The following is a 57,271-nucleotide window of genomic DNA, read 5'->3' as shown; positions in this document are numbered from 1 at the left end:
CCTCGGTCGCATCGAAGGCCGGCACCGGCTTGCCGTGCGCGAAGATCTCCCACAGCGCGACCACGTCCTCGCGCGAGGCGGTCTCGTCCAGCGAGATGCCCACGCGGGTGGCGCCGATATGGCGCAGGTTGATGCCGCGCGCGGTGGCGGCGGCGTGGATCGCCTCGGTGTTGAAGCCGGTGTCCAGCGTCAGGGTGTCGAAGAACGTGGCGTTGACCGGGGTCACGCCCATCGCCTTCAGGCCGGCAGCCAGCGTGGCGGTCAGGCGGTGCACGCGCTGGGCAATGCGCTGGAGGCCCTGCGGCCCGTGGTACACGGCGTACATCGACGCCATCACGGCCAGCAGCACCTGCGCGGTACAGATGTTCGACGTGGCCTTCTCGCGGCGGATGTGCTGCTCGCGCGTCTGCAGCGCCAACCGGTACGCCTTGTTGCCCTGCGCGTCGATGGTCACGCCCACCAGACGGCCCGGCATCGAGCGCTTGAATTCGTCCTTCACGGCCATGTAGCCGGCGTGCGGGCCGCCGAAGCCGAGCGGCACGCCAAAGCGCTGCGAGTTGCCCACGGCCACGTCGGCGCCCCATTCGCCCGGCGCGACGATCAGCGTCAGCGCCAGCAGGTCCGCCGCCGCCACCACCAGCCCGCCAGCGGCGTGCACGGCATCGGCGATGGCACGGTAGTCGGCCACATCGCCGTTCACGCCCGGGTATTGCAGCAGCACGCCGAAGGCATGGGCGCCGGCGGCCTCGGCGGCGGGGCCGACCTTGACCTCGATGCCCAGCGGCAGCGCGCGCGTGCGTACCACTTCCAGCGTCTGCGGCAGCACGTCGTCCGCCACGTAGAACGTGTTCGAGGCGTGCTTGTTCACGCGCTGGAGCAGCGTCATCGCCTCGGCGGCAGCGGTGCCTTCGTCCAGCATCGACGCATTGGCGATGTCCAGCCCGGTCAGGTCCGTGACCATCTGCTGGAAGTTCAGCATCGCCTCCAGGCGGCCCTGCGAGATCTCGGGCTGGTACGGCGTGTAGGCCGTGTACCAGGCCGGATTCTCGAAGATATTGCGAAGGATGACGCCCGGCGTGAGCGTGTTGTAGTAACCCTGCCCGATGAAGCTCTTGAGCACGCGGTTCTGGTTCGCCAGCCCGCGCAGCTTGGCCAGCGCGGCTTCCTCGGTCAGCGGCTCGGTGAATTCGCCGAGCGGCATGCCGTCGCGGCGGCGGATGGCGGCGGGCACCACGGCGTCGATCAGCGCGGCGCGCGTCTCGTAGCCGAGCACCTTGAGCATGTGTTGCTGTTCGGCGGCATCCGGGCCGATATGACGGGCGGCGAAGGCGTCGCGCGCCTCCAGTTCGGCCAGCGTGGGCCGGCTACCTTGGGCGGCGTTCATGGGAAGAGGGGCGTTCATGGCAAGTGTCTCGTGGGGCGGGGCGGCAGGTGGTCAGCCTGGCCGCCGCGCGGGCATCTCGGGCGCCGTCTCCTGGCTCGGGAGACGGCTGGTGCAGCGCGTCAGGCGCCGACGCTGGCCTTGTAGGCGTCGACGTTCATCAGGCCGTTCACATCGTCGCCATTGGCCGGCTTCAGCTTGAACAGCCACGCGTCGAAGGCGTTGGCGTTGACGGATTCCGGCGCGGCGCTGGCGGCCTCGTTCACGGCGATGACTTCGCCGGCCACCGGGGCGTAGATGTCGGAAGCGGCCTTCACGGACTCCACCACGGCCAGCGCGTCGCCGGCGCCGACCGACTTGCCCACTTCGGGCAGTTCCAGGAAGACGATGTCGCCCAGCGCGTCCTGCGCGTGGTCGGTAATGCCGATCGTCAGCGTGCCGTCGGCTTCAACGCGCACCCATTCGTGCGATTCGGTGTACTTCAGGTCAGCAGGGAAATTCATGACGGATTCTCCGGGAATGCAGTGTTTGTCTTGTTTCGGTTCGCCTGCCGGGGCCAGCCGGGCAGGCGTGATGGCGACCGTTGGTGTCAGCCGGGCGGATGCCTCAGCTCACGAGTGCCTTGCCATTGCGCACAAACGGCAGTTTAACCACAGTCGCGGTCAGTTTGCGGTCACGAATCTCGACCTGGACCTCGGTGCCGGGCACAACGCCCTGCGGCAGCCGGGCAAAGGCAATGGATTGGGAGAGGGACGGGCTGAAGGTGCCGCTCGTGATCTCGCCGTCGCCGGCGGGGGTGATCACCTTCTGGTGCGCACGCAGCACACCGCCCTTGTCGCGCAGGATCAGGCCGGCAAATGTCTTATGTTGTCCGGCTGCCAGCAGCGCCGACTTGCCGATGAAATCGCGCTCGCTCTGCAGGTCGACGGTCCAGGCCAGGCCGGCGTCGAGCGGCGAGGTGTGGATGTCCATGTCCTGGCCGTACAGGTTCATGCCGGCTTCCAGGCGCAGCGTGTCACGCGCGCCCAGTCCGGCCGGGCGCACGCCTACGGACTGCAGCTTTTCCCAGATGCCGGCCACGTTCTCGGCCTCCACCACCAGCTCGAAGCCGTCCTCGCCGGTGTAGCCGGTGCGGGCCACCATCAGCTCGCCGACCATCGGGTCCCGCACCACCACYGCGTTGAACGGCTTGAGTGCGTCGGCCGGCTGGGTCGACGGGAAGGCCTCATGCACCTTGGCGCGCGCGTTCGGGCCCTGCACGGCGATGATCGCCAGCTTGCCCACGCCGGCCGGCGCCACGTCGCCCCGGCGCGGGGTGATCGTCACGCCGCTGCCGGTGGCCGCGTTGCGGGCCGTGATCCATTCGATGTCGCCCAGCGCCGTGCTGGCGTTCACCACCAGGCGGAAGCGGTCTTCGGCGAAGAAATAGACGATCAGGTCGTCGATGACGCCGCCCTTTTCGTCGAGCATGCACGCGTAGAGGGCCTTGCCCGGGGTCTGGAGCTTGTCGACATTGTTGGCCAGCAGGCCGCGCAGGAAGGCGCGCGTGTTGGGGCCGGACAGGTCCACCACGCACATGTGCGAGACATCGAACATGCCGGCATCGCCGCGCACCGCGTTGTGTTCCTCGATCTGGGAGCCGTAGTTGACCGGCATGTCCCAGCCGCCGAAATCGACCATGCGGGCACCGAGCGAGCGGTGGATGGCGTTAAGGGGCGTGGCCTGGAGCGTCATGGGAAATCCTCTGGAGCGAATACGGCAGCGAAAACGAAAAAAGGGTCATCCGCCGTGGGGATCGATGGCAATGCCACCAATCCGCCGCGGCGGATGACCCCTCTGTCCTCGATACCTGAGAGATTACGATGCAGCTTGCCGCATCGCGCGCCCCTTCGGTGGACACGCTCGCCATGCGTTGGCACGGGCGGGTGTCGCTCTCCAGAGTGCGGCATGCATCGTGTGCATGTTGCATGCCGATCCGACCGGTCCGTGGTGCCTGAGAGTTTTCGGGTGATACCCCTTCGGCGGCGCAATGGCTGCGCGCTCTCCCGGTTGGATGCGCGTGAATGTACGGGACGGGTTGACCTTTGTCAACGCGGCGCCGACGCCACCTTGCTAGGCGCCGGGGAGGGGGCTGGCTGTAATTCCTGCCGCCTGAGGTAAGGACTACCCGCGCCGGATCAACGATCCTTCGTGACGACGTTACCCACCACGCCACCCACCGCCGCGCCACCCACCGTGCCGAGCGCGCTGCCGTTGGTCAGCGCAGCGCCGCCGAGCGCGCCAACGCCCGCGCCAATGGCGGTGTTGCGGGTCTTGGGGCTCATGTCCGCGCAGCCGCCAAAGGCCGCCAGCGTGACACCGATCAGCGTGATTTTCGCCAGGGTTCGCATTGTTTTCATGATCGCCTCCGAATRTGCCGAATTTGTCATCAGGACGGCGTCGCCGCCGGTCCCGCATRACCGTATGAGGCAATCTCCATGCCCCSGRTGTCCCCTCGGACGTCACTTTTACGAAGTGTTACCGCGATGAAACACTGGTAGCACTCGCGTCCTTGATGTCCGTCATCAGGCACCGGCGCAGGCCACCCTGCGTGTTAACATCGACGCCTTTCGCGCGCCCGCCAAGCGTGCGCCATCCGGCACCCGCCCACCTATGACCCACGGACTCAACGCCGCCCAATCCGAAGCCGTTCGCTATCTGGACGGGCCCTGCCTCGTCCTCGCGGGCGCCGGGTCCGGCAAGACGCGCGTCATCACGCAAAAGATCGCCCACCTGATCGAGGACAAGGGCTTCGAGCCGCGTCACATCGCCGCCGTCACCTTCACGAACAAGGCGGCGAAAGAGATGCAGGAGCGCATCGGCAAGCTGATGGAGGGCAAGACCACGCGCGAGGGCAAGCGGATTCCGCTCAAGCAGCTCACCGTCTGTACCTTCCACTCGCTCGGCGTGCAGATTTTGCGGATGGAGGCGGAGCACGTCGGCCTGAAGCCGCAGTTCTCGATCATGGATTCGGACGACTGCTTCGGACTGGTGCAGGAGCAGCTCGCCACCACGGACAAGAAGCTGATCCGTAGCGTGCAGGGCACGATCTCGCTGTGGAAGAACGGCATGATCGATCCGGAGACCGCGCTGGCCCAGGCCGCCAATGCCGACGAGCACCAGGCCGCCATGGTCTACCGCAATTACGTGGCCACGCTGCACGCCTACCAGGCGGTGGATTTCGACGACCTGATCCGCCTGCCCGCCGAGCTGTTCGCGCGCGACGAGGCCGTGCGCCTGAAATGGCAGAACCGCCTGCGCTACTTCCTCGTCGACGAATACCAGGACACCAACGCCTGCCAGTACGCGCTGCTCAAGCTGCTGGCCGGCGGCTCGCACCTGCGCGCGCCGGCGTTCACGGCCGTGGGCGACGACGACCAGGCCATCTACGGCTGGCGCGGCGCCACGCTGGACAACCTGCGCGGCCTGCAGACCGATTTCCCGGACCTCAAGGTCGTCAAGCTCGAACAGAACTACCGCTCGACGGTGCGCATCCTGGAGGCGGCCAACGCGGTCATCGCCAACAATCCCAAGCTGTTCGACAAGAAGCTGTGGTCGGAGCACGGCATGGGCGACCCCATCGCCATCCATCCGATGAACGACGAGGAGCACGAGGCCGAGTCCGTGGTGTTCCGCCTGTCCGCCCACAAGTTCGAGCGCCGCGCGCAGTTCCGCGACTACGCCATCCTGTATCGCGGTAACCATCAGGCGCGGCTGTTCGAGCAGATCCTGCGGCGCGAGCGGATTCCGTACGTGCTGTCCGGCGGCCAGAGCTTCTTCGACAAGGCGGAGATCAAGGACATCTGCGCCTACCTGCGGCTGATCGCCAATCCGGACGACGATCCCGCGTTCATCCGCGCCATCACCACGCCCAAGCGCGGCGTGGGCAACACCACGCTGGAGGCGCTCGGCACGTTCGCGGGGCAGGCCAAGGTGTCGCTGTTCGAGGCCGCCATGATGGGCGGCATCGAAGGCAAGCTCCAGCCGCGCCAGCTGGAGCCGYTGCGCGTGTTCTGCGAGTCGATGGTGCGCCTGGCGGACCGCGCCAAGACCGATCCGGCCACCGTGCTGCTCGACGACATGATGGCCGGCATCCACTATGAATCGTACTTGTACGATACCTTCGACGAGCGCCAGGCCCAGTCGCGCTGGACCAATACGCTTGAATTCCTCGACTGGCTCAAGCGCAAGGGCACGCGCCCGGAACCCGAGGCCGGGGAGGGCGAGGCCACCGGCTTCGACAACGCCGACGGCTTTGGCGACGAAGGCAAGAACCTGCTCGAACTGACACAGACCGTGGCGCTGATGAGCATGCTCGAAGGCCGCGAGGAAGACCCGGACGCGGTGCGGCTCTCCACGCTCCACGCGTCCAAGGGCCTCGAATATCCGCACGTGTTCCTGGTGGGCGTGGAGGAGGGCATCCTGCCCCACGCGCGCGAGGACGAAGACATGAGCGACGAGAAGATCGAGGAAGAGCGCCGGCTGATGTACGTTGGCATCACCCGCGCCCAGCGCAGCCTCCAGATCAGCTGGTGCAAGAAGCGCAAACGCGCCCGGGACACCTACTCCTGCGAACCCTCGCGCTTCATCGCCGAAATGAAACTCGAAGAAGCGCCGGCTCCCGTCGACGAGACCCCGGCCATGAGCCCCAAGGACCGGCTGGCCAATCTCAAGGCGCTGCTGGGTACGCCGGGCGCACCCGGCAAGCCGGTGACGGGTTGAGYCGCATCCCCTACCAAGCATCACSGCCGATACAAGGCAGACAAGACCGCGCGCCTCGCGCTTTCTAATATGGCGACGCGTCAGACGCCTCGGCGACTGGCGCCGTGCCGCGCCTGCCCTTCGGTTAGCGGTGCGGCTGGGTACGCTTGCGTGCCTGGCTCTTCCCTGTTGAACGCTCCCGGCGCGGCAGTGCCGGGGGCGTCGTTTTGTCAGGCGAAGTTATCCACAGCGCACGTATCGAACCTGATACAAAGCCGCCACAGCGCGAATATTGCAAACTGGTACAGTTGACCGCCGGTCGTTGCGCAGGCCCTCGCCCGCCGGCGTTTCCCATCCCTCCCGCTTTGCCATGGACCTCACTCCCGCCTTGCCTACCCGCCTGCTGATCGTCGACGACGATCCCCAGATCCGCGCCATGCTGGCCGAATACCTGGCCACGTTCGGCATGGCGGCCGATGGGGCCGAAGGCGGGGCGTCGATGCGCACGGCCATGGCGCAGCATCACTATGACCTGGTCATCCTGGACCTCTCGCTGCCCGGCGAGAACGGCCTGACGCTGTGTCGCGAGATCCGCGAGCGCACGGACATCCCCGTAATCATGCTGACCGCCCGCGCCGAACTGGCCGACCGTGTGGTCGGACTCGAGGTGGGGGCGGACGACTACGTGACCAAGCCGTTCGAGATGCGTGAACTGGTGGCGCGCATCCACACGGTGCTGCGGCGCAGCCGGGCCGATGTGCGTCGTTCAGCACCTACCCCGGCGGGGCACGAGGTCAAGTTTGGCGCGTGGCGGCTCAACACCACGCTGCGCCAGTTGCTCGACGAGGAAGACACGGTCGTGCCGCTGTCGAACGCCGAGTTCCGCCTGTTGCTGACCTTCATCGAGCACCCGAACCGCGTGCTGGATCGCGAACTGCTCATCAACCAGGCACGCGGTCGCGACCTCGACGTGTTCGATCGCAGCATCGACCTGCTGGTCTCGCGCCTGCGCCAGAAACTGCGCGACGATCCGCGCGACTCGGCGCTGATCCGCACGGTGCGGGGCGAGGGCTACGTCTTCACGGTCAACGTGGATTCCTGACGCATGGCCGCGTCCCCCCCGCCGCCGAACGCCACCGCCGGCGTCCGGACAGACCCCACCATGCGGCGCCACCTTTTCGATTCGATGTTCCTGCGGCTGTTCCTGGTCATGGCCGCGATCATGGTGGCCGTGCACGTGCTTGGCGTGACCGTCATCGAGGGCCTGTTCCCGCGCCCCGGCTCGCCGCGCTGGGAGGAACGCATGCGCGAGGCGGCCTCGGAGGCCGCCGCCGCCGGCAAGCCATTCCACCGCCCCGAGCCGTCGCAGCGCGGCCCGCGTTTCGAGGAAGACGAGGAGGCGGGCGAGGGCGGCCCGGCCGGGGAGCGCGGCATGTTCCGTCCCGGCCATCCCGACCGGCGCGGGGAGCCGCCCGGACCGCAGCGCCACTTCCCCCCCTGGCACGGACTCTGGCCCCTGCATCCTGGCCTGATCTTCCAGTTCATCGCCATCGTGATTTCGTCGTGGGTGGGCGCGCGATTGCTCGCGCGGCCGGTGCAGCGGCTGGCCACCGGTGCGAACCGGCTGGCCCAGGATGTGCACGCCCCGCCACTCGACGATGATGCGGGTCCGGCCGAAGCGCGCGCCGCCACCAAGGCGCTGAACCTGATGCAGCAACGCATCCGCACGCAGCTGGCGCAGCAGTCGCGCTTCCTGGCGGCGGTCTCGCACGACCTGCGCACGCCGCTCACGCGCATGAGCCTGCGCATCGAGCGCATCGAGGACAACGACGTGCGCTACCGCCTGCGGCAGGATCTGGCCGAGATGAACGGGCTGATCGACGCCACGCTCTATTACCTGCGTGACCGCGACGACGGCACCGGCCCGCGCCAGCGCGTGGACGTGCAGGCGCTGCTCCAGGCCATCGTCGACGATGCCGAGGAACTGGGGCAGGACGTGCGGCTCTCCGGCACCGCCGCGCCGCTGCTGGCCTACCCGGCGGAGTTGCGCCGCGCCGTGGTCAACCTCGTCGAGAACGCGCACCGCTACGGCGGCGCCGCGCATATCGTGCTGACGGACAGCCCCGAGCGCGTGCAGATCGACGTCTGCGACAACGGCCCCGGCATTCCGCCGGCCGAGCTGCAGCGCGTGCTGGAGCCGTTCTATCGCGTGGAGTCGTCGCGCAGCCGGGCTACCGGCGGCGTGGGGATGGGGCTGTCGATTGCCGCCGATATCGTCAATCGCCATGGCGGCGAGCTGACGCTGGACAACCGTGTCGAAGGCGGCCTGCGCGTGCGCATCACGCTGCCGCGCGACTAACTAATAGATATAGCGGCGCGCGGGTCAGGCGCGCTGCGGCACGCCCGACTTGCCGATCGGCGCCAGTTGCACGTACTGAGAGCCGCGCAGCCCGCGCGTGAAGTCGAGCGTGAAATCGCCCACATCGATGCGCGACTGCAGCGCGCGGCGCAATTCCAGCGCACCCGGCGCCTTGGCCGCGCCGGCAGCGCGCACCAGCCAGGCGGCGCCAATGTAGCCGGCCAGCGTGGCCGGGGAGGGCGGTTCGTCGAGGTACTGCTTCATCCGCGCCACGTGTTCCTTGACCACGCGCAGCGTGGATTCCTGCGGGCCGGGCGCCACCTGCGTGACCACCACGCCCCCCGCGTAGTTGCCGCCGAGAATCTCGCGCGCCGAGGCCGGGCTCACGGCCGACAATCCCACCAGAAAACCGTACCAACCCTGCGAGGCCAGCGCGCGGCCAAGGCCGCCGTAGGCAAGCGTGTCGCCGGCCACGATGACCGCGCCGGGCCGCGTCGCGGCGATGCGGCGCGCGCCGTCATCGACACTGCCGGTCAGCGTCACGGCGCGCGTACCGAGGTCGCGCTCCATCCGATCGAGCCACGGCGAGCCCGCCGCGAGCGTGCCGGCGGCGAAGTCGGGCGACACGGCCAGGACGATGTTCTTGAGGCCGTAGCTGCGCAGCTGCCGCACGGCGGCGTCCAGCTCGGCCTGATAGTCGGCGCGCGTGAACCAGATGTTGTCGGCGGCAAGCGAAAGCCCGGAGAGCGGGGCGACGATCTGCACGCCGCGCCGGCTCAGTTCGGACGACGTGGCCAGCGCGGGCAGCAGGGTGTCGCCGGGGCCGAACAGCACGTCGATATGGTCCGACTCGGCCATGCCGATGGCCTGCGAGGTGSCGATGCGCGGGCTGGCATCGGCATCCCGCACCACGTGTACGATGCGCGGCCCCTGAMCCGAGGCGTTCGCCGCWTCGAACAGCACCTTGGCGCCGGCCAGGTAGTCGCGCGCCAGATCCGCTTGCGGCCCCACGCGGTCCAGCAGATGGCCGACCACCAGCGTGCGGCGCTGTGTGGCGGGCTGTGGTTGCGGCTGGGCGAAGGCGGCCGGCGCCGCGAGCATCGCGGCCAGCGTGCCGAACGACCGGAGCATGCGGCGGCGCGCCGGCGCGGCGGGCGACATCGTTCTGGGCGAGGCTGGGCGCATGGTCGGCGGGCGTTGGAATCGGGTGGAGGAGGGGACGGCGGGCAGAGCCTATCGGCCGTTCGTGACGCTCGGATGACGCCAACGCCCCACGGTGGCGGGGCTGCGGGCGCAAGCGCGGCGTGCGCTTGATGCGCGTCAAGGTGAGCGACGGCGCAGGGGCATAGCATCGTGACCATCTTCGCCCGCAAAAAGAGCGCACCATGTCCGCCCCCACCCTCCCCAGCATGCCTGCCGCCACGGCGTTCGACCGCCGCGCACTGGCCGACTTCCGCAGCCTGGCCGGCCGCATCGACGGCAACGGCCCCCGCTACACCTCCTACCCCACCGCCGACCGCTTCGACGCCGAAGTGGACGACGCCCGCTACCTCGCCGCGCTCGACGCCTGCCGCGCCGACTCCCCCGCGCCGCTCTCGCTCTACCTGCACATCCCGTTCTGCGAGAACATCTGCTACTACTGCGGCTGCAACAAGATCATCACCAAGGACCACGCCCGCAGCGCGCGCTACGTTGACTATCTCGCCCGGGAAATGGCAATGGTTGCCGGCCGGCTCGGCGAGCGCCGCGCGGTCATGCAATCGCACTGGGGCGGCGGCACGCCGACCTTCCTCGACCCCGACGAAATGCGTCGCGTAATGGCGGCGCTGACGCAACACTTCCACCTGCTGCCCGAGGGCGAGCACGCCATCGAGATCGATCCGCGCCGCGTGACCGATGCGCGCATGGCGCTGCTGGCGGAACTCGGCTTCAACCGGATCAGCCTCGGCGTGCAGGACTTCGACCCGGAGGTGCAGGCGGCGATCCATCGCGTGCAGTCCTATGAGGAAACGCGCGATGTGGTGCTGGCGGCGCGCCGGCTCGGCTTCCGCTCGGTCAGCATGGACCTCATCTACGGGCTGCCGCACCAGACCACCGAACGCTTCGCAGCRACCATCGACCGCGTGCTGACGCTGCGGCCGGAYCGGCTCTCGGTCTACAGCTACGCGCACCTGCCGCATGTGTTCAAGCCGCAGCGGCGCATCGACGAGGCGGCGCTGCCGCCCGCCGGCGAGAAGCTCGACATCCTGGTGTCCACGATCGAGCGCCTGACCGSCGCCGGCTATGTCTATATCGGCATGGATCATTTCGCGCTGCCGGACGACGACCTCGCCATCGCCCAGCAGGCCGGGCGGCTGCAACGCAACTTCCAGGGCTACGCCACCCACGCGGGGCACGATCAACTGGGCTTCGGCGTCTCGGCGATTGGCGCGGTGGCCGGCCACTACGCGCAGAACGCGCGCACCACGGACGAGTACTACGACGCGCTGGACGCCGGCCGGCTGCCGGTGGCGCGCGGCTTCGGCATGTCCGCCGATGACCATCTGCGCAAGGCGATCATCGGCGCGCTGATGTGTCACGGCACTTTGGACATTGCGGCGGTGGAGGCGGCGCACGGCATCGACTTCGCCCGAACCTTCGCGCCGGAATTCGCCGGGCTGGACGCGCTGGCGGCAGAGGGGTTGCTGCGGCGCGACGCGTCGCGGATCGACATCACCCCGCTGGGCCGGCTGCTGGTGCGCCGCGTGGCGATGGTGTTCGACCGCTACCTGCGCCAGGACGGCGCGCGCGAGGTGCCGCTGGTGCGCTATTCACGCGTGGTCTGACCCGCTGCCTATATATATATCTAGTGGGGCGCCGGCCCCATCGACCCSATCGACCCCATCGAAACAAAAAAGCCCGCGAGGATCGTCGCGGGCTTTTTTGCGYGGACTRAAAGGTGCGCTTGGCGTTACTTCGCAGCGTTGACCATGTAGTCGGCGGCGGCGATCACGTCGGCGTCGGCGCCGGCATAGCCACCCTTGGGCGGCATCACGCCCTTGCCCTTGAGCGCGAAGTTGTGGACGGCGTCCATGCCTTCCTTGATGCGCGGTGCCCAGGCGGCCTTGTCGCCGAACTTCGGCGCACCAGCCACACCGGCGGCGTGGCAGGCGGCGCAAACCTGGTCATAGACCTTCTTGCCGGTYTCGGCCGATGCAGCGGCCGGGGCGGCAGCCGCCGCAGCAACGGGTGCGGCGGCAGCGGGTGCCGGTGCAGCCGCCGCCGGGGCAGCTGGCGCGGCAGGAACCGCCGGGGCCGCGGCCTGTGCGTCAGGCGCCGAAGCCGCAGCCTGGGCCGGTGCCGCCTGGGCAGGCGCGGGCGGTTCCGGGAACTTGGCGCCGCCGGCGTCGGCCAGGTGCACCACGGCACGGGCCAGTTCGTAGTCGGTGTAGTCGTCCGGCGAGGTGCCGGCGCGGGGGGGCATCGCGCCCTTGCCGTTCATCACGGACTTCAGCAGGCCGTCAAAGCCCTGGCCGATCCGCGCGGTCCAGTCGCCGGGTGTGCCGTGCTTGGGCGCTCCGGCCGCACCGGTGGCGTGGCAGGCGGCGCAGACTTCCTTGTAGACCTGCTCGCCGGTCTTGAAGACGCGCGGCGCGTTCGGGTCCTTGATTTCCAGGGAAGCGACGGGTTGGATGCGATGGTTGACGGCTTCGGCCGTCTGGGTGGAGCCGGCGCCCTCGTGGGTGCCGTGACCAACAAAACTAACCAACAGGACGATCACGAGAATCGGCACCACGAAGGCGGCGATCACGACAGCGATCAGTTGTTTCGGGGTCTTGATGGGAGACTCGTGGTGGTCGTTTTCTTGGTGGACGTCACTCATACAGAACTCTCGATTTTGCAGGGAAACCTAGTGCAGCGCGTTGGGGGCGGCTTGCTTTGTTGGCCCTTGTCGGGGATGGGTCTGTTTTCGCCTTTCGGCTATCTGCGTCCGGGCCATGTCTCGTGTCCCGGGTACGTCTCGTTTCGACGCAAATAGCTGGCGATTATAGACCCAAGCCGTGGCGTCCGGGGCCAAAAGCGGCGGCTGCGAGACCTGCCGGAACCCTTCCCGGCGCAACCCGCATGGACGCCGCCCGACAAACGAGGTATCCTATGCGACTTTCCGACGCCGGCCCTCGTCCGACGTCAATCGCAGCTCACATCGCGCCCGTAGCTCAATGGATAGAGTACTGCCCTCCGAAGGCAGGGGTTGCTGGTTCGATCCCAGCCGGGCGCACCAATAGACTGGCTTGCAGTCAGTCCACGCTAGTCAATCCCGCACACGCGAATTTCCAACAGTTTGTGGTCCGAAGCCAGGTCGACTTCCGAGCAGCGGACGCTTGCGCCCGTCTCACCGATACCCCGTGATATCCGCCGGCTTGCCCGCATCGACCACTTCGGTCATGTAGCGCCAGGCGTCGGGCTGGCTGCCGTCGAGGTCGGTGAAGCCGTAGACCTGCGCCAGTTGGCCGCTGGATAGCGTCTGGCCGTTCCAGCGGGCCAGCTCGGGGTCGGCGGCGAGGGCTGCCACGGCGCGGCCTACGTAGGCGGGGGTTTCGGAGATTGCGAAATGGGGTTGCCGTGCGGTGGCGTCGCGCCAGTTGGCCTCGGTGACGCCGTAGGCGTCCAGCATGGCCTCGGCGCGCAGCCAGCCCGGCGTCAGTGCCACGGCGGTGGCGCCGTACGGCCCCAGTTCATGCGCGAGGGCGAAGGCCATGCGCAGCACGCTGGCCTTCGCCAGATCGTAGAAGAACGACACGCGGTAGTTGGTGGCGTTGTAGGCCGCGGTGCCGTCGGTCACTTCCACCACCAGCCCACCCGGCGATTCGATCAGTAGCGGGATCGCAAAATGGCTGGTAATCGCATGGGTATGCACGCCCAGTTCGAGCGTGCGCAGGCCAATGTCGAGCGACGATTCCCACACGGTCTTATTCCACTCCATGACCGTGGCGCCCCAAATGTCGTTGACGAGGATGTGCAGCGCGCCGTGGTCGGCGCGGATGCGGTYCACCAGCGCGCTGACCTGGGATGGCACCGTGTGATCCACCCGCACGGCGATGCCCCGGCCGCCTGCCGCCGACACCAATTCGGCAGTTTCCTCGATGGTCTCCGGGCGATCCATCTCGGAGCGCTGTGCGCGCGTGGAACGCCCGGTCACGTAGACCGTGGCCCCGGCCGCCCCCAGTTGCACGGCGATGCCGCGTCCRGCGCCACGGGTGGCACCGGCCACCAGCGCGACGCGGTCTCTGAGCGGAGCAGTCATGGGAACGATGCTAGGCAACGGGCGCGCGTGCCGCAAGGTACGCCGCCGCGCGCGAGGCGTCTCCGGCGCCGCCTCACCGCTGTAACCGATCGGTCGATTTCCGGCCCCCGGCGCACGCGGCGCGGCCCGGCGGTAGCCGGCAGGCCAGCGTGGATGCCCCCTCCGCGATTGTGGCGCGCGCCTTGCAAGGAGAAGAGGTTCCGTCGCCCGCATCGCGCACACCGTGGAGGAAACCGCCATGCCAACCCTGACCCCTGCCCATCTCGACATGCTGCGCCAGTCCGTGCGCGGCAAGGTCCTGCTGCCCGCCGACCCCGGCTACGACACGGCCCGCACCGTCTGGAACGCCACCGTGGACAAGCGGCCGGCCGTGATCGTGCAGTGCACGGGCACCGCCGACGTGATCCAGGCCGTCAACTTCGCGCGGGACCGGGGCCTGGTGCTGGCCGTGCGCGGCGGCGGACACAATATCGCAGGCAGTGCGATCTGCGCCGACGGGCTGGTCATCGACCTCTCCGCGCACCGCAGCGTCCAGATCGATCCCAAGGAAAAAGTGGCCTGGGTCAGCGGCGGCGCCTTGCTGGCCGATTTCGACCACGAGGCGCAGGCGCTCGGGCTGGCCACGCCGCTCGGCATCAACTCCACCACCGGCGTGGCCGGGCTGACGCTCGGCGGCGGGTTCGGCTGGCTGACGCGCCAGTACGGCATGACTGTGGATAACCTGCTCGGCTGCGAGGTCGTCACCGCCGATGGCCAGCGCCGCTGGGCCAGCGCCACCGAGGAGCCCGACCTGTTCTGGGCCTTGCGCGGTGGCGGCGGCAACTTCGGCGTGGTCACGCTGTTCCAGTTCAAGCTGCACGATGTCGGGCCGATGGTCACCACCGGGCTGCTCGTCTTCCCGGCCGCCGAGGGCAAGTCGGTGCTGCGCCAGTACCGCACCTTCGCGGAAAACACGATGCCGGACGACCTGAACGTGTGGGTCGTGCTGCGCAAGGCGCCGCCGCTGCCGTTCCTGCCTTCCTCCGCGCATGGCAGCGACGTGGTGATCCTGGCCGTGTTCTACAACGGCGATCCCGACAAGGCCGACGCGGCCATCGCCCCGCTGCGCCAGTTCGGCCAGACCGTGGGCGAGCACGTGGGGCCGGCGCCGTACGCAGCGTGGCAGCAGGCGTTCGATCCGCTGCTCGGCCCGGGCGCGCGCAACTATTGGAAATCGCACAATTTCTCGCGCCTGGACGACGCCGCCATCGACGCGATGACGGACTTCGCGCTGCGCCTGCCGTCGCCGCTGGCCGACATCTTCATCGGCCAGGTGGGCGGGGTGGCCAACCGCGTGGCGCCCGATGCCACCGCCTACGCGCACCGCGACGCCCGCTACGTGATGAACGTGCACGCGCGCTGGGAGCGCAATGACGAGGACAACGCCTGCATCGCCTGGGCGCGCGACTTCTTCCGCGCGACCGAGCCGTACGCCACGGGCAGCGTCTACGTGAACTTCCTGACCGAGGAGGAAACCGCGCGCGTGGGCGCCGCCTATGGGCCGAACTACGACCGGCTGGCGCGCATCAAGCGTCAATACGATCCGCACAACCTGTTCTGCACGAACCAGAACATCGCCCCGGCGCCGTAGCGGCATTGCCCGACTGTGGCGGACACGTTCCGCCACACATCGCCGGCGCATGCGTTGCTATGATGGCGGCCATGGCCGGCGACTTCCTCATCCCTCATCACGAATACGAGATCACCGCGATCCGCGCCCAGGGCGCGGGCGGGCAGAACATCAACAAGGTGTCCAACGCGGTGCACCTGCGCTACGACGTACGCACGGCGTCGCTGGCGGCCGACCACAAGGAGCGGCTGCTGGCCCTGCACGACCACCGCATCACCCGCGACGGCGTGATCGTCATCAAGGCGCAGCAGCACCGCAGCCTGGAGATGAACCGCGAGGAAGCGGTTCGGCGCCTGCACGAGCTGGTGGAGAGCGTGGCCACGCCGCCGCGCACCCGGCGCGCCACGCGGCCCACGCTGGCATCGCGCAAGCGGCGCATCGAGGCCAAGACCCAGCGCGGCCAGATCAAGGCGCTGCGCGGGCGGGTGGTCGATTAGTCGTTAGTCACCCAGTCAACGCCAGTCACCGATCGGTCACTTTATTCGAACGTTTATTTCAAACGCACGGCGGATGCCTCGCGGCGGCGGGAATTGGAGGGCATGCTCGGTGTCCGCGCGTTGACTTCGCCCCCGAAACTCGGCGATTGTCTACGGCAGCCACGATCAGCCCCCACAGCCGCCCCCATGTCCATCGTCCAGCCCGCCGTTGCCCTCCAGCCCATTCCGCGCGACCCGGGCTGGCCCATCGTCGGCAATCTGTTCCAGATCACGCCGGGCGAGGTCGGGCAGCATCTGCTGGCGCGCAGCCGGCACCATGACGGCATCTTCGAGCTGGACTTCGCCGGGCGGCGCGTGCCGTTCGTGTCGTCCGTGGCGCTGGCCAGCGAGCTGTGCGACGCCACGCGCTTCCGCAAGATCATCGGCCCGCCGCTTTCCTACCTGCGCGACATGGCCGGCGACGGCCTGTTCACCGCGCACAGCGACGAGCCGAACTGGGGCTGCGCCCACCGCATCCTGATGCCGGCGTTCAGCCAGCGCGCGATGAAGGGCTATTTCAATGTGATGCTGCGCGTGGCCAATCGCCTCGTGGACAAATGGGACCGTCAGGGCCCGGACGCCGATATCGCCGTGGCCGACGACATGACCCGGCTCACGCTGGACACCATCGCGCTGTCCGGTTTCGGCTACGACTTCGACTCGTTTTCCAGCGAACGGCTAGACCCGTTCATCGTGGCGATGGTCGGCGCGCTGCAGGAGGCGATGAACAAGCTCACGCGGCTGCCGATCCAGGACCGCTTCATGGGCCGCGCCCACCGCCAGTGCGCCGCGGACATCGCCTATATGCGCAACCTGGTGGACGATGTGATCCGCCAGCGCCGTGCCGCGCCCACCGCCGGCATGGACCTGCTGAACCTGATGCTGGAGGCGCGCGACCCCGAGACCGACCAACGCCTGGACGACGCGAACATCCGCAATCAGGTCATCACCTTCCTGATTGCCGGGCACGAGACCACCAGCGGCCTGCTGACCTTCGCGCTCTACGAACTGCTGCGCAACCCCGGCGTGCTGGCGCAGGCCTATGCGGAGGTGGACGCCGTGCTGCCCGGCGACGCCGCGCCGGTGTACGCCGATCTCGCCCGGATGCCCGTGCTGGACCGCGTGCTCAAGGAGACGCTGCGGCTCTGGCCGACCGCGCCGGCGTTCGCCGTGGCGCCGTTCGACGATGTGGTGATCGGCGGGCGCTACCACCTGCGCAAGGATCGGCGCATTTCGGTGGTGCTGACCGCGCTGCACCGGGACCCACAGGTGTGGGCCCACCCGGAGCGGTTCGATATCGACCGTTTCCTGCCCGAGCACGAGGCGCGGCTGCCGGCGCACGCCTACATGCCGTTCGGGCAGGGCGAGCGCGCGTGCATCGGCCGGCAGTTCGCGCTGACCGAGGCCAAGCTGGCGCTGGCGCTGATGCTGCGCCACTTCGCCTTCCACGATCCGTACGACTACCAGTTCAAGCTCAAGGAAACGCTGACGATCAAGCCCGACAACCTCGTGCTGCGCGCGCGGCGGCGCCGCCCGCACGAGCGCATCGCGGCCCAGCCCGTGGCGGCGGAGGCCACGCCCGCCGCGCAGGCCGAGGTACGCGGCCACGGGCAGGCGCTGACCGTGCTGTGCGCGTCGAGCCTGGGCACCGCGCGCGAGCTGGCCGAGCAGATCCACGCCGGGGCGGTGAGCGCCGGTTTCGCGGCGAAGCTGCAGGATCTCGACGACGTCGTCGGCGCGCTGCCGGCGTCGGGCATCGTGGTGATCGTCGCCGCTACCTACAACGGCCGCGCGCCGGACTCGGGCCGCCGCTTCGAGGCGATGCTGGACGCGCACGCGGCGGCCGGCTATCGCGCCGATGGCCTCCGGCTGGCGCTGCTCGGCTGTGGCAATTCCCAATGGGCGACGTATCAGGCGTTCCCGCGCCGCGTGTTCGACTTCTTCACGTCGGCGGGCGCCGTGCCGCTGCTGGAACGCGGCGAAGCCGATGGCAACGGCGACTTCGACCAGTCCGCCGAACGCTGGCTGGGCCAGCTCTGGCAGGCCTTGCAGGCCGATGGCGTGGACCCGGGCGGGGCGGGCACGGGCGGCATCGTCGCGGAGGTCCGCAGTCTGGCGGCGATCCGCGCCGAGACGCTGCCGGCCGGGACGCTGGGCTGCACGGTCTTGTCGAATACCGAACTTGTGAACGATCCGAGCGGCCTGTGGGATTTCTCTCTTGAGGCGCCGCGCACCTCCACGCGCGACATCCGCCTGCAACTACCGCCCGGCGTGACCTACCAGACCGGCGATCACCTCGCCGTCTGGCCGCAAAACGACGCCGCGCTGGTGGAGGCGCTGTGCGAACGGCTCGACCTCGACGCGAACGCCATGGTCACGCTCTCCGCGCCGCAAGGCACCGGGCGGGGCCTGCCGATTGGCCAGCCGCTCCCGCTGCGGCAGTTGCTGACACACTTTGTTGAATTGCAGGACGTGGTTTCCCGGCAGACGCTGCGCGGGCTGATGCGCGCCACGCGCTGCCCGTTCACGCAGCAGGCGCTGGCAATGCTGGCCTCGGACGATGCCGAGCGCGGCTACGCGGCGCAGGTGGCGGCGCGGCGGCTGGGTCTGCTCGACGTGCTGGTGGCGCACCCGGCGATCACGCTGTCGCTGGAGGGCCTGCTCGGTTGCGTGGTGCCGATGCGGCCGCGTTTCTATTCGATTGCCTCGTCGCCGCTGGTGTCGCCGGACGTGGCGACGCTGCTGGTCGGCACGGTCTGGGCGCCGGCGCTGTCCGGGCGCGGGCAGTTCCGGGGCGTGGCCTCGACGTGGTTGCAGGGGCTGGCGCCGGGTGCGCGCGTCGCGGCGTCCATCCGCACCCCGAACCCGCCGTTCGCGCCCGAGGCCGACCCGCGCGTGCCGATGCTGCTGATCGGCCCGGGCACCGGCATCGCGCCGTTCCGGGGCTTTATCGAGGAACGGGCGGCGCAGCGCGCGGCGGGGCAGGCCGTGGCGCCGGTGCAACTCTACTTCGGCTGCCGCCATCCTTCGCACGACTGGCTCTACGGCGACGAGATCGCCGCCTGGGCCGGGCAGGGCGTGGCCGAGGTTCATGTCGCCTATTCGGTGGTACCGGAGGCGCCGCGCTATGTGCAGGATCTGCTCTGGCAACGGCGCGMCGCCGTCTGGGCGCAGATCGAAGCCGGCRCCACGGTCTACGTCTGCGGCGACGGCCGACGCATGGCGCCGGCGGTACGCCARACGCTGATCGACATCGGCACGCAGGTAGGCGGGATGGACGCCACGCAGGCGTCCGACTGGTTCGCCGGGCTGGTGGCGCAGGGGCGGTACCGGCAGGACGTGTTCAACTGACGGCGCGTATTGAGGCGCTGTCCCTCTCCCCCGGCCCCTCTCCCGCAAGCGGGCGAGGGGAGACCCCACTCGGTTTGCCAACCGGCCGTTGGCGATGGAGACCCCGCTCGGTTTGCCAATCGGCGAGGGAGACGACCCTTCGGTTTGCTCCCCTCTCCCTCTGGGAGAGGGGCCGGGGGAGAGGGCAGGCGCCTGCCGGAGCCCCACCGCTTCCTGGCAGAATTCGACGGATCATTGTCCGTCAGCCGCCCCGCGTCGCCCGTACGCTGGTAGCCATCCCCCTCTTATCCGGAGAATCCGATGGCTACCTCCGCCATGCGGCAGGCGCGCGTGCTGGCGCTGTGCCAGGCGCTTTACACCGCCGCGCTGTCCGTTGACCTGACGCTGACCGGGCTGGTCGGCTACACGCTCGCGCCGGACAAGGCGCTGGCCACCTTGCCGTTCGCGCTGATTACCGTGGCCTCGGCGCTGACCGCCATCGCCGCCGCATTCCTGATCGAGCGCTTTGGCCGCCGGCTGGCGTTCTCGCTCGGGGGGCTGGCCTGCGCGCTGGGCGGCGTGGTCTCGGTCTGGGCGATCTATACCCATCACTTCGTGTTGTTCTGCGTCGGCACGGCGCTGGTCGGCGTGTTCCAGGCGTTTGCGCGCTTCTACCGGCTCGCCGCCGCCGATGCCGCGCCCGCGCCGGACAAGCCGCGCGCCATCTCGGCCGTGCTCACCGGTGGCGTGGTCGCCGCCGTCTGCGGGCCGGCCATCGCCGCGTGGAGCGCGGACATGATGCAGCCGCTGCCGTTCGCGGGCTCGTACGCGGTGGTCGCCGTGTTCGGCGTGCTGACCATGCTGGTGCTGGCCTTCGCCTACCGCGAGCCGGCCTCGCTGGCCGCCGGCAGCGCCGCCAGCGATGGCCTGCCCGCGCGCCCGCTCGGCGAGATCGTGCGCCAGCCGATCTTCCTCGCCGCGTTCGCCAACAACGGCATCGGCAACGCGGTGATGATGTTCGTGATGACGGCCACGCCGATTGCCGCCGTGGCGTGCCAGCACACGATCACGCAGGGCGCGCAGATCATCGAATGGCACCTGGTCGGCATGTACGCGCCGTCGTTCTTCTCGGGCTGGCTGCTGCAACGCTTCGGCAATCCGGCGATGCTGGCCAGCGGCATTGCGCTGTCGGCGCTCGCGGCGGTGGTGGCACTGTGCTCGACCGCGCTGCCGGCCTTCTACCTCGCGCTGCTGTGCCTCGGCATCGGCTGGAATTTCATGTTCGTGGGCGGCACCACACTGCTGGCGGGCAGCTACCGCACCGCCGAGCGCGCGCGCACCCAGGCGACGGCCGAGTTTTCCGCCGCCGTGCTGACCGCGCTGGCCACGCTGGCGGCGGGGCAGGTGCTCTATCACTGGGGCTGGCAGGCCGTGAACCTGGCCGTACTGCCGGCGCTGGCGCTTGCGCTGGTCATCACGCTGCGCTGGCAGCGGCATGCGCGGCGGGTGGGGGCGATGGCGGCACCCGCATGATCGGCCGGCGTATGATCGGGGCCACTCCCTTCGCTCAAACCGCTCGATTCCCATGCCCACCGACCTCCATCTCATCGCCGCATCGCCCCGCGTGGTGGTGATCGTGGCGCCGGACCCGGCGCAGGAGCTTGACGTCACCGGGCCGACCGCCGTGTTCGGCGCGGCCAACAAGCTGTGCGGGCGGGCCGAGCCGTTCTACGACGTGCGCGTGGTCAGCGTCAGCGACGACGCCATCGTGCGCACCGAAAGCGGCGTGCGGATGCTGGCCGACGCGCCGTACCACCAGATCGCCGACGCCATCGGCCAGCCCATCGACACCCTGCTGATCTCGGGCGGCTCCGGCCACGCGGCGGCGTCTGACGACGCGCGGTTGATCGGCTGGATCCGCGAGCAGGCGCCCCGGGTGCGGCGGCTCGGCGCGGTCTGCACCGGCGCCTTCGTGCTCGCCCGCACCGGGCTGCTGGACGAAGCGCGCGTGACCACGCACTGGCGCCACGCGGACCGCCTGGCCACGCGCTACCCCCGGCTGACCGTCGATGCGGACCCGATCTGGATTCGCGCGGGCCGCTACTACACCTCGGCCGGCGTGACGGCGGGCATGGACCTGTCGCTGGCGCTGGTGGAGGAAGACCTCGGGTACGCGGTGTCGCTCGAAGTGGCGCGCGAACTCGTCCTGTTCCTGCGTCGACCGGGCAACCAGGCGCAGTTCTCCACCTCGCTGCGCGCGCAGGCGGCCGAGAGCGTGGAGTTGCGGGCCTTGCAGGGATGGATGGCGGATCACCTCGACCGCGACCTCTCGGTAGCCGTACTGGCCGAGCGGGTGGCGATGAGCCCGCGCAACTTCGCGCGCGTGTTCGCCAAGCAGGTGGGGGAGACTCCGGCGCGCTACGTGGAGCGGCTGCGGGTGGAGGCGGTGCGGCGGATGCTGGAGGCCAGCGACCGCCGGCTGGAGAGCATCGCCCACGCCACCGGCTTCGCCAACGCGGACGTCATGCGGCAGGCCTTCCTGCGGCATGTGCAGACCACGCCCGAACGCTACCGGGCGGCCTTCCGGGCGGAACGGGGCGCGGCGGCCTAGCGACCGCCGACCCGCGCCCTTATCCCATTAACGGCTGGATTGCAGCGCCGCGATGCGCTGTTCGATCGGCGGATGGCTCGAGAACATCGCCAGCCACTTGCGGCCGCCCGAGATCCCCATCGCCTGCATGTTCTGCGGCAGGCCATCGGCATCGAGGCCGCCCAGGCGGCGCAGCGCCGAGACCATCGGGGTGGGCGTGCCCATCAGGCCGGCCGCGCCTGCGTCCGCACGGAACTCGCGCTGGCGCGAGAACCACGCCACGATCACGCTGGCCAGGATGCCGAAGAGCAGCTCGCAGACCACCACRGTGATCATGTAGCCGATGCCGGGGCCGCTCGACTCCTCGTCGTTGCGGCGCAGCCACGAATCCACGAAGTAGCCGACCACGCGTGCCATGAAGATCACGAAGGTGTTCACCACGCCCTGGATCAGCGTCAGGGTGACCATGTCGCCATTGGCGATGTGGGCCACCTCGTGCGCCAGCACGGCTTCCACTTCGTCGTGGGACATCGACTGGAGCAGGCCGGTGGACACCGCCACCAGCGAGCTTTTTTTCGACGCGCCCGTGGCGAAGGCATTCGGCTCGCCGTCATAGATCGCCACTTCGGGCATCGGCAGGCCGGCCCGGGTGGCGAGTTTCTCGACGGTCTGCATCAGCCACAGCTCGGTGCTGGTGCTCGGATGGGTGATGAYCTGGGCACCGACCGACCACTTGGCGATGGTCTTGGACATCAGCAGCGAGATGAACGAGCCGCCGAAGCCCATCAGCGCGGCGAACGCCAGCAGCATGCCGAGGTTGAGGCCGTTGGATGTCAGGTAGCGGTTCACGCCCAGCAGGCTGGCCGCGACGCTGAGGACGAGCATGACGGCGATGTTGGTCGCCAGGAACAGGAAAATACGTTTCATGGTGTGTGGGGCAAGGATAAAGACGCGGACGAGCCGCAGGCGCGCACGGCGCTGACTGGGCGCCGCACGACAAACGGAACGCGCACGGCCGGCCAGTGGCGGCCACGCGCGCAATGGGGATCAGCCGCGCGGCGGGCGCGGCAAGCGGGGAAGGTGGGGGTCCGGCAGCGTGATGCCGGCATAGCGCGGCAAGGCGCCGCGCACAGAGGGGGCGGCCACACGCGGCATCGGCGCGGGCAACAGCTGTTCGGCGAAGTCGGCGCCCGGCGGCGAGGGCTCGGCGCTATCGGCCGGCATCGGCAGGCCTGGCTCCGCCGGCGCGGCGAAGTCGGCCTGATCGGCCAGCACCGGGTCGGCGGCAATCATCACCGCCTGCATCGACGTCTCCACCTGGGCCACCGGCGTGCTGACGCCTGCCCAGGCCTGCAACGGCAGGAAGGCAAGCAGCACGATCATCAGCAGGAGCCGAAGAGGTTGCACGGAGCGGTGTGACGAGGGGGACGACATTGGCGTCGATTCTACCGCAGGGGGCTGGCGGCCGTTGCCCCGCAGCAAGCTGACGGCAAATCGCCTACACTCCCTCCGTAACCCTGTAATYGCTACRGGGATTTCCGAACCCGGAGAACCAGACCATGCGTATCGGCGAACTGTCCCGCCACAGCGGTTGCGACGTCGAGACCATCCGCTATTACGAGCGCGAGGGGTTGCTCGATGCCCCGCAGCGGGAAGACAACGGCTATCGCCGTTACGGCGACCCGCATCTCGTGCAGCTCAACTTCGTGCGCCATTGCCGTTCGCTGGGGATGAGCCTGTCCGATGTGCGCCGGCTGCGGGATTTCCAGCGCAATCCGTCGCTGGCGTGTGGCGATATCGACACGCTGCTCGACCGCCAGATCGACCAGATTCACGCCCAGCGTGTGGCGCTGGAAGCGCTGGAAGGGCAGTTGCGTGCGCTGCGGCATACCTGCGAGAACCCGAACCCGCATCCGGCCAGCGAGTGCGGCATTCTCCAGAACCTCCAGCAGGCAGCCGAAGGGGCGGCCTGCGAATGTCATCCACGGCATTGATGTGATGGGCTCCATTGCATAAGAGCGTATCAATGCGGCGCATAGGGTACACCCTCAGCCCGCGCCATCGGACGGCTGTGCTAGCATGGCCGTTCGTTTTCCCTGCATCTCAGATCATTCTCACGATGTCCCGTCATCTGCCGTTCACCGCATTCGCCATGGTCCGCTTCCAGCGGCCGGCGGGCGCGTGCGTGCGGGTGACGCGCATCGCCATGCGCAGCATCGACCGCCGGATCAACGCCCCGCTTGATCCCGCCCGGTTCCCGGCCTGACCGATCCCCACCAAGCGGGCCCGGCGCCGAACCGGGCCCGAGTCACCGCAGTTTCCATCCTGCCGGCGTCGCCCCATTGCGCCGGCCATTGAATTCCTGACACCCTGGCCGCCGCGCGCCTGAATCTGSGCTCGGCTGCCGCCTTGCGAGAGAGACCTTTGCCATGGCCAAGTCCAACGGCGTTTCCAGCAACGCCCCCACCCTGTACCTGACCGAACTGGACGTGACGCGCCTGGAAGGTATCGCCAGCCGCGCCGCCACCGCCGAACTCGACGAAATGCTGGACGCGCTGCTCACCCGCGCGGCCATCGTGCCGCCGGACGCGATCCCCAAGGACGTGGTGACGATGAACTCGCGCGTGGTCTGCGCACTGGAAGGGGAGCCGGCGCCGCGCGACTGGACGCTGGTCTATCCGGACGATGCCGACCTGGCCGGCGGCCGCCTCTCGGTGCTCTCCCCGGTGGGGCAGGCGCTGCTCGGCGCCCGCGCCGGCCAGACCGTGGACTACCGCCTGCCGGACGGCCGCCAGCAACGCGTGACCGTGCTGGAAGTGGCCTTCCAGCCCGAAGCCAGCGGCCAGTTCACGCTCTGATCTCGCGCTGATTCCCCCGGTCATCCGCCTGGATTGACCGGTCAACGCGGCTGGCACCCCGCCAGTCGCGCCCCCGCGGCCACCGTTCATCGGCAGGTCCAGCGTTTCACGGCGTGCAACGCACCATTCGTCGCAGCGGTATTTCTCGTTGGCGGCCGACCCACTAACCTTCACTCCGTGCTCAGATGGCAACGCAGATTGTTCATCCGGGCAGCAGTTCAGCTGTCTACATAAAAAAGCAGTGAATCAGTTGAAGGAGTCCCAGATGAACGCCAAACGTATCCTTGGCGGCGCCCTTGTGTTCGCCGCATTCGCAGCGTCAGCCGCGGCCATGGCCGCGCCGGCCGCCACCAGCAAGGCTGGTAAGTTCGACGTCTATGCCGATGCCTTGCGCACCGGCAGGTTCGATGTCTACACGGACGGTGCAAAAACCGGCCCGTTCGACACCTATACGGATGGCGCCCGCCAAGGCCCGTTCAACCCGTTCGGCGAAGGCACCCGGCAAGGCAAGTTCGACAGCTTCAGCGAAGGCAGCCGCACGTTCAGTGGAGAGATCTCCGCGACGCCGGTCGACAACTCGCGCAATGGCGACTTGTACGGCTACAACTATCGCGTCTGAACCTAGCTCGTCCTGACGGACAACGCGGCCACTTAGGTGGCCGCGACAGTTTTCTCTCCCACCTGCCCGGCCGACCTCCTCCTTCTCTCTCTCCGCCTGGGCAGGTGATTTTTGCTCCCGCCGTTCCCGCTTCCCCGCTTACAGCTTCTTCGCCGCAAACGTATCGCATTTGCGGATATCCCCCGTGGTCAGCCCCTGCCTGAGCCAGCGCACACGTTGTTCGCTCGTGCCGTGGGTGAACGCCTCCGGCACCACGTAGCCCTGCGCTTGCCGTTGCAGCCGGTCGTCACCAATCGCGGCGGCGGCTTTCAGTCCTTCCTCCACATCGCCCGGTTCCAGCAGTGCCTGATTGGCCTTTTGCGCCGTCGCGGCCCAGACGCCGGCCAGGCAGTCGGCCTGTAGCTCCAGACGCACGGATAGCTGGTTCGCCTGCGCCTCGCCCATGCGGCGGCGCGCGGCGTCCACCTTGGCGGACACCCCGAGCAGGTTCTGCACATGGTGGCCAATCTCGTGGGCAATCACGTACGCCTGGGCGAAGTCGCCGCTGGCGCCGAAGCGCTTGCGCAGCTCGTCATAGAAGGCCAGGTCGATATAGACCTTCTGGTCACCCGGGCAGTAGAACGGCCCCATCGCCGACTGACCGGTGCCGCACGCCGTGGGCGTGGCGCCCGAGAACAGCACCAGCGTGGGCGGCGCGTAGCGGCGGTTCAGGTCGGTTTCGAAGATGTGCTCCCATGTCCGCTCGGTATTGCCGAGCACCTTGCGCGTGAACACGGTGAGCTGGTCGGTGGCCGGCGGGCGGTGCGCCTGGGACTGCGGCGCCTGCTGCGGCTGGCCCTGGATGACCGAGGCGCCCTGGAAAATCACCGACGGATCGACCCCAAAGAAATACGAGGCGGCCAGCGCGATAACGATGGTGCCGATACCGATCGATTTGCCGCCGATGGGGAAGCCGCCGCCGCCAAATCCGCCGCCACGGCGGTCTTCCACATTCTGGCTTTCGGCTTCGTCGTCGAGACGCATGAGGGCTCCGTCATAGCTTGTAGATCGGCGGCCACGTGGGGCCGCCATATGTCGGAGCAGTATAGCAATGGCGCCCGACGGTAGATGTCAGCCATCCACCGTCAGGTACATCCCTTAGTGGCCCTCAGCGGGCCCTCAGACCGCCGCCGGCTGGCGCAGCGCGCCGCCGATGCCGAGGTCCGCGTCCAGGCTGCCCGCCACTTCGGTGCCGACTTCGGCCACGCGCAGCAGGTTGGTCGTGCCGCCCTGGCCGAACGGCATGCCGGCCGCAATGGTGATCTGGTCGCCCGGCGCCGCGTAGCCTTCCACCAGGGCCGCGCGGGAGGCGGCTTCCACCATCTCGTCCACGCTCTGCACATCCGGGCTGACCGTCGAATGGATCCCCCAGGCCATGGCCAGCCGCCGCGCAATCTCAAGATTCGGCGTGATGCTGACGATGGGCGCGCACGGCCGCTCGCGCGCGGCACGCAGCGCTGTGGCGCCGGACGACGTGTACGTCACCGTGGCCACCGCGCCGATGATCTGCGTGACCTCGCGCAGCGCCGCGCAGATCGCATCCTGGCGCGTGGAGAGCGGCGCCTCGTGCTGCGCATCGATCATATTGCGGTACAGCGGGTCCTGCTCCACCTCGGTGATGATGCGGTCCATCATCGATACCGCCGGTACCGGATGCCGGCCGTTGGCCGATTCGGCGGACAGCATCACGGCATCGGCGCCGTCGTAGATGGCGCTGGCCACGTCGGAGGCCTCGGCGCGCGTGGGCACCGGCGAGTCGATCATCGATTCCAGCATCTGCGTGGCGATGACGATGGGTTTGCCGAGCTGGCGGCAGATGCGCAGGATGCGCTTCTGCACGCCGGGCACGCGCTCGGGCGGCAGTTCCACGCCGAGGTCGCCGCGCGCCACCATCACCGCGTCGGACACGCGCACGATCTCTTCCAGCTGCTGCAAAGCCGCCGGCTTCTCGATCTTCGACAGCACGCCTGCGCGCGTGCCGATGATCTCGCGCGCCTCGGCGATGTCCGAGGGCCGCTGCACGAAGGACAGCGCGATCCAGTCCGCGCCCAGCTCCAGCGCGAAGGCCAGGTCGCGGCGGTCCTTCTCGGTCAGCGCGGGGATGGGGATCACCGCGTCCGGCACGTTTACGCCCTTGCGGTCAGACAGCGTGCCGTTGTTGGCCACGCGCGTGGTGATGCTGCCGCTCGCCACGGCCACGATGTTCAGGCGCACCTTGCCGTCATCGATCAGCAGGGACTGCCCGGCACTGGCCGCGCGGAACAGCTCCGGGTGCGGCAGGTAGACGCGCGTGGCATCGCCGGGCGTGGGGTCGCTGTCCAGCACGAAGGTGTCGCCGGCCTTGACCGCCACCTTGCCCACCGCGAAGGGGCCGATGCGCAGCTTCGGGCCCTGCAGGTCGGCCAGGATGGCGATGGGGCGGCCGGTCTCGGCCTCCACCTGGCGCACGGCGTCGTAGCGCGCGCGATGGTCCTCGTGCGTGCCGTGGCTGAAGTTCAGCCGGAACACGTCTGCGCCGGCATCGAACAATTGGCGGATGACCGCGATGTCCGAGCTGGCGGGTCCGAGCGTRGCAACGATCTTGGCTTTGCGCTGGCGTCTCATGATGTCTCCTTCCTGTTTCCGTGGGGCTCTTGTGCGACTTGTGGGGCGRCGCGATCCGGGATCAGACGATCAGGATCGCGCGGAAATCGTTGACGTTGGTACGGGTGGGGCCGGTCACGACGAGATCGTCGAGGCCGGCGAAGAACCCGTAGCCGTCGTTGTTGTCGAGGTGGGCGCGGGCGGACAGCCCACGGGCGCCGGCCCGCGTCAGCGTGTCCGGGCCGAGCAGGGCGCCGGCGTTGTCTTCGGAGCCGTCGATGCCGTCCGTGTCCCCGGCGATGGCGTGCACGCCGGGCAGGCCGTCGAGCGCCACGGCCAGCGCCAGCAGGAATTCGGCATTGCGCCCGCCGCGCCCGTCGCCGCGCACGGTGACGGTGGTTTCGCCGCCGGACAGGATCACGCACGGCTTCTGGAATGGCTGGCCGCGCGTGGCGACCTGCCGGGCGATGGCGGCGTGCACTTCGGCCACATCGCGCGCTTCGCCCTCGATGCAATCGGACAGGATGTGCGCGGTCAGGCCCAGCTCGTGCGCGCGGGCCGCGGCGGCTTCGAGCGACTGCTGGGCGCTGGCCAGCGTGACGCTGCGGTGGCCGGCAAAGCGCGCGTCGCCGGGCTTGGGGGTTTCGCCGGCGCCGCTCTCCAGGTGCCGGCGCACGTTGGCGGGCACCTCGATCTGGTATTTGGCGATGACTGCGAGCGCGTCGGCGCAGGTGGTGGCGTCCGGCAGCGTGGGGCCGCTGGCGATCAGGGTCGGGTCATCGCCGGGGATATCGGAAATCAGCAGGGTCTCGACGCGTGCCGGCGCGCAGGCCAGCGCCAGCCGGCCGCCCTTGAGCGCGGAGAGATGCTTGCGCACGCAGTTCATCTCGCCGATGTTCGCGCCGCTGCGCAGCAGCGCCTTGTTGACCGCCTGCTTGTCTTCCAGTGTCAGGCCCGGGGCCGGTGCCGCCAGCAGCGCGGAGCCGCCGCCGGAAATCAAGCAAAGCACGAGGTCATCGGCGGTCAGTCCCCGCACGGCTTCCACCATGCGTTGGGCGGCGCGCTGGCCTGCGGCGTCGGGTACCGGGTGGGCGGCTTCCACGACCTCGATGCGCCGGCAGTCGGCGCCATGGCCGTAGCGCGTGACCACCAGCCCCGACAGCTCGCCTTGCCAGTGCGCCTCCACGGCCTGCGCCATCGCGGCGGCAGCCTTGCCTGCGCCGATCACCACGGTGCGGCCCTTGGGGGGCGATGGCAGGTGCGGCGGCAGGCAGTGGGCGGCGCTGACGGACGCCACGGCCGTGTCGAACAGGCCGCTCAGCAGCGCGCGCGCGTGGCGGGGATCGCGGAAGTCAGGGAGGCTGCCYGGTCGCTGGGGCGACAGCAGGGCGGCGGTGGCGTCGGTGGCAAGCATGTGGGGTCCGGAAGGCAAGGCAAGACCCGGGCACGGGGCCCGGGCGGGTGAGGCTAGGTACGCTTACTTCGCGCTATTACATCGCGCTATTACTTCGCGCTTTTTGCGATCTCATGGTTCGACATGATCTCGATCGCCCGGCACAGCGCCGAGTGGTCGAGCTTGCCGAAGCCGTTGGCTGCGCATGCGTTGAACAGCTCCTGCGCGGTGGCCGTGTTCGGCAGCGACACGCCCAGCGTCTTGGCCCCTTGCAGCGCCAGATTCAGATCTTTCTGATGGAGTTCGATGCGGAAGCCGGGGTCGAACGTGCGCTTGACCATCCGCTCGCCGTGCACTTCCAGAATGCGCGACGCCGCGAAGCCGCCCATCAGCGCCTGACGCACCTTGGCCGGGTCGGCGCCAGCCTTCGACGCGAACAGCAGCGCCTCGGACACCGCCTGGATGTTCAGCGCCACGATGATCTGGTTGGCCACCTTGGTGGTCTGGCCGTCGCCGTTGCCGCCGACCAGCGTGATGTTCTTGCCCATCAGCTCGAACAGCGGCTTGACCTGATCGAACGCTTCGGCCGGGCCGCCCACCATGATGGTCAGCGAGGCCGCCTTGGCGCCCACCTCGCCGCCGGAGACCGGCGCGTCGAGGTAGGAGGCGCCGAGCTTGTTGATGCGCGCCGCGAAGTCCTTGGTGGCGATCGGCGAGATCGAGCTCATGTCCACCACGATCTTGCTGTAGCTGGCTTCCTTGCCGGCCGTCTTGAGCGCCGCCGCCACGCCCTTGTCGGCGAACAGCACCGCCTCCACGTGCGGGGTGTCCGGCACCATGATGACGATGATGTCCGCGCGCTTGGCGACTTCCTCGGCGCTGGTGCACACGGTCACGCCGGCATCGACCAGCGCCTGCGGCGCCGGATTGACRTCGTGCACGAACAGCGTGTGCCCGGCGGCGCGCAGGTGGCCCGCCATCGGCGCGCCCATGATGCCRAGGCCGATAAAGCCGACGTTTCGTTGATCTGCCATGSAATGTCTCCTCTCTAATCTATCGAAAAATTCTTGAATGTCTGCGGGGCGCGCGGCTTACTGCACGCCCATCGCGGCGCGCCAGCCCAGGCCGGCCTCGGTGGTGGTCTTCGGCTTGTACTCGCAGCCGATCCAGCCGGTGTAGCCAATCTCGTCCAGGTAGCCGAACAGGAACGGGTAATTCARCTCGCCCGTGCCCGGCTCGTTGCGGCCCGGGTTGTCCGCCAGCTGCACGTGGCGGATCTTCGGCAGGTTGGCCTTGAGCGTCGCGGCGATCTCGCCCTCCATGCGCTGCATGTGATAGATGTCGTACTGCACATACAGATTCGTCGCATTGACTTGCCCGATCAGGTCCACCGCCTGCTGGGTGCGCGAGAGGAAGAAGCCGGGGATGTCGAAGGTGTTGATCGGCTCGATCAACAGGTCGATCTGCTCCTTCGCCAGCGCGGCRGCCGCGAAGCGCAGGTTCTCCACCAGCGTCTCGTTGGCCTGCTCACGCTTGACGTCCTGCGGCAGCTTGCCGACCAGGCAGTTCAGCTGGCGCACGCCGAGCACCTTCGCGTACTTGATCGCCTCGCCCACGCCTTCCTGGAACTCGCCCACGCGGTCCGGGTGGCAGGCGATGCCACGCTCGCCGGCCTCCCAGTTGCCGGCGGGCAGGTTGTGCAGCACGAGGTCCAGCTGGAACCGGCTCAGCCGGTCGGCAATCTGGTCCGCATGGAACGCGTACGGGAACAGGAACTCCACGCCCCGGAATCCGGYGCGGGCGGCGGCCTCGAAGCGGTCCAGGAAGGCCRCTTCGTTGAACAGCATGGTCAGGTTGGCGGCGAGCTTTGGCATGTGTGTCTCTCTCCCGGTCAGGCRGTGGCCACTTCTTCGGACAGGATGGCCTCGTCGGCGTCCTCGATGTCCTCGATCGGCTCGAACTCGTTGATGTTGTCGATCTCGGTACCCATCGCGATATTGGTCACGCGCTCCAGGATCACTTCCACCACCACCGGCACCGAGAACTCGGCCATCAGGTCACGCGCCTCGGCGAAGGCCGGCGCGATGTCCTCGGGCTTGTGCACGCGGATCGCCTTGCAGCCGAGCCCTTCCACCACCTTGACGTGATCCACGCCATAGCCGTCCAGCTCCGGCGCGTTCACGTTGTCGAACGCCAGCTGCACGCAGTAATCCATCTCGAAGTTGCGCTGCGCCTGACGGATCAGGCCGAGGTAGGAGTTGTTCACCACGAGGTGGATGTACGGCACCTTGAACTGCGCGGCGACGGCCAGTTCCTCGATCATGAACTGGAAGTCGTAGTCGCCCGAGATGGCCACCACGTCCGATTCCGGCGAGGCSGTCTTCACGCCGATGGCGGCGGGGATCGTCCAGCCGAGCGGGCCGGCCTGACCGCAGTTGATCCAGTGGCGCGGCTGGTTCACCGACAGGAACTGCGCAGCGGCGATCTGCGACAGGCCGATAGTGCTGACGTAGCGCACGTCGCGCGGGAAGTACTGGTTCATCTCGCGGTACACGCGYTGCGGCTTGATGGGCACGTTGTCGAAGTCGCTCTTGCGCTTCATGGTGCGGCGGCGCTTCTGCACATCGGCCACCCAGGCCTTGCGGCACGGCAGGCGGCCGGCCATCTTCATCTCGCGCGCCACTTCCACGAACAGCTCCAGCGCGGCCTTGGCGTCCGAGACGATGCCGAGGTCCGGGCCGAACACGCGGCCGATCTGCGTCGGTTCGATATCGACGTGAACGAATTTCCGACCCTTCGTATAGACATCGACGCTCCCCGTGTGGCGGTTGGCCCAGCGGTTGCCGATGCCCATCACGAAGTCGGACGCCAGCAGCGTGGCATTGCCGTAGCGGTGCGAGGTCTGCAGGCCGACCATGCCGGCCTGGAGCGGATGGTCGTCGGCGAGCACGCCCCAGCCCATCAGCGTCGGCACCACCGGCACGTTGACCAGTTCGGCGAACTGCACCATCAGGTCGGCCGCATCGGCGTTGATCACGCCGCCGCCGCAGACGATCAGCGGGCGCTCGGCCGCGTTGAGCATGGCGATGGCCTTTTCGATCTGCGCGCGCGAGGCGGCCGGCTTGTACGGCTGGAGCGGCTGGTAGGTCTCCGGGTCGAATTCGATCTCGGCCACTTGCACGTCGAACGGCAGGTCGATCAGCACCGGACCCGGGCGGCCCGAGCGCATCAGGTGGAACGCCTGCTGGAASACCTGCGGCACCAGCGCCGGCTCGCGCACGGTCACGGCCCACTTGGTCACCGGCTTGGCGATCGATTCGATATCGACGGCCTGGAAATCYTCCTTGTACAGCCGGGCGCGCGGCGCCTGGCCGGTCACGCAGAGGATGGGGATGGAATCCGCCCAGGCCGAGTACAGGCCCGTGATCATGTCCGTGCCGGCGGGGCCCGAGGTGCCCACGCACAGGCCGATATTGCCCGGCTCGGCACGCGTATAGCCTTCGGCCATATGCGAGGCGCCTTCCACGTGGCGGGCCAGCAGGTGCTTGATCGAACCGGCCTTGCGCATGGCCGAGTAGAACGGGTTGATCGCGGCGCCGGGCACGCCGAACGCGGTGGTGATGCCTTCCTTCTCCAGCACGGCGATGGCCGCGTCAACTGCTCTCATCTTCGGCATGTCTGTCTCCAGGGATCGAATTGAAATGGGTGAAATGTCCGCTGGCGTCGATCCTATGCCCGCAGCGGGGCGCGGATAAACAGAAGGGCGATCAGTTGATTCGATACCTGGGGTATGCAATGACCTCGCCGGCGCCGCTATGAAGTGACGAATTCAATACGTTGCAGTGCGGAATCCGCGTCCCCCACAAGCGTGGGGGTTGGGTCGATTTGGGGTGGATTGGGTGCAATTCGGGCTTTCGGTAGCAGGCCGCCCCAGCCAAAATAGCGGGCTCTGTTCTCGCCATCGCCTTGCCATGTACACGCGGCTGCCGTCCACCTATGAATTGATCGAAGCGCTCCAGGCCGGACCCRCCGAGCGCGCGCCGGACAGCCGGCTCGCGGGCGTGCTCTGGGCCGGCTTCGTGCTCGCGCTGGTGCCGGCGCTGGTGGCCGGGGGCGGGCTGGTCTGGTGGCACGAGATCCTCGGCCAGGCGCCGCCCGTGTGGCTGCCGCAGGTGTTCCACGGGCTGCTGGCGGTGTGCGGCGTGTTCTACGTGGGCGCGTGGCTGGTGCGCCTGCTGGTGCGGCGCGATGCGCTGCGGCATCCGCTGCGCTGGCTGTCGCGCCGGGTGGATGTGGAGAGCGATGCCGAGGACGCGCTGGTGCTTCGGCTCGGGCGGGTTCCCGCGCTCCAGTTGCGCGCGCGCCAGCGGCGCATCGTGCTGCAGGCGCGGCTCTGGGAAGGCGCCGCCCGCACGGTAGCGCTGGTGCTGGCGCTCGGCCCAGCGGCGGCCGTGCTGGCCGATGGGCTGGTCGTGGCGGCGCCCGACAAGGGGCCCGCGCTGGTGGCCGTGTACGGCGCCGTGCTGGTGGCCGGCGCGGCGTTCGCCCTGTTCGCCCAGTTGCAGTGCTGCGCGCCGCTGCGGCGGCTGGCCCACGTGCTGGGCGAGGCCGCCGAGATCAGCGACGCGCTGTTGCGCAGCCGCCCCAGCTGACCCGCCGGGGCTGCGAATGCCTCACAATGTGCCAGCAGGAGACAACCGGCTTGACTGGCCCATATGGATAAACTCAAACAAATCGAAGCCTTCATCGCCGTGGTGGAACATGGCAGCATGGCCGCCGCCGCGCTCACGCAGAACGTGACGCCGGTGATGATCGGCCGCCGCATCAACGCGCTCGAGGCGCGCATCGGCGTGAAGCTGCTGCACCGCTCCACACGCCGCATCGTCGTGACGGAGCAGGGCGCGGCGTTCATGGAGCAGTGCAAGAAGGCGCTGTCCGACCTGGACCGCGCCGAGATGCTGATTGCCGAAGGCAAGCACAAGGCCACCGGCCACCTGATCGTGTCCGCCCCGGCCGCGTTCGGCCGCAAGCATGTGGCGCCGCACGCGCCGGCGTTTCTGCGTGCCAATCCCGAAGTGCAGATCTCGTTCAACCTGACGGACCGCGTGGTGGAYCTCGTGCGCGAGGGCTACGACGTCGGCATCCGCATCGGCGGCGCCATCGACCCGAATTTCGTGGCGATCAAGCTCGCGACGAACAAGCGSGTGGTCTGCGGCACGCCGGCCTACTTCGCCAAGCATGGGGTGCCGCACACGCTCGAGGATCTGGAGCGGCATAACTGCCTGGCCTTCAACCTGCAAGGCGGGCAGCAGCGCGGCTGGTATTTCCAGCAGAACGGCAAGACGGTGACGGTGCGCGCGCGTGGCAACCTCGATTGCAACGACGGGGAATTGCTGCACCGCTGGACCGGCGAGAGTCTGGGACTGGGCTGGCGCTCCACCTGGGAGATCCTGCCGCAGCTGGAGAGCGGCGAGTTGATCACGGTGCTCGACGAATACGCGCTGCCGGACTACGACATCCTCGCGGTRTACCCGCAGCAGCGGCCGGTGCCGGCCAAGATCCGCTTCTTCATCGAACACCTGAAGACRGCGTTCGCAAAGCCCGGCTACTGGACCGGGCGCGCCGAAGCGTAAAWCGGGGCCGTAAACGAAAAAGCCCGCAGCCGTTGCGGTCTGCGGGCAGCCCTTCTTGCGAAGGGCGGGGAGAGCTCATGAAGTGCGCCCCCGCAACTTCATGGCGAGAGGAATGATGCGCCTCCCGCCGCGTTTTGGACTTGATCGCCGTCAAGCGCCAGGCATTCCCTGACGATGCAGCGATCAGGCCAGCAACGCCGTCACCAGATCCTTGCCGCGCGATGCGCCCGGCACCTCCTCAAAGTGCAACGCCGCCTCCACATGCGCGAGGTGATCGACCATCAGCGTGACTGCCCGCTCCGCATCGCCCGCGCGCGCGGCGTCGATGAACTCGCGATGCTCGTCGGAGGAACAYGTGGCATCGCGCCGGCTYTGGTACAGCATGGTGATGACCGCGCTGCGCATGGACAGCTCGCGCATGATCTCGGTCAGCACGTTGTTGCCRACCACCTCCGCCAGCACGATGTGGAAGTCGCCCAGCAGCCGGGTGCGCACCTGCGCGTCGTTGCCGCCCAGGGACTTGCGCTCGGCGGCCAGATGCTTGTCGATGCGCTTGTAGTCCGCCGCCGTGGCCTTGGCCACGAACTCGCGCGCCAGCGCGGCCTCCAGGATGCGCCGCACCGCGAAGACTTCACGCGCCTCCTCGGCACTCGGCTTGGCRACGAAGGCGCCCTTGTCCGGCACGATCTGGATGACCTTGTCCTTGGACAGCATCAGCAGCGCGGCCCGCACCTTGGTGCGGCTGACGCGATAGACGCTGGCCAGCGCCTCCTCCCGCAGCTTGGTGCCGGGGGGCAGGCGGTGCGAGACGATGGCGGCGACGATGTCGTCGGCAATCGCCTCGGCGGTCATGTCTGGATCGATGTGCTCGGGCATGGTGTCGCGCCTCTCGCCTCTGGGGGCGGACCGGCGCGGTGCGGGATTGGGAATGCGTGATTCTAGCGCCCCGCGACCGTGCCAGGCAGCGGCGCACCCACGGGGACTTTCCCGGTGTCCGCGCCGAGGCCGTCGCCCAGCGCCTCCAGGCCCGCGTCGAGATCACCCGCCGGAATCGTGCCGTTGAGCACCGCGTGGGCACGCTCCCGGTCGATATCCTTCTCCCAGGCCGCCACCACCACCGTCGCCACGCAGTTGCCGATCAGGTTGCCCACGGCGCGCGCGATGCCGATGAACCAGTCGACGGACAGCACCAGCACCAGGCCGATGGCGGGAATCGCCGGATGGGCCGACAGCGTCGCCGCCAGGATCACGATGGCCGAGCCCGGAATGCCGTGCGCGCCCTTCGAGGTGACCAGCGCCACGGCCAGRATGCCGAGCAGGTCGCCCAGCGCAAGCGGCGTATTCGTGGCTTGGGCGATGAAGACCGCCGCGAGCGTCAGGTAGATCGAGAACGCATCGAGGTTGAACGAGTAGCCGGTAGGAATCACCAGCCCGACCACCGACTTGCGCACGCCCATGAATTCGAGCTTCTTCATGACCTGCGGGAGCACGCTGTCCGAGGACGCCGTACCCAGCACCACCAGCAGTTCAGCCTTCAGATAGCGGATCAGCTTGATTACCGAGAACCCGCAGATCCGCATGATGGTGCCGAGCACCACGAGCACGAAGATCGCCACCGCGCCGTAGAACAGGATCACCAGGAAGCCGAGCTGCTTGAGCGAGCCGATGCCGTACTTGCCCACCGTGAACGCCACCGCGCCGAGCACGCCCAGCGGGGCCAGCTTGATGATGAAGCCCATCATCTTGAACAGCGTGTGGGAAAAGGTGTCGATCAGGCGCACCAGCGGCTTGCCCGACTCGCCCACCAGCGACAGCGCGCAGCCGAACAGCACGGAGACCAGCAGCACCTGGAGCACGTCGCCGTTGGTGAAGGCGCCCATCACCGTGTTCGGGATCAGCTTGAGCAGGAAATCGACCGTGCCGGCGCTTTTCACCTTCTCGGCGTTGTCGATATAGGCGGCCATGGCCGAGATATCGAGCGTGCGCGGGTTCACGTTCATGCCCGTGCCGGGTTGGAACACGTAGGCCAGCACGATGCCCAGCGCCAGCGCGATGGTCGTGACGATCTCGAAGTAGATCACCGCCTTGATGCCGACCCGGCCCACCTTCTTCAGCTCGCCGGCGCCRCAGATACCGGCCACGACCACGCAGAACACGATGGGGCCGATCAGCATCTTGATCAGCTTGATGAAGGCATCGCCAAGGGGCTTGAGCTTGGCGGCGAACTCGGGAAAGCAGAGCCCGAGCAGGGTGCCGAGCACCAGGGCGATCAATACYTGGCCGAATAGCGAGCGAGTCAAGCGGCTAAAACTGCGGGCATGCAGGCGAGGGGGGCGCTGCGCGGGAAGGGATTGCTGCATCGTTGTCTCCGTGCCGGGCGGGTCCGGAATGGCCTGCCCTGATCTGGGTTTGGGAACGCCACGCCACCCTCGGCCGGGCTCGACAGGATTGTCGATAAACGATTGTCCGGGCGGGATTGTCGGTGCGTGCAGGCCAATATAGTGCATATCATTTTTGTATGCAATTTTTGAATTCACTGTGCTAACATGAATCGCAGAGAATAGAGCTTCGGCACCGGGCGCCCGCCCGGACTGGCGCCCCCGCCAGGACCCTCAGCGCCGGGCTACATGTAGATCGCAGGAGACCCGCTATGGCAGTAACCCCGGCAGCAACCCCGACGACTTTGGCCCCGGAGGCCGGCGCCCGCATCATGGCCTGGGCCGACGCCCTGGCCGTCCACACCGAGCAGCCCGGGCTGCTGACCCGCACCTACCTGACCGACGCCCACCACGGCGCCGCCGCACAACTAGCCGAATGGATGCGCGAAGCCGGCATGACCGTGCGCCGCGACGCCGCCGGCAACGTCATCGGCCGCTACGAAGGCACCTCGCCCGACGCTCCCGCGCTGCTCACCGGCTCCCACTTCGACACTGTGCGCGATGCTGGCCGCTATGACGGCAACCTCGGCGTGATCCTGCCGATTGCCTGCGTGGCCGAGTGGCACCGCCAGGGCAAGCGCTTCCCGTTCGCCATCGAGGTGGTCGGCTTTGCCGAGGAGGAGGGCGTGCGCTTCAAGGCGACGCTGCTGGGCAGCCGTGCGATTGCCGGCACCTTCGACACCAATGTGCTCGACAACGTCGATGACTCCGGCAAGACCATGCGCGAGGTAATGCGCGCGGCCGGCTTCGACGCTGCCGAGCTACCCGCCGCCGCCCATGACCGCCAGCGCGTGCTGGGCTTCGTCGAGGTGCATATCGAGCAGGGCCCGGTGCTGCTGAACGAGGGCCTGGCCGTGGGCGTGGTCACCGCCATCTCGGGCGCCACGCGCTTTATCGTCGAACTGGAAGGGCTGGCCGGCCACGCCGGCACCGTGCCGATGGACATGCGCCGCGACGCCGCGATGGCCGGCGCGGAGATCGGCCTCTATATAGAGAAGCGTTGCAGCGGCAAGCCGGGCCTGGTCGGCACCGTCGGCCAGTTCAACGTGCCCAATGGGGCGACCAACGTGGTGCCGGGCCGCGCCGTGTTCTCCATCGACATCCGCGCCGGGCAGGACGCCGAGCGCGAGGCCGCCGTCAACGATGTGCTGGCCGAGATCGAACGCATCGGCGCGCGCCGCAACGTGCGCGTGCAGGTACGCAAGACCCACGAAGCCAAGAGCGTGCCGTGCGCGCCGTGGCTGCAATCGCAATGGGCCGCCGCCGTCGAGCGCCAGGGCGTGCCGGTGCGGCACCTGCCCTCGGGCGCCGGCCACGACGCCATGGCGATTTCCGCGATTGCCGATGTGGCGATGCTGTTCGTGCGCTGCGGCAACGGCGGCATCAGCCATCACCCCACCGAGACCATGACCCCCGAAGACGCGCAGACCGCCGCGCGGGTGTTCGCCGATTTTGTCGAGCACTTCCAGCGGCAGCAGTAAGCCCCGGCGGTACCACGCAGCGCGCCCAAGCCATTTATCGAACAAATCCGAATCCAGAGCCAGAACATGACCGCACGAGACAACATGAACCCCATCGAGACCACGCTCACGCAGACCATCGACGCGCTGCGTCCGCAGCAGGAGGCCTTCCTGGCCGAGCTGGTCAAGGTGCCGTCCGACAACCCGCCCGGCGACTGCGACGCCCACGGCAAGCGCGCCAGGACGCTGCTCGAAGGGCTGGGTTTCCAGGTGGAAGCGCACAAGGTGCCCGAGGACAAGGTCCGCGCGGCGGGCATGATCAGCGCCACCAACCTGCTGGTGCGCAAGACCTTCGGCAAGGGCGGCCCGACCATCGCCATGAACGCCCACGGCGATGTGGTGCCCCCGGGCCTGGGCTGGACCAAGGACCCGTACGGCGGCGAGATTGCCGACAGCGAGCACGGCCCGGTGATGTATGGCCGTGGCGTGGCGGTGTCCAAGTCGGACTTCGCCACCTACGCCTATGCGGTGCTGGCGCTTCAGGAAGCCGAGAAGCAGGGCGCCAAGCTCAACGGCACGGTGGAACTCCAGTTCACGTACGACGAGGAAACCGGCGGCGACATCGGCCCGAAGTTCCTGCTCGAAGAAGGGCTGACCAAGCCTGACTACGCGATTTCGGCCGGCTTCTCGTACGGCATCACCTCGGCCCACAACGGCTGCCTGCACGTGGAAGTGACCGTCAAGGGCAAGCAGGGCCACGCGGCCATGCCGCACACCGGGGTGGACGCCATCGAGGCCGCCACCCACATCCTGCAGGCGATCTACGGCCTGCGCRCGGAGCTGGCCACGCGCAAGAGCAAGGTGCCGGGCATCGACACGGCCACGCTGAACGTCGGCCTGATCAAGGGCGGCATCAACACCAACGTGGTGCCGGACCTGGTCACCTTCCGCGTGGACCGCCGCATGATTCCGGAAGAGATCGGCTTCGATGCCGAAGGCGAACTGCGCGCCGTGGTGGAGCGTGCCGCCAAGGACCGCCCGGGTATCGAGGTCAAGGTGGAACGCATCATCCTGGCCGAGCCGCTGTCCGAGCTGCCCGGCGTGGAGAAGCTGATCGGCGCGCTCAAGAGCCGTGCCGAGGCCGTGTTCGGCGTGGAGATCCCGGTGCAGGGCGTGCCGCTCTACACCGACGCCCGCCACTACACCAGCCACGGCATTCCCACGGTGCTGTACGGCGCCGGCCCGCGAACGCTGATGGAGGCGCGCGGCCACAACTCGGACGAGAACCTGCGCCTGAACGACCTGAACCGCGCGACCAAGGTGGTGGCGCTGGCGCTCTCGGACCTGATGGCCTGATTCCGATGGCCTGAGCGCCTGTAAAGAACCCTTTGTTGTGACTTGCGGCCCGCGCGACTTCCGTCTCGCGGGCTTTTTTCATGGCCCGGCTAGGCGGTCAGGCCCTCTTCGGGCGATGCCAGGCTGACCAGCCAGCGCCGCACCACCTGTTCTTCCTCGTACGTCAGCCCAGCGCGCAGATCCTCGTCGACCTTTGTCGCACGCGCCTTGCAGCCCGCCAGCAAGGTGCGGCCGGCCTCGGTCAGGGCGATGGTCTGGATGCGCCCGTGCACCGGATGCGGCGTGCGGGCGATGGCGCCCACCTTTTCCAGGTTGTTCATGATCACGCTCACGGTCTGCGGCGTCAGCAGCGCCAGCCGCGCCACGTCCGCGCCCGAGATGCCCGGGTAGGCGCCTAGCATCGTCAGCACGAAGAACTGCGGCACGGTCACGCCGAGGTCGTCGAGCGCGCGTTCCATGCGCAGCCGGTTGGCGGCGCTGGCCTGCCGCAGCAGGTAGGCCAGATAGCCGCTCTCGCCGCGCTTGCCTTCGCCGGGCGCCGGAAGGCGTGACGCCTCCGCCGCTGATGCCCCTACCTGCGCTGTGGTCTTAGCCATAATGTCAAAGCTCTTATATCATGTTCGAACTCTTACATCTTACCTCAACCGACCGACCGGGCCAACCGGACCAAGGAGCACGACATGACGATGGATTTCCAACAATTTACGGCGACAGCCCCCGATGTCTACGCCGCACTGGGCGGCGTGGGACGCGCGGTGGACGCGTCCGGCCTGGACAAGGCGCTGACCGAACTGGTGAAGCTGCGGGTCTCCCAGCTCAACGGCTGCGCGTTCTGCCTGCAATTCCATCTGAACATCGCGCGCAAGCTCGACATCGACCCGCGCAAGTTCGATCTGCTGGCCGGATGGCGCGACGCCGGCATCTACACCGTGCGCGAGCAGGCGGCCCTGGCCTTGGCCGAAGCGCTCGTCCGCATGACCGACCACGCCGCGCTGGACGCCGCGCAGGCGCAGGTCAAGGCGGTCTTCACGAAGGAGGAACGCGTGTTCCTGGCCACCGCCATTGCCGCCATCAACGCGTGGAACCGCATCGCCGTGGGGCTGCACTTCCCGCCGCCGGCCGCCACGCCCGCCACCGGGAGCCGCGCATGAGCACCGTCGTCAAAGAAATCGACCTGATTCAGATTCGTCGCATCGACACCGGCGGCGAAGTGGCGGCCTGTTTCCCGCTGATGCACCAGCTCCGGCCGCATCTGGCCGATGCCGATGAACTCGTGGCGCGCTGGCGGCGGCAGGCCGACGTGGGCTACCGCCTGGTCGGCCTGTGGGATGACGGCCAGCTCGTGGCGCTGGCCGGGTACCGGATGCAGGAGAATCTCGTCTACGGCGATTTCCTGTATGTGGACGACCTGGTTACSGACGCCAACATACGCAGCGCCGGGTACGGCCGGATGCTGATGGACTGGCTCAAGGAAGAGTCCCGCGCGCTCAATGCCCGCCTGCTGGTGCTGGATACGCCACTCACCAACGTGCTGGGCCATCGTTTCTATTACCGTAACGGTCTGCTGGCCCAGACGCTGCGCTTCAAATATCAATTGGACTGAGACATGACGACATTGCTCCACCTGAACGTCAGCCCCCGGGGCGAGACGTCGCACAGCCGCCGCGCGGCCGACTGGATTCGCCAGAAGCTGGCCGCGCAACACGCGCCGCTGACCGTGCTCGAACGGGACCTCGCCGCCGACCCGCTGCCACCCATCGGCGCGGCGTTCACGGAAGCCAACATGGCCGGCGCGGCCGGGCTGCTGAAGGAAGGGGAGGTGCCGCCGGCGCTCGCGCTGTCCGAGACGCTGATCGCGGAACTCGAGGCGGCCGACATGGTGCTGCTGGCCACGCCGATGCACAACTTCACGGTGCCGGCCACGCTGAAGACCTGGATCGACCTCGTCGTGCGGCCCGAGCGCACCTTCCGCAGCTCGCGGCAGGGCAAGATCGGACTGCTGCGCGACCGGCCCGTGCTGGCCGTGGTGGCCTGCGGCGGCCCGGTCCGCGAGGGCCCCGGCAGCCAGCAGGACTTCCTGACGCCTTACCTGAAGTACGTGCTCGGCACGATCGGCCTCACCAGTGTGGAAGTGCTGCGCATGGACAACACCGCCCGAGGTCCGGAGTACATCGCCCACGGGCTGGAGCACCTGCAGACCTGGGCCGATGCCACGCTGCCGGGGTTGGCGGTGGCTGCCGCCTGATCAGCCGGGCACCGAGGCGTCGCCCACCCCCAGCGGGCGCTGCATCAGCACCGTGTCGATCCACTGGCCGTGCTTGAGTCCGACCGATTCGAGCCGGCCCACCGTCCGGAAGCCCAGCCGCTCGTGCACGGCCACGGACCCGGCACCCTCGCCGCTGGCGGTGATGGCCACCACAGCCACCATCTGGCGCCACGGCCCGGCCTCGCAGCGGGCAATCAGTTCGGCCAGCAGCGCGCGGCCCAGGCCCTCGCCGGTATGGCGATGACCGATATAGATCGAATCCTCGATAGCGAAGCGGTAGGCGCTGCGCGCGCGGTAGGACGACGCGTAGGCGTAGCCCAGCACCTCGCCATCCCGCTCGGCGACGATGTACGGCAGGTGCTTCTTGAGTASCTCGCCATACCGCAGGCGCATGTCGTCCACGGACGGGATCACTTCCTCGAACGAGGCGCGCCCGTGCTCGACATGATGGGCGTAGATGGCATGGATGGCCGGCACGTCGTCGGGCGTGGCATCGCGGAGGTGGAAGGGCTTGCGGGGGGCGGATGATTCGGACACGGTGTTTCGGAGGCAGTCAGACCAGTCAGGGAAATCTTGTGCGAAGCACATTCCGTACCTTACCGCGTCGCGCGCGCAGGCGCTTGTATATAGTGCGGTGATATTTATCCGGAGAACGCCACCATGATCACGATCTACCACAACCCCCGTTGCTCGAAGTCGCGCGAGACGCTCGCGCTGGTCGAGTCGGCGGCGSMGCGTCTGGGCGAGCCGGTTGAGGTGGTGGAGTACCTGAAGCAGCCGCCCACGCTGGCCACGCTGCGCCAGCTCCATACGATGCTGGGCCTGCCGGTGCGCGAGATGCTGCGCAGCAACGAGGATGTCTACAAGGAGCTCGATCTGGCCGACCCCGGCCTGACCGACGGSGAACTGCTGGCCGCCGTAGCCGACAACCCGATCCTGCTGCAACGCCCGGTGGTGGTCCGCAACCGCCAGGCCGCCATCGGCCGCCCGCCCGAAGCCGTGTCGGCCCTGCTGGACTGACCGGCTGCACCAATTCGGGGCCCGAAATAGAACCGGCCTCCCGCAAGGGGAGGCCGGCCGGTCAGACAGGCGATTCGCGTCAGGCGAGTCGTCGTAATCAAACACCCAGCCAGTGCAGGGCCTCCTGACCGAAAGCGATGGCGGCGAGCACCACCAGCAGCGTCACCAGCGTGACCGTGCTGACATAGACCGTAGCCTTGGCGATTTCCGCATCCTCGCTCGGAGAATGCATCCGGGTGATGGCGGAAGTGCGCGCGTGGGTGCGGTGTGGCCAGTGCAGTCTGCCGCTCAGGTCCTTGAAATGGAGATCGGGATGGAATCGCATGGCACACCTCCTCGGGCGTCGGTAGCCGCTTCAACAGCCACTTCTACTATAGGCAAACGCCACGGGAAACGCGCCGTTTCCTGCGACCGCCGGGGCGTACCCAGTTCAGCGTTCGACGGTTGGATGTGAGCTATCGCTATCGTTGGAATCCGCGCCAGCAGCAGAATTTGCCGAAGCGACCGTCGCCAGCGTCGCTTCCCGCGCGCGCAGCTCGGCCAGCATGTTGCAGAACAGGGCGCCCTGCTCGAGGGCGTCGTCCAGGGCGATGTGGGTGTGTGGCAATGGGTCGTGCCAGTGGGCCGGGAAGGCCGGCTTGACCGACTTCCGGTACGGCCGCCCGGTCAGCGCGAAGCCGAGCGTCTTGATGTCCAGCGCCGCCCAGCCGAAGGGCGAGCGGCCGGCGTACCGCATCATGTACCAGAACACCCAGGTGAAATCGAAACCGGCCGGAAAGGCGATGAACACCGGCTTGCCCGGCAGGCTTTCCACCCATTCCACGTAGCGCGGCATCACATCCTCGGGGCGTTCGAGGTCGCGCCGGCACGCCGCCCAGGCCTCAGGCTGGGTCTTCCACCACTGCATCTGCACCGGATGGCCGGCGGCGCCGGGCAGGGTTTCGAGGTTGGCGGAGAAGGTGCCGAGCACGGTCTTGTCGGCCAGCATCGCCGCCGAGGCGAACGAGAGCATCGAATGCGGGCCCGGGATCGGGCCGTCGGCCTCCACGTCGGTGCTGACGTAGATCTCGGGACGGGTATCGGGTGCCTGCTTCTTCGCCATCGGGATGATTTCAGGCCGCGTCGATCAGGTGATCGGCCACGTAGGGGTTGTTGCGGCGTTCCTCGCCGAAGGTAGACACCGGGCCGTGCCCGGGCACGAAGGTCACGTCCCCGCCCAGCGGCCACAGCCGCGTGCGGATCGAGCGGATCAGGTCGGCGTGGTTGCCGCGCGGGAAATCGGTCCGGCCGATTGAGCCCGCGAACAGCACATCGCCGACGATCGCCAACTGGTTGGCGCGCGAGAAGAACACCACGTGGCCCGGTGTGTGGCCGGGGCAGTGGTAGACCTCGAGCGTCTCGCCGCCGAACGTCACGGTGTCGCCGTTGTCCAGCCAGCGATCCGGCTCGAACGCCTCCGCATGGCCGAAGCCGAAGCGGCGCGTCTGGTCGGGCAGTTGATCGATCCAGAACCGCTCGKCCTCGTGCGGCCCCTCGATCGGGATGTCGAGCTGGCGCGAAAGCGCCGCYGCGCCGGCGCAATGGTCGACGTGACCGTGCGTCAGGAAGATCTTTTCCAGCGTCACGCCTTGCTCCGTGACGGCGGCCAGGATGCGGTCGAGGTCGCCGCCGGGGTCGCACACGGCGGCACGGCCGGTGGTCTCGTCGATCCACAGCGAGCAGTTTTGTTGGAACGGGGTGACGGGAATCAGGAGGACTTTCATGGGTCGATGCGGGCGCTTTGTCGTGTGCGCCACGGCACGGTCTGGCCGAGGCGGTCATTGTAACGTCGCCCCATGGCCCCCCGTCTCAAACGGGTGTCAGACGGGTTGAGACGATTCTGAAAGTGAATTTCAAGACACTCATAAATGCGCTTGTCATATTCGGCGCAATCCCTTGTCAGGCTTTGCATTGCGGGGATTCGTGCCGATCTTCAAAGCCACTTGATTAAATTTCGTAACAAAATCAAGGATGTAGCGCTCGGACACCGATGTTAGACTGCGCCCATGTTCAATTTGCCCGTATCTCGTCCGGGGTTTGGCCTCGCACGCGCGACGCAACGCGCGACCCCCGCCAAACCGGAAACTAACCGCTTGYTGCGTCGCTGCGCGATCCTCGTATCGGCGYTGGTGATGGCCGCCTGCGCGACGCCGCCGGAGAGCGACTCCCAACAAAACGCCGACGCCAATGGCGCGGTGCCCACGCGCGCCGCCAAGGCGAAGCTCGACAAGTCCGGCGCTCGCCCCGATGAGCGCGGCAACTGGGATTTGTTTGGCTGGGGCAAGGATGACAACGCGCCGTCGCAATCGTCGCTGGACGGCCTGCGCCCGGATCTGGGCACTTTCGAGCAGCGCGGTACGGCGTCCTGGTACGGCAAGGGCTTCCATGGCCGCAAGACCGCCAATGGCGAACGCTTCGACATGCGCGCGATGACTGCCGCGCACCCGTCGCTCCCGCTCGATAGCTGGGTACTGGTGCGCAATCTGCGCAACGACAAGGTGGCAGTGGTGCGGATCAATGACCGCGGCCCTTACCACGGCGGGCGGGTGCTCGATCTGTCCTATGCGGCGGCCAAGCGGCTGAGTTTCGTCGAACGTGGCGCCACGCAGGTGGAAATCCGCCGGCTGTCGCGCACGGAAGTCGCGGCGCTGGGTCCGCAGCTTGAGGCGGGCGGCAACGAAGCCGGTGACGGCAGCGGCGCCGACGACCTGCCCGAGACCGCCAACACGCTGGTCCCGGCCAAGTCCAAGGCCAAAGCGCGGATGGTCAAGACGACCACCAAGCGCAAGCCCCGGTAGGCACCCYGATGCGGCCTGGCGTGATCGACTCCCGTTCCACCGCCAGCCCGCTCCCCCCTCTCCCTTTCAGACTTTTCTCATTCCTCGCTGTCGCTGTCGTCACCCGCGTCAGTCTCGGCGGCGCGTTGCGCCAGCGCCAGCCGGTAGAGCGCATCGGTCTTCGCACCGGTGATCGCCGCCGCCAGCTTGGCGGCGCGCTTGGCCGGCAGCTCGGCCACCAGCAACTTCAGCACGCGCTGGGCCTCGGCATCGGGCGCATCGGCATCGGCATCTTCGGCGCGCCCCGCGCCTTCCACCACCAGCACGAACTCCCCCTTGCCGCGCGATGCCTCGGCGGCCAGCCACGCCGGCGCCTCGGCCACGGTCAGCACCGGCGTCTCCTCGAACAGCTTGGTCAGCTCGCGGCCCACCAGCAGCCGGCGCGTGCCGGGCAGGGCGGCGGCCAGTGCCGCCAGCGTGTCGGCGATGCGGTGCGGCGCCTCGTAGACCACCCAGGCGTGGTCCAGGGCGGCCAGTTGCGCWATGGCGTCAGCGCGGGCCTTGGGTTTGCCGGGCAGGAAGCCGATGAACGTGAAGCGGCCTTCGCCGGCTTCGAGCATGTCGCCGGCCACGGACAGCGCGGTCACGGCGGCGCTCGGCCCCGGCAGCGGCACCACGCGCAGGCCGGCCGCCCGCACCGCTTCCACCAGCCGGGCGCCAGGGTCGGAGATGCCGGGCGTGCCCGCATCGGACACATAGGCAATGCGCTCCCCGGCGGCCAGCCGGGCGACGATCTTCACCGCCGCYTCGCGCTCGTTGTGCTCGTGCACGGCCACCAGCGGCCGCTGCAGGCCCACGCGCGAGAGCAGTTGGCCGGTGTTGCGGGTGTCTTCGCAGGCGATGGCGTCGGCCAGCCCGAGCACATGCAGCGCRCGCAGGGACAGGTCGGCCACGTTGCCGATGGGCGTGGCCACCACGTACAGCGTGCCGGGCGGGTAGGTCTGGCCGGCGGCCAGCGAGGTCCAGTCACTCATGCTTGAGAACTTCCGTTGATTCGCTCATTCAAAACCACCACGACCGCGCGCGGCGCGGCGGCCGAGGATCGCGCGCTGGCCTATCTGCTCAGGCAGGGGCTGGCGCTGGTGGTGCGCAATTATCGCTGCAAAGGCGGCGAGATCGACCTCGTGATGCGCGCCGCCGATGGCACGCTGGCGTTCGTCGAGGTCAGGCAGCGCAGCGGKCGTGCCTTCGGCGGTGCGGCGGCCAGCGTCACGCCGGCCAAGCAGCGCCGCGTGCTGCGGGCGGCCGAACACTACCTTGGCACGCTGGACCACACGCCGCCGTGCCGCTTCGACGTGGTGGCGCTGGAGCCGGGGCACCTGGCCTGGCTGCCGAACGCATTCGATCAAAACACCGGGAGTGACGATGGCGCGTCTTGGGCTGCGTCATAATGCGCGGGATTGGGCAGAAGTCAAAGAGCCATGAGTATTGAAAGTATCGAACAGCATTTCCTGGACAGCGCGGACACCAAGCGGCAGGCCGCCACGCTGATGGCGCCGCATATCGACGCGGCGGTGGAGCGCATGGTGGCCGCGCTGACCAGTGGGAACAAGATCCTCGTCTGCGGCAATGGCGGGTCGGCCGCCGACGCCCAGCACTTCGCCGCCGAACTGATCGGCCGCTTCGAGCGGGAGCGGCCCGGGCTGGCGGCGATTGCCCTGACCACGGACAGCTCCATCCTGACCGCCATCGGCAACGACTACGATTTCACGGTGGTGTTCTCCAAGCAGGTGGAGGCGCTGGGCCAGCCCGGCGATATCCTGCTGGCGCTCTCCACCTCCGGCAATTCGGCGAATGTGATCGCGGCCATCCAGGCGGCGCGCCAGCGCGACATGAGCGTGGTGGCGCTGACCGGCAAGGGCGGCGGCAAGATCGCCACGCTGCTGGACGAGTTCGACATCCACCTGTGCGTGCCGAGCGACCGCACCCCGCGCATCCAGGAAGTGCACCTGCTGACGCTGCATTGCCTTTGCGACGGGATCGACGAGGCGCTGCTGGGCGAGGCATAGGGCCTGGCGGATAGGGAGCGGGGAGGTTATCCCGCGTTATCCACAGGATTTGCCCAAGATATTCACAGGAATTGCGGCGTCATCCACAGAGTCATCCACAGCGCCGCGCCGGTTTCGTCATATTTCCGCATCATTCCGTATCCAGCCAAGGACCGCATGACTAACGTAACGACCGCAACCACCGCAATGACCCAGAAGACCACTCCGGCGCGCGTGGCGCGCACGGCCATCACCGTGGCCGCACTGCTGGTGTCGGCCACGCAACTCGCCGGCTGCTTCCCGGTGCTGGCCGGCGCGGTCGGCACGGGCGTGGTCATGGCCACGGACCGCCGTCCCACCGGCACCCAGGCCATCGACCGTGGCCTGCAGCTCGAGATCGACAACACGCTGGACGCCAAGTACAGCGGCCAGGCCCGCGTGGACGCCGCCGTGTTCAACCGCAAGGTGCTGCTGGTGGGCGAGGCCAACAACGCCAATACCAAGCAGCAGGTGGAGCAGTACGTGAAGAGCCTGCCGAATGCGCGCGAGGTGATCAACGAACTCGAAGTGGCTTCCACGCCGGGCTTCATGGCTCGTAGCAACGACGCCTACCTGACCAGCAAGGTCAAGACCTTCCTGGTGACGGCCGATGGCGTGCCGGCCAATTCGATCAAGGTGACCACCGACAAGAGCGTGGTCTACCTGATGGGCGTGGTCACTGCCGCCGAGGGTGACCGCGCCACCGACGTGGCCCGTAACGCCAGCGGCGTGCAGAAGGTGGTCAAGGCATTCGACTACGTCAGCGAGGCCGAGCGCGCCCGCCTGGACGCCACCGCCAGCTCGCAGAATCCGGATTCGGGCAGCCAGTCCGTGGGTACGCCGGCGCCGGTGCAGACCGTGCCCGGTACCGCGCCGAACGCGCCGGTGACCTCCGATGCGCCGGCTGGCACCGTTACGACGGCGCCGGTCGCGGCCCCTGTATCGTCCCCGACGGCGCTGCCGCCGGGCCGCAACCTGCCGTAGGTCTCCCCAAGGAGCTGAACCATGCGCCCCCTCCCTCGCCACAAGATGTCCACCGCACGGCTGGCCTTCTGGATTGGCGGATGGGTGGCGCTGGCGGCCATCGCCACGATTGGGGCGGCGTTCGCCCAGACCGGCACGTCCGGCCCGGCCAGCGAGGCGCGCACCACAGTGGAGGCGCAGTCGGCGCGCATGCAGCAGGCACGCAACCAGGCCGCCTCGTGCGCGGCCTGCCATGGTCCCGACGGTCGCGCGCCGGCCGATAGTCCCGTCCCGGGACTCGCCGGCCGGCCCCGCGCGGAACTCGTCGAACTGATGCTCAACTACAAGAACGGCAAGCTGCCGGGCACCGTGATGCCGCAGATCGCCAAGGGCTATAGCGATACGGAGATCCTCGGCATCGCGTCCTGGTTCGCCGATCAAAAATAAGAAGAACCTCATGCGCCGACGCGCCGCTTTGGGAATATTGGGATCGCTCGGCGGCGCCGCCGCGCTGGGCATGCTGACCCCGCGCCAGGCCCGCGCTGCCGCGCCGGCCCGGGTGGTGGTCATCGGCGGCGGCTTTGGCGGGGCAACGGCCGCGCGCTACCTGCGCCACTGGAGCCGGGGCGCCGTGGATGTGACGCTGGTCGAACCCGACGCGGCGTTCGTCTCCTGCCCACTCTCGAATCTCGTGGTCGGCGGCCAGCGCGGCATGGCYGACATCACACTCCCCTATGACGCGCTGGTACGCCGGCATGGCGTGCGACATGTGCGCGATACGGCGCTTGCGATCGACCCCGCTACGCGCACCGTGCGGCTGGCCGGCGGCGCCACGCTGCGCTACGACCGCCTCGTGCTGTCCCCSGGCGTGGAGATGCAGTCCRGYGCGATWCCCGGCCTGGCGCAGCCCGGCGGGGACCAGATCCTGCACGCCTGGAAGGCCGGCCCGCAGACCGACGCGCTGTTCCGCCAGTTGGCGGCGATGCGCGACGGCGGCACCTTCGCCATCACCATTCCACTCGCCCCGTACCGCTGCCCGCCCGGCCCGTACGAGCGCGCCTGCCTCGTGGCGGACTACCTGCGCGCGCACAAGCCGCGCAGCAAGGTGCTGATTTTCGACGCCAATCCGGACATCACCTCCAAGGGCGCGCTGTTCCGGCAGGTCTGGGAGACCCGCTACCGGGGCATGATCGACTAYCGCCCCCAGCACGAGACCGTGGACGTGGACCCCGCCACGCGCACCCTCAAGTTCGAGGTCCAGGACGACGAGCGCGCCGACGTGGTCAACCTGATCCCGCCGCAACGCGCCGGGGCCCTCGCGGTGTCCACCGGGCTCGCCACGGCCAATGGCCGCTGGTGCGAGGTCGATTTCCTGACCATGGCCTCGCGCGTGGCGCCCGAGATCCACGTACTGGGCGATGCCGTGCAAATCGCGCCGCTGATGCCGAAGTCCGGCACCATGGCCAACCAGCACGGCAAGGTGGCCGCCGCCGCCATCCTCCAGCTGCTGGCCGGGCAGGCGCCCGACCCGACCCCACTGTATACAAACACCTGCTACAGCTTCACGTCCGCCGACGAGGCCATCCACATCGCCAGCGTCCATCGCTACGACGCGGCCGAGCGGACGATGGTCACGGTGCCCGGCGCCGGCGGGTTATCCACAGCCCCGAATGCGCTCGAAGGGCGCTACGCATGGGCCTGGGCGCGCAGCATCTGGTCCGACATGCTGGGCGAGGTGCTGGTAGGCTAGCGGGTTCCGGTGTGTTGCGCCTCCGTGACACGCCGCCCCCGATACCGACCATGCAAGCCAAAGACCGCCTTCTAGCCCTCGCCATCATCGTGGTGTGGGGCGTCAACTTCGTCGTCATCAAGGTGGGCCTCGCCGGCGTGCCGCCGATGCTGCTGGGCACGCTGCGCTTCGCCCTGGTGGCATTCCCGGCCGTCTTTTTCATCCCGCGCCCGCGCATTCCGCTGCGCATGCTGCTGGCCTATGGCGGGTTTATCAGCCTCGGCCAGTTCGCCTTCCTGTTCTACGCGATGGCGGTGGGCATGCCGGCCGGGCTGGCGTCGCTGGTGTTGCAGTCTCAGGTGTTCTTCACCGTGGCGATTGCCGGGATGTGGCTGGGCGAGCCGGTGCGCTGGCACAACGTCGCCGGCATGGCGATYGCGGCTGGCGGGCTGGCGCTGATCGGCAGCGGCGCGGCGCACGGCCCGGGCGGCATGAGCGTGGCGGGCTTCGGGCTGACGCTGTGCGCAGCGTTCTGCTGGGCCTCGGGCAATATCGTCAGCAAGAAAATCGGCCCGGTGGACCTGCTCGGGCTGGTGGTCTGGGGCGGGTTGGTGCCGATCGTGCCGTTCGCGCTGCTCTCGTACTGGTTCGAAGGCCCGGCGCGGATCACGGTGGCGCTCGGCCAGATCCCGATGATGAGCGTGCTGGCGATCTGCTACCTGTCCTTCGCGGCCACGCTGTTCGGCTACACCATGTGGGGCCGGCTGCTCACGCGCTATCCGGCCAGCAAGGTGGCGCCGCTGACGCTGCTGGTGCCGGTGGTGGGGCTGATCTCGGCCCACGGGCTGCTGGGCGAGGACTTGTCGCTGGCGCAATGGCTCGGCGCGCTGGTGGTCATGGGCGGGCTGCTGCTCAACGTGTTCGGCGGGCGGCTCGGGGCAGGGCGGCGGCTGGCGCGGCGTTGATATCCGGGGGTTAACCCTTGATTCGACAGCGATTTCCCGTGGTTTTGTGAATACCCTTATCACTGCCGCATCCGTAGGCCGATGGATTATTGAGGCAAAATAGCGGACTGGCCGCACCTGCCCGCAGAGGCATCGCCCCAACGGCGGCCGAGCGTGCCGCGCCGCCCGACCGATGAAGCGCGGCCTTTGCCGTCCCCACGGCTCAATCCGTTTGGAGCAACACAAAATGAAGCAGTTTGTCATCGCCGCCGCGCTGTTCGCGGCCGCTGCCTCGGCGCACGCCGTGGACGCCGCCCGTGCGCAGGAGATTGCCAACAAGAACGCCTGCATGGGCTGCCATCAGGTGGACAAGAAGCTGGTGGGCCCGGCCTACAAGGAAGTGGCCGCCAAGTACAAGGGCGACAAGGGTGCCCTGGCCAAGTTGTCGGCCAAGGTGAAGAGCGGCGGTTCGGGCGTCTGGGGCCCGGTGCCGATGCCGGCGAATGCCGGTGTCAGCGACGCCGATATCAAGACGGTAGTGGAGTGGATCYTGGCCGGCTCACCGGCCAAGTAAGCCCCATCAGGTATCGCGGGCCGTCCGGCAGCGCCGGCGGCCCGCGCTGTTTCCGGCAGACCCGGAAGCGGCGGGCAGTATGAGTACCGGGGTCGGCAGCAAGCAAGTACGGGACAGAGCATGAATCAAAAACGACGACAAGTATTGCGGGTATCCGCGGTGCTCTCGCTGATGGCGGCCACGGGCCTGATCAGCGAGGCGCAGGCCGCGGAGTGGAACAAGACGGCTTTCGACGGCAAGAGCGTGGCCGATGTGATCAAGGCGCTGGGCGGCAGCGGCACCGAGAAGAGCGGCGCCATCACGTTCAATGCACCGGATATCGCCGAGAACGGCGCCGTGGTGCCCGTGGCCGTGACCAGCACGCTGCCGGACACCGAGCAGATCGCCATCCTGGTTGAGAAGAATCCGAATACGCTGGCGGCCGATTTCACCATCCCGGCCGGCACCGAGCCGTTCGTCTCCACGCGCGTGAAGATGGGCCAGACGTCCGTCGTGTACGCGGCGGTCAAGGCTGGCGGCAAGTGGTACGTGGCATCGAAGGAAATCAAGGTCACGCTGGGCGGCTGCGGCGGCTGACGCCTGCGCCCCATCGGACCGATTTCCGCGATTTATCCCAAGCCACCCCGAACCACCCCGAGCAGGAGAGCCAGATGGCAGACCCGATGCGCGTCCGCGCCACCGAGAACGGCGGCGTCGTAGACGTAAAGATTCTGATGAAGCACGACATGGAAACCGGCCAGCGCAAGGATGCGGCCGGCAAGACGATTCCGGCCTGGCACATCCAGACCGTGATCGCCACGTACAAGGGGCGCGAGGTGTTCAACGCCCAGTTCGGCCCGGCCGTGTCGAAGGACCCGTTCCTGAACTTCAAGTTCAAGGGCGGCGCCAAGGGTGACAAGGTCACCGTGACCTGGGTCGACAACCGGGGCGACAAGCGCACCGACGAGGCCACCATCGCCTGATCGGGCGAAGCGAGGAAGCAGCATGCGGCGAGCATTCATTCGGGCCACGGCGGCGTTGGCTGCCATCGGCCTTTCGGCCAGGGCGGCGGCACAGCAGGCCCCGGCCCCGGCAGGCACGGCAGCCAAGAGCGCCAAGGGCGGACGGGTCAAGGTGGTGTACCAGTTGTCCGAGGGCATCGACCAGGCCGTGCGCGCCATGGCCAACCTGCGCAATCACCTGAACGCGGCGCCGGACACCAAGATCGTGGTGGTGGCGTTCGGCTACGGCGTGGACTTCCTCGTGGAAGGCGCCAAGGATTCGCGCGGCAACACGTTCGAGGCCGCCGTGGGCGCGCTGGGATCGTCGGGCGTGGAGTTCCGCGTCTGCCGCAACACCCTGACTGCGCGCAAGATTTCCGAGCAAAGCCTGCTGATGGACGCCAAGATCGTGCAGGCCGGCGTGGTGGAAATCGCCCGCCTGCAGTTCGACGAAGGCTACGCGTACCTGAAGCCCTGATCGTTTTGCCTGACATCCGGCCAGGAGCCAAAGTAGCCGGATGCCATTCGGACAGTGCAATAGAACAGTGATGCACCGCCCAGCCTCTTGATGAAGGGCTGACGCCGGCGGCGCCATCGCGAGGAGAAGCCCCCAATGCGCAATACCCGTCGCCGCCTGCGCGGCACCGTGGCGCTGGCCGCCATGGCCACCGCCGCCGCCTCGCTGGCCGGGCTGGCCCAACTGGCGCAAGCCCAGGGCAGCACCGCCGAGGAAATCGCCAAGTATCGCCAGATGCTGGCCGAAGGCAATCCCGCCGAACTCTGGGAAGCCGCCGGCGAGGAACTGTGGAAGAAGCCGGCCGGGCCGAAGAACGCCTCGCTCGAACAGTGCGACCTGGGCAAGGGCCCGGGCGTGACCAAGGGCGCCTACGCCGAGCTGCCGCGCTACTTCAAGGACGCCAACAAGGTGATGGACCTCGAGCARCGCCTGGCCTGGTGCCGGGTGACGCTGCAGGGCCTGACCCAGGAAGAGGCGACGAAGCAGCCGTTCTCGGCATCGGGCAAGTCGTCCGACATCGAGCGGCTGGCGTCTTACCTGACCGGCGAGTCGCGCGGCGTGAAGATGAACGTGCAACTCACGCACCCCGAGGAAAAGCGCGTCTACGCGCTCGGCCAGAAGATGTTCTTCTACCGGGGCGGCGCCTACGACTTCGCTTGCGCCACCTGCCACGCCGTGGACGGCCAGCGCATCCGCCTCCAGGACCTGCCGAACCTGCTGGAGTCGAAGGGCGCCCAGGCCGCGTACACCACGTGGCCGGCGTACCGCGTCTCGCAGGGCGAGGTCCGCACCATGCAGCATCGGATCTACGACTGCCTGCGCCAGCAGCGCTTTCCCGAGCCCGCCTATGGCTCCGACGTGATCACCGCCCTGTCGATGTTCCTGGCGAAAAACGCCAACGGCGGCACGTACGACGGTCCCAACATGAAGCGCTGAGGCACGGAGAGCACACGATGACGCGATACCAATCGATGGCGCTGACCGCCGTCGCTACCCTGGCCCTGGCTGCCATGGCCACGTTCAGCCTGTCGGCCCTGGCCCAGGATGCCGCCAAGCCCGCCCGCGCCACCAAGTCGGCCAGCGCGGCCACCACCGCCAAGGTCACCGACGCCGACGTGCGCCAGATGATCGAAAGCTCCTTCACCTCGAAGGGCCCCGCCACGGTGGAGGGCGTGATCAACCAGGACGGCGCCCAGAAGGCCTGCAGCCAGTACCCGGACCGCACGCGCGTGCCGGCCACCATCGCCAAGAAGGTGGAAGCGGCCGAGCTGAAGCAGGTGAAGTATCCGGCCGACAGCAACTGGATCGGCGACTGGAAGGAGGGCGAGAAGATCGCCCAGAATGGCCGTGGCATGCAGTTCACCGACCCGGTGGGCGGCGTGAACGGCGGCAACTGCTACGCCTGCCACCARATGACCAAGGCCGAGATCTCATTCGGCAATATCGGCCCGTCGCTGTACCAGTACGGCAAGCTGCGCGGCAATTCGCCGGAGGTTGTGAAGTACACCTGGGGCAAGATCTGGGACTCCAACGCCTACAGCGCCTGCTCCAACATGCCGCGCTTTGGCCACAAGGGCATCCTGACCGAGCAACAGATCCGCGACGTGATGGCGCTGCTGCTGGACCCGGCATCGCCGGTCAACCAGTAAGGCCGGCGCGGCTCCGGGCATGAATCGACGCGAATTCCTGCAGGTGCTGGCCGTGGCCGGCGCGGGCGGCATGGCCTTGCCCGCCGGCGAGGCCCAGGCCGCCCGCGCCGCCCAGCAGTTCTACGACGTGCCGCGCCACGGCAACGTCCACCTGCTGCATTTCACCGATTGCCACGCCCAGTTGCGGCCCGTGCACTTCCGCGAGCCGAGCGTGAACCTCGGCGTGGGGCCGTGGGCGGGCAAGCCGCCGCATCTGGTGGGCGAGGCGTTCCTGCGCCAGTACGGCATCCGCCCGGGCACACCGGCCGCGCACGCGTTCACCTCGATCGATTTCACCGAGGCCGCGCGCCGCTACGGCAAGGTCGGCGGGTTTGCCCACCTCGCCACACTGGTCAAGCGCCTGCGCGCCAGCCGCCCCGGCGCGCTGCTGCTGGATGGCGGCGACACCTGGCAGGGCTCGGCCACCGCGCTGTGGACCCAGGGCCAGGACATGGTCGATGCCGCGCTGCAACTTGGCGTGGACGTGATGACGCCGCACTGGGAGATGACGCTCGGCGCGGAYCGCGTGAAGGAAATCGTCGGCAAGGATTTCAAGGACCGCGTGTCCTTCCTCGCGCAGAACGTGAAGACCAACGATTTCGGCGATCCGGTGTTCGATCCGTACGTGATCCGGCACATGAACGGCGTGCCGGTGGCCATCATCGGCCAGGCGTTCCCGTACACGCCCATCGCCAACCCGCGCTACCTCGTGCCCGACTGGACCTTCGGCATCCAGGAGGAAAGCCTGCAACAGGTGATTGACGACGTGCGCGGCAAGGGCGCCCAGGTGGTGGTGCTGCTGTCGCACAACGGCATGGATGTGGACCTGAAGCTGGCCTCGCGCGTGCGCGGACTGGACGCCATCCTGGGCGGCCACACCCACGACGGCGTGCCGGCGCCGGTGCCGGTGAAGAACCCGGGCGGGACCACGCTGGTCACCAACGCGGGCTCGAACGGCAAGTTCCTGGGGGTGCTGGATTTCGACGTACGGAAYGGCAAAGTCGTCGATTTCCGATACAAGCTGCTGCCGGTCTTCGCCAATTTCCTGCCCGCCGACCCGGACATGGACGCGCTGATCCGCAAGGTGCGCGCCCCCTACGAAGCCAAGCTCGGCGAGGTCCTGGCCGTGAACCGCGGCCTGCTATACCGGCGCGGCAACTTCAACGGCACCTTCGACCAACTGATCCTGGACGGCCTGATGGCGGTGCAGGACGCCGAAATCGCCTTCTCCCCGGGCTTCCGCTGGGGCACGACGCTGGTGCCGGGCGAGCCCATCACAATGGAAGCCCTGATGGACCAGACCGCCATCACCTACCCGTACACCACGGTGACGGCGATGACCGGMGAGACCATCAAGACCGTGCTCGAGGACGTGGCGGACAACTTGTTCAATCCGGACCCGTACTACCAACAGGGCGGCGACATGGTGCGCGTGGGCGGGCTGCAGTACACCATCGACCCGAACCAGCCCATGGGCCG

Annotated in this window: 58 protein-coding genes, 1 tRNA gene and 2 riboswitches (1 of these 61 cut by a window edge); of the genes, 36 read left to right on the top strand and 23 right to left on the bottom strand. The window is 68.3% G+C overall.

The features are described from left to right. The 4 genes from gcvP to AB4Z27_RS17035 form a co-directional block, all read right to left on the bottom strand. Positions 1-1,402: the beginning of an aminomethyl-transferring glycine dehydrogenase gene (gene gcvP, locus AB4Z27_RS17050; protein ID WP_441593518.1), read on the bottom strand. The gene continues 1,520 nt to the left of window position 1, outside the view; only the first 1,402 of its 2,922 coding nucleotides appear in the window; the start codon lies at positions 1,400-1,402; the stop codon falls past the left edge of the window. Between the two features lie 101 nt (positions 1,403-1,503). Then, complete coding sequence (gcvH, locus tag AB4Z27_RS17045) at positions 1,504-1,884, bottom strand: glycine cleavage system protein GcvH (protein WP_092300282.1); 381 nt, start codon at positions 1,882-1,884, stop codon at positions 1,504-1,506. Between the two features lie 103 nt (positions 1,885-1,987). Further along, complete coding sequence (gene gcvT / locus AB4Z27_RS17040) at positions 1,988-3,115, bottom strand: glycine cleavage system aminomethyltransferase GcvT (protein WP_092300279.1); 1,128 nt, start codon at positions 3,113-3,115, stop codon at positions 1,988-1,990. Between the two features lie 92 nt (positions 3,116-3,207). Beyond that, a riboswitch (glycine riboswitch) is annotated at positions 3,208-3,330 on the bottom strand. 21 nt (positions 3,331-3,351) lie between these two features. Beyond that, positions 3,352-3,439, bottom strand: a riboswitch (glycine riboswitch). Between the two features lie 119 nt (positions 3,440-3,558). Further along, positions 3,559-3,780, bottom strand: a complete 222-nt coding sequence (locus AB4Z27_RS17035; protein WP_092300425.1) for a glycine zipper 2TM domain-containing protein — start codon at positions 3,778-3,780, stop codon at positions 3,559-3,561. A gap of 253 nt (positions 3,781-4,033) precedes the next feature. Here AB4Z27_RS17035 and AB4Z27_RS17030 point away from each other — a divergent pair, with 253 nt between their 5' ends. The 3 genes from AB4Z27_RS17030 to AB4Z27_RS17020 all read left to right on the top strand — a co-directional run bounded on the left by AB4Z27_RS17030 (position 4,034) and on the right by AB4Z27_RS17020 (position 8,480). Beyond that, entirely contained in the window at positions 4,034-6,142 is a 2,109-nt protein-coding gene (locus AB4Z27_RS17030; RefSeq protein ID WP_092300276.1) for a UvrD-helicase domain-containing protein, read from the top strand. A gap of 349 nt (positions 6,143-6,491) precedes the next feature. Next, on the top strand, positions 6,492-7,223 hold the full coding sequence (locus tag AB4Z27_RS17025) for a response regulator (protein WP_092300273.1): 732 nt from the start codon (positions 6,492-6,494) through the stop codon (positions 7,221-7,223). A gap of 3 nt (positions 7,224-7,226) precedes the next feature. Then, complete coding sequence (locus AB4Z27_RS17020; protein ID WP_441644870.1) at positions 7,227-8,480, top strand: ATP-binding protein; 1,254 nt, start codon at positions 7,227-7,229, stop codon at positions 8,478-8,480. 24 nt (positions 8,481-8,504) lie between these two features. Here the strand turns inward: AB4Z27_RS17020 and AB4Z27_RS17015 are convergent, their stop codons facing one another. Beyond that, the gene (locus AB4Z27_RS17015) at positions 8,505-9,665 is read right to left on the bottom strand and encodes an ABC transporter substrate-binding protein (protein WP_441644869.1); all 1,161 of its coding nucleotides are present in this window, start codon (positions 9,663-9,665) and stop codon (positions 8,505-8,507) included. A 200-nt stretch (positions 9,666-9,865) separates the two neighbouring features. Between AB4Z27_RS17015 and hemN the strand changes: the two genes are divergently transcribed. Continuing rightward, on the top strand, positions 9,866-11,305 hold the full coding sequence (gene hemN / locus AB4Z27_RS17010; RefSeq protein ID WP_441644868.1) for an oxygen-independent coproporphyrinogen III oxidase: 1,440 nt from the start codon (positions 9,866-9,868) through the stop codon (positions 11,303-11,305). A 125-nt stretch (positions 11,306-11,430) separates the two neighbouring features. On the opposite strand, the gene AB4Z27_RS17005 is transcribed toward hemN, so the two are convergent. Further along, complete coding sequence (locus tag AB4Z27_RS17005; RefSeq protein WP_441593522.1) at positions 11,431-12,342, bottom strand: c-type cytochrome; 912 nt, start codon at positions 12,340-12,342, stop codon at positions 11,431-11,433. A 323-nt stretch (positions 12,343-12,665) separates the two neighbouring features. Here AB4Z27_RS17005 and AB4Z27_RS17000 point away from each other — a divergent pair. After that, positions 12,666-12,741, top strand: a tRNA-Arg gene (locus tag AB4Z27_RS17000). A gap of 111 nt (positions 12,742-12,852) precedes the next feature. Here the strand turns inward: AB4Z27_RS17000 and AB4Z27_RS16995 are convergent. After that, positions 12,853-13,764: an SDR family oxidoreductase gene (locus AB4Z27_RS16995; protein WP_441644867.1), complete on the bottom strand. Its 912-nt coding sequence runs from the start codon at positions 13,762-13,764 to the stop codon at positions 12,853-12,855. A 238-nt stretch (positions 13,765-14,002) separates the two neighbouring features. Here AB4Z27_RS16995 and AB4Z27_RS16990 point away from each other — a divergent pair, with 238 nt between their 5' ends. From AB4Z27_RS16990 to AB4Z27_RS16970, 5 genes are all read left to right on the top strand, one after another. Next, complete coding sequence (locus AB4Z27_RS16990; RefSeq protein WP_092300258.1) at positions 14,003-15,394, top strand: FAD-binding oxidoreductase; 1,392 nt, start codon at positions 14,003-14,005, stop codon at positions 15,392-15,394. 71 nt (positions 15,395-15,465) lie between these two features. Then, a complete protein-coding gene (arfB, locus tag AB4Z27_RS16985) occupies positions 15,466-15,870 on the top strand; it encodes an alternative ribosome rescue aminoacyl-tRNA hydrolase ArfB (RefSeq protein ID WP_092300419.1) in 405 nt (134 codons plus the stop codon). Positions 15,871-16,056: 186 nt separating this feature from the next. Beyond that, positions 16,057-19,260 carry a bifunctional cytochrome P450/NADPH--P450 reductase gene (locus AB4Z27_RS16980; RefSeq protein WP_441644866.1) on the top strand — a complete coding sequence of 1,068 codons (3,204 nt, stop codon included), beginning with the start codon at positions 16,057-16,059 and terminating at the stop codon, positions 19,258-19,260. 300 nt (positions 19,261-19,560) lie between these two features. Further along, positions 19,561-20,772, top strand: coding sequence for an MFS transporter (locus tag AB4Z27_RS16975; RefSeq protein WP_092300253.1), 1,212 nt, complete (start codon positions 19,561-19,563; stop codon positions 20,770-20,772). Positions 20,773-20,824: 52 nt separating this feature from the next. Further along, entirely contained in the window at positions 20,825-21,850 is a 1,026-nt protein-coding gene (locus AB4Z27_RS16970; RefSeq protein WP_092300250.1) for a GlxA family transcriptional regulator, read from the top strand. Between the two features lie 27 nt (positions 21,851-21,877). Here AB4Z27_RS16970 and htpX read toward each other — a convergent pair whose 3' ends face one another. Next, positions 21,878-22,756, bottom strand: coding sequence for a protease HtpX (gene htpX, locus AB4Z27_RS16965; protein ID WP_441644865.1), 879 nt, complete (start codon positions 22,754-22,756; stop codon positions 21,878-21,880). Positions 22,757-22,876: 120 nt separating this feature from the next. Next, positions 22,877-23,212: a hypothetical protein gene (locus AB4Z27_RS16960; RefSeq protein ID WP_092300244.1), complete on the bottom strand. Its 336-nt coding sequence runs from the start codon at positions 23,210-23,212 to the stop codon at positions 22,877-22,879. Between the two features lie 176 nt (positions 23,213-23,388). Between AB4Z27_RS16960 and AB4Z27_RS16955 the strand changes: the two genes are divergently transcribed. The 4 genes from AB4Z27_RS16955 (at position 23,389) to AB4Z27_RS16940 (ending at position 25,306) form a co-directional block, all read left to right on the top strand. Further along, positions 23,389-23,823 (top strand): Cd(II)/Pb(II)-responsive transcriptional regulator, encoded by a 435-nt coding sequence (locus AB4Z27_RS16955; protein ID WP_092300241.1) that lies wholly within the window; start codon positions 23,389-23,391, stop codon positions 23,821-23,823. A 125-nt stretch (positions 23,824-23,948) separates the two neighbouring features. Continuing rightward, on the top strand, positions 23,949-24,095 hold the full coding sequence (locus AB4Z27_RS16950) for a hypothetical protein (RefSeq protein ID WP_177220001.1): 147 nt from the start codon (positions 23,949-23,951) through the stop codon (positions 24,093-24,095). Positions 24,096-24,258: 163 nt separating this feature from the next. Then, positions 24,259-24,687: a nucleoside diphosphate kinase regulator gene (gene rnk, locus AB4Z27_RS16945; RefSeq protein WP_092300238.1), complete on the top strand. Its 429-nt coding sequence runs from the start codon at positions 24,259-24,261 to the stop codon at positions 24,685-24,687. A gap of 265 nt (positions 24,688-24,952) precedes the next feature. Further along, positions 24,953-25,306, top strand: coding sequence for a hypothetical protein (locus tag AB4Z27_RS16940; RefSeq protein ID WP_092300235.1), 354 nt, complete (start codon positions 24,953-24,955; stop codon positions 25,304-25,306). Between the two features lie 138 nt (positions 25,307-25,444). On the opposite strand, the gene ypfJ is transcribed toward AB4Z27_RS16940, so the two are convergent. The 6 genes from ypfJ to gcl all read right to left on the bottom strand — a co-directional run bounded on the left by ypfJ (position 25,445) and on the right by gcl (position 32,997). Continuing rightward, on the bottom strand, positions 25,445-26,329 hold the full coding sequence (gene ypfJ, locus AB4Z27_RS16935; protein ID WP_092300232.1) for a KPN_02809 family neutral zinc metallopeptidase: 885 nt from the start codon (positions 26,327-26,329) through the stop codon (positions 25,445-25,447). A 135-nt stretch (positions 26,330-26,464) separates the two neighbouring features. Continuing rightward, entirely contained in the window at positions 26,465-27,949 is a 1,485-nt protein-coding gene (gene pyk / locus AB4Z27_RS16930; protein WP_092300229.1) for a pyruvate kinase, read from the bottom strand. Positions 27,950-28,010: 61 nt separating this feature from the next. Then, the gene (locus tag AB4Z27_RS16925; RefSeq protein ID WP_441644864.1) at positions 28,011-29,342 is read right to left on the bottom strand and encodes a glycerate kinase type-2 family protein; all 1,332 of its coding nucleotides are present in this window, start codon (positions 29,340-29,342) and stop codon (positions 28,011-28,013) included. 89 nt (positions 29,343-29,431) lie between these two features. Next, positions 29,432-30,355, bottom strand: a complete 924-nt coding sequence (glxR, locus tag AB4Z27_RS16920; protein ID WP_092300223.1) for a 2-hydroxy-3-oxopropionate reductase — start codon at positions 30,353-30,355, stop codon at positions 29,432-29,434. A 57-nt stretch (positions 30,356-30,412) separates the two neighbouring features. Next, the gene (hyi, locus tag AB4Z27_RS16915) at positions 30,413-31,195 is read right to left on the bottom strand and encodes a hydroxypyruvate isomerase (protein WP_441644863.1); all 783 of its coding nucleotides are present in this window, start codon (positions 31,193-31,195) and stop codon (positions 30,413-30,415) included. Between the two features lie 17 nt (positions 31,196-31,212). Further along, positions 31,213-32,997 (bottom strand): glyoxylate carboligase, encoded by a 1,785-nt coding sequence (gcl, locus tag AB4Z27_RS16910; protein WP_092300216.1) that lies wholly within the window; start codon positions 32,995-32,997, stop codon positions 31,213-31,215. 295 nt (positions 32,998-33,292) lie between these two features. Between gcl and AB4Z27_RS16905 the strand changes: the two genes are divergently transcribed. Together AB4Z27_RS16905 and AB4Z27_RS16900 are read left to right on the top strand one after the other, a co-directional pair. After that, the gene (locus AB4Z27_RS16905) at positions 33,293-33,973 is read left to right on the top strand and encodes a hypothetical protein (RefSeq protein WP_441644862.1); all 681 of its coding nucleotides are present in this window, start codon (positions 33,293-33,295) and stop codon (positions 33,971-33,973) included. 63 nt (positions 33,974-34,036) lie between these two features. Then, entirely contained in the window at positions 34,037-34,954 is a 918-nt protein-coding gene (locus AB4Z27_RS16900; protein WP_092300210.1) for a LysR family transcriptional regulator, read from the top strand. Positions 34,955-35,137: 183 nt separating this feature from the next. Here AB4Z27_RS16900 and AB4Z27_RS16895 read toward each other — a convergent pair whose 3' ends face one another. Both AB4Z27_RS16895 and AB4Z27_RS16890 read right to left on the bottom strand, forming a co-directional pair. Beyond that, complete coding sequence (locus AB4Z27_RS16895; RefSeq protein ID WP_092300207.1) at positions 35,138-35,830, bottom strand: GntR family transcriptional regulator; 693 nt, start codon at positions 35,828-35,830, stop codon at positions 35,138-35,140. Between the two features lie 62 nt (positions 35,831-35,892). Further along, entirely contained in the window at positions 35,893-37,314 is a 1,422-nt protein-coding gene (locus AB4Z27_RS16890; protein ID WP_441644861.1) for a C4-dicarboxylate transporter DctA, read from the bottom strand. A 290-nt stretch (positions 37,315-37,604) separates the two neighbouring features. On the opposite strand from AB4Z27_RS16890, the gene AB4Z27_RS16885 reads away from it, so the two are divergent. Further along, positions 37,605-38,873, top strand: coding sequence for an allantoate amidohydrolase (locus AB4Z27_RS16885; RefSeq protein ID WP_092300202.1), 1,269 nt, complete (start codon positions 37,605-37,607; stop codon positions 38,871-38,873). Between the two features lie 84 nt (positions 38,874-38,957). Beyond that, the gene (locus AB4Z27_RS16880; RefSeq protein ID WP_441644882.1) at positions 38,958-40,208 is read left to right on the top strand and encodes a M20/M25/M40 family metallo-hydrolase; all 1,251 of its coding nucleotides are present in this window, start codon (positions 38,958-38,960) and stop codon (positions 40,206-40,208) included. A gap of 89 nt (positions 40,209-40,297) precedes the next feature. On the opposite strand, the gene AB4Z27_RS16875 is transcribed toward AB4Z27_RS16880, so the two are convergent. Then, positions 40,298-40,804 (bottom strand): MarR family winged helix-turn-helix transcriptional regulator, encoded by a 507-nt coding sequence (locus AB4Z27_RS16875; protein WP_441644860.1) that lies wholly within the window; start codon positions 40,802-40,804, stop codon positions 40,298-40,300. A gap of 90 nt (positions 40,805-40,894) precedes the next feature. Between AB4Z27_RS16875 and AB4Z27_RS16870 the strand changes: the two genes are divergently transcribed. Genes AB4Z27_RS16870 through AB4Z27_RS16860 form a run of 3 tightly spaced genes read left to right on the top strand, consistent with a single transcriptional unit; the run spans position 40,895 to position 42,453 of the window. After that, positions 40,895-41,359: a carboxymuconolactone decarboxylase family protein gene (locus AB4Z27_RS16870; protein ID WP_092300416.1), complete on the top strand. Its 465-nt coding sequence runs from the start codon at positions 40,895-40,897 to the stop codon at positions 41,357-41,359. Next, complete coding sequence (locus tag AB4Z27_RS16865; RefSeq protein WP_092300193.1) at positions 41,356-41,811, top strand: GNAT family N-acetyltransferase; 456 nt, start codon at positions 41,356-41,358, stop codon at positions 41,809-41,811. The genes AB4Z27_RS16870 and AB4Z27_RS16865 overlap by 4 nt, the downstream gene beginning before the upstream one ends. 3 nt (positions 41,812-41,814) lie before the next feature. Further along, a complete protein-coding gene (locus tag AB4Z27_RS16860) occupies positions 41,815-42,453 on the top strand; it encodes an FMN-dependent NADH-azoreductase (RefSeq protein ID WP_092300190.1) in 639 nt (212 codons plus the stop codon). Here AB4Z27_RS16860 and AB4Z27_RS16855 read toward each other — a convergent pair whose 3' ends face one another. Continuing rightward, complete coding sequence (locus AB4Z27_RS16855) at positions 42,454-43,011, bottom strand: GNAT family N-acetyltransferase (RefSeq protein ID WP_441644859.1); 558 nt, start codon at positions 43,009-43,011, stop codon at positions 42,454-42,456. Between the two features lie 123 nt (positions 43,012-43,134). Between AB4Z27_RS16855 and arsC the strand changes: the two genes are divergently transcribed. Beyond that, a complete protein-coding gene (arsC, locus tag AB4Z27_RS16850) occupies positions 43,135-43,494 on the top strand; it encodes an arsenate reductase (glutaredoxin) (RefSeq protein ID WP_441644858.1) in 360 nt (119 codons plus the stop codon). 97 nt (positions 43,495-43,591) lie between these two features. On the opposite strand, the gene AB4Z27_RS16845 is transcribed toward arsC, so the two are convergent. The 3 genes from AB4Z27_RS16845 to AB4Z27_RS16835 all read right to left on the bottom strand — a co-directional run bounded on the left by AB4Z27_RS16845 (position 43,592) and on the right by AB4Z27_RS16835 (position 45,257). Continuing rightward, positions 43,592-43,819 carry a hypothetical protein gene (locus AB4Z27_RS16845; protein WP_092300182.1) on the bottom strand — a complete coding sequence of 76 codons (228 nt, stop codon included), beginning with the start codon at positions 43,817-43,819 and terminating at the stop codon, positions 43,592-43,594. Positions 43,820-43,924: 105 nt separating this feature from the next. After that, a complete protein-coding gene (locus AB4Z27_RS16840; protein ID WP_441593533.1) occupies positions 43,925-44,596 on the bottom strand; it encodes an exonuclease in 672 nt (223 codons plus the stop codon). Between the two features lie 10 nt (positions 44,597-44,606). Continuing rightward, on the bottom strand, positions 44,607-45,257 hold the full coding sequence (locus tag AB4Z27_RS16835) for an MBL fold metallo-hydrolase (protein ID WP_441644857.1): 651 nt from the start codon (positions 45,255-45,257) through the stop codon (positions 44,607-44,609). A gap of 408 nt (positions 45,258-45,665) precedes the next feature. On the opposite strand from AB4Z27_RS16835, the gene AB4Z27_RS16830 reads away from it, so the two are divergent. Further along, a complete protein-coding gene (locus tag AB4Z27_RS16830; RefSeq protein WP_092300413.1) occupies positions 45,666-46,331 on the top strand; it encodes a septal ring lytic transglycosylase RlpA family protein in 666 nt (221 codons plus the stop codon). Between the two features lie 77 nt (positions 46,332-46,408). Here AB4Z27_RS16830 and rsmI read toward each other — a convergent pair whose 3' ends face one another. Continuing rightward, positions 46,409-47,344, bottom strand: a complete 936-nt coding sequence (gene rsmI, locus AB4Z27_RS16825; protein WP_092300173.1) for a 16S rRNA (cytidine(1402)-2'-O)-methyltransferase — start codon at positions 47,342-47,344, stop codon at positions 46,409-46,411. 15 nt (positions 47,345-47,359) lie between these two features. On the opposite strand from rsmI, the gene AB4Z27_RS16820 reads away from it, so the two are divergent. The 13 genes from AB4Z27_RS16820 to soxB form a co-directional block, all read left to right on the top strand. Continuing rightward, entirely contained in the window at positions 47,360-47,761 is a 402-nt protein-coding gene (locus tag AB4Z27_RS16820; RefSeq protein ID WP_092300170.1) for a YraN family protein, read from the top strand. A 30-nt stretch (positions 47,762-47,791) separates the two neighbouring features. Then, a complete protein-coding gene (locus AB4Z27_RS16815) occupies positions 47,792-48,379 on the top strand; it encodes a phosphoheptose isomerase (protein ID WP_092300167.1) in 588 nt (195 codons plus the stop codon). Positions 48,380-48,565: 186 nt separating this feature from the next. Continuing rightward, the gene (locus tag AB4Z27_RS16810; protein WP_255370963.1) at positions 48,566-49,381 is read left to right on the top strand and encodes a BON domain-containing protein; all 816 of its coding nucleotides are present in this window, start codon (positions 48,566-48,568) and stop codon (positions 49,379-49,381) included. 21 nt (positions 49,382-49,402) lie between these two features. After that, entirely contained in the window at positions 49,403-49,807 is a 405-nt protein-coding gene (locus AB4Z27_RS16805; protein ID WP_255370962.1) for a c-type cytochrome, read from the top strand. A 10-nt stretch (positions 49,808-49,817) separates the two neighbouring features. Continuing rightward, complete coding sequence (locus AB4Z27_RS16800; protein WP_441644856.1) at positions 49,818-51,110, top strand: FCSD flavin-binding domain-containing protein; 1,293 nt, start codon at positions 49,818-49,820, stop codon at positions 51,108-51,110. A 50-nt stretch (positions 51,111-51,160) separates the two neighbouring features. Beyond that, positions 51,161-52,054, top strand: a complete 894-nt coding sequence (locus AB4Z27_RS16795; RefSeq protein ID WP_092300155.1) for an EamA family transporter — start codon at positions 51,161-51,163, stop codon at positions 52,052-52,054. A 226-nt stretch (positions 52,055-52,280) separates the two neighbouring features. After that, positions 52,281-52,607 (top strand): c-type cytochrome, encoded by a 327-nt coding sequence (locus AB4Z27_RS16790; RefSeq protein ID WP_092300152.1) that lies wholly within the window; start codon positions 52,281-52,283, stop codon positions 52,605-52,607. A gap of 120 nt (positions 52,608-52,727) precedes the next feature. Further along, complete coding sequence (soxY, locus tag AB4Z27_RS16785; RefSeq protein ID WP_092300149.1) at positions 52,728-53,183, top strand: thiosulfate oxidation carrier protein SoxY; 456 nt, start codon at positions 52,728-52,730, stop codon at positions 53,181-53,183. A gap of 74 nt (positions 53,184-53,257) precedes the next feature. Next, on the top strand, positions 53,258-53,569 hold the full coding sequence (gene soxZ, locus AB4Z27_RS16780; RefSeq protein WP_092300146.1) for a thiosulfate oxidation carrier complex protein SoxZ: 312 nt from the start codon (positions 53,258-53,260) through the stop codon (positions 53,567-53,569). A 22-nt stretch (positions 53,570-53,591) separates the two neighbouring features. Then, complete coding sequence (locus AB4Z27_RS16775; protein WP_092300143.1) at positions 53,592-54,065, top strand: DsrE family protein; 474 nt, start codon at positions 53,592-53,594, stop codon at positions 54,063-54,065. 135 nt (positions 54,066-54,200) lie between these two features. Next, complete coding sequence (soxA, locus tag AB4Z27_RS16770) at positions 54,201-55,040, top strand: sulfur oxidation c-type cytochrome SoxA (RefSeq protein ID WP_092300140.1); 840 nt, start codon at positions 54,201-54,203, stop codon at positions 55,038-55,040. A 17-nt stretch (positions 55,041-55,057) separates the two neighbouring features. Continuing rightward, the gene (gene soxX / locus AB4Z27_RS16765) at positions 55,058-55,753 is read left to right on the top strand and encodes a sulfur oxidation c-type cytochrome SoxX (RefSeq protein WP_092300137.1); all 696 of its coding nucleotides are present in this window, start codon (positions 55,058-55,060) and stop codon (positions 55,751-55,753) included. Between the two features lie 19 nt (positions 55,754-55,772). Continuing rightward, positions 55,773-57,271 (top strand): thiosulfohydrolase SoxB (gene soxB / locus AB4Z27_RS16760; protein WP_441644855.1); only part of this gene is annotated, 1,499 nt, incomplete at its 3' end.

This window comes from Cupriavidus sp. KB_39, from assembly GCF_052114485.1.
Lineage (GTDB): Bacteria > Pseudomonadota > Gammaproteobacteria > Burkholderiales > Burkholderiaceae > Cupriavidus.
This window is presented reverse-complemented; position numbering and strand designations above follow the sequence as displayed.

Coding starts and splice junctions, on each gene's coding strand:
- AB4Z27_RS16975 (WP_092300253.1), top strand. CDS start 19,561: ATGGCTACCTCCGCCATGCGGCAGGCGCGCGTGCTGGCGCTGTGCCAG.
- AB4Z27_RS17025 (WP_092300273.1), top strand. CDS start 6,492: ATGGACCTCACTCCCGCCTTGCCTACCCGCCTGCTGATCGTCGACGAC.
- AB4Z27_RS17035 (WP_092300425.1), bottom strand. CDS start 3,780: ATGAAAACAATGCGAACCCTGGCGAAAATCACGCTGATCGGTGTCACG.
- AB4Z27_RS16830 (WP_092300413.1), top strand. CDS start 45,666: ATGGCCGCCTGCGCGACGCCGCCGGAGAGCGACTCCCAACAAAACGCC.
- AB4Z27_RS16845 (WP_092300182.1), bottom strand. CDS start 43,819: ATGCGATTCCATCCCGATCTCCATTTCAAGGACCTGAGCGGCAGACTG.
- AB4Z27_RS16955 (WP_092300241.1), top strand. CDS start 23,389: ATGCGTATCGGCGAACTGTCCCGCCACAGCGGTTGCGACGTCGAGACC.
- AB4Z27_RS16885 (WP_092300202.1), top strand. CDS start 37,605: ATGGCAGTAACCCCGGCAGCAACCCCGACGACTTTGGCCCCGGAGGCC.
- soxY (WP_092300149.1), top strand. CDS start 52,728: ATGAATCAAAAACGACGACAAGTATTGCGGGTATCCGCGGTGCTCTCG.
- arfB (WP_092300419.1), top strand. CDS start 15,466: ATGGCCGGCGACTTCCTCATCCCTCATCACGAATACGAGATCACCGCG.
- AB4Z27_RS16960 (WP_092300244.1), bottom strand. CDS start 23,212: ATGATCGTGCTGCTTGCCTTCCTGCCGTTGCAGGCCTGGGCAGGCGTC.
- AB4Z27_RS16810 (WP_255370963.1), top strand. CDS start 48,566: ATGACCCAGAAGACCACTCCGGCGCGCGTGGCGCGCACGGCCATCACC.
- AB4Z27_RS16970 (WP_092300250.1), top strand. CDS start 20,825: ATGCCCACCGACCTCCATCTCATCGCCGCATCGCCCCGCGTGGTGGTG.
- AB4Z27_RS17020 (WP_441644870.1), top strand. CDS start 7,227: ATGGCCGCGTCCCCCCCGCCGCCGAACGCCACCGCCGGCGTCCGGACA.
- AB4Z27_RS16805 (WP_255370962.1), top strand. CDS start 49,403: ATGCGCCCCCTCCCTCGCCACAAGATGTCCACCGCACGGCTGGCCTTC.
- AB4Z27_RS16775 (WP_092300143.1), top strand. CDS start 53,592: ATGCGGCGAGCATTCATTCGGGCCACGGCGGCGTTGGCTGCCATCGGC.
- AB4Z27_RS16860 (WP_092300190.1), top strand. CDS start 41,815: ATGACGACATTGCTCCACCTGAACGTCAGCCCCCGGGGCGAGACGTCG.
- gcvH (WP_092300282.1), bottom strand. CDS start 1,884: ATGAATTTCCCTGCTGACCTGAAGTACACCGAATCGCACGAATGGGTG.
- AB4Z27_RS16990 (WP_092300258.1), top strand. CDS start 14,003: ATGCCAACCCTGACCCCTGCCCATCTCGACATGCTGCGCCAGTCCGTG.
- rnk (WP_092300238.1), top strand. CDS start 24,259: ATGGCCAAGTCCAACGGCGTTTCCAGCAACGCCCCCACCCTGTACCTG.
- AB4Z27_RS16875 (WP_441644860.1), bottom strand. CDS start 40,804: ATGGCTAAGACCACAGCGCAGGTAGGGGCATCAGCGGCGGAGGCGTCA.
- AB4Z27_RS16840 (WP_441593533.1), bottom strand. CDS start 44,596: ATGGCGAAGAAGCAGGCACCCGATACCCGTCCCGAGATCTACGTCAGC.
- AB4Z27_RS16815 (WP_092300167.1), top strand. CDS start 47,792: ATGAGTATTGAAAGTATCGAACAGCATTTCCTGGACAGCGCGGACACC.
- AB4Z27_RS16950 (WP_177220001.1), top strand. CDS start 23,949: ATGTCCCGTCATCTGCCGTTCACCGCATTCGCCATGGTCCGCTTCCAG.
- soxZ (WP_092300146.1), top strand. CDS start 53,258: ATGGCAGACCCGATGCGCGTCCGCGCCACCGAGAACGGCGGCGTCGTA.
- AB4Z27_RS16940 (WP_092300235.1), top strand. CDS start 24,953: ATGAACGCCAAACGTATCCTTGGCGGCGCCCTTGTGTTCGCCGCATTC.
- ypfJ (WP_092300232.1), bottom strand. CDS start 26,329: ATGCGTCTCGACGACGAAGCCGAAAGCCAGAATGTGGAAGACCGCCGT.
- AB4Z27_RS16870 (WP_092300416.1), top strand. CDS start 40,895: ATGGATTTCCAACAATTTACGGCGACAGCCCCCGATGTCTACGCCGCA.